Consider the following 55,881-nt stretch of genomic DNA (forward strand, 5'->3'; position numbering starts at 1 on the left):
GTGAAAGTAGGTCATCGTCAGGCTACCTTACCCTCAAAACCCCCGACCGGAATACCGGCCGGGGGTTTTGTCTTTCTGCCCCGCCACCGCTGACCGCGCTTGTCATGGCGACCGCTTGTCCAGGAGAGGGGAACGGCTGTCTCCTTTTCCCGGTCAAGAAAGGATCGCGGACAAGGAGAACGACATGAAAGCAGTGCGCTTGCTGGCGGGATGGATGGCGGCTCTTGGCATGGCAATGGCCACCACGGGGTGGGCCCAGCCCGCGAGGCCGGGCAAGGACGTGCCCATGACCCGCGCGGCATTGCCCGCCGGGGTGCAACTGTCGACCTGGGTGGACGGCCTGGAGCATCCCTGGGGATTGGCTCTGCTGCCCCAGGGCGGCGCGCTGGTCACCGAGCGTCCGGGGCGCTTGCGGGTGGTGTCCGCCCGCGGGGAGCTGTCAGCACCGGTCGCGGGTACGCCCAAGGTCGATGCGCGCGGCCAGGGCGGCCTGCTGGACGTGGTGCTGCACCCCGACTTCGCGCGCAATGGCCTGGTCTATCTGAGTTACGCCGAGGCCGGCGAAGGAGGCAACAGCACGGCCGTGGCTCGTGGCAGGCTGGTGCAGGATGCAGGCCAGTGGCGGTTTGCCGATTCCACGGTCGTTTCCGCCAGGCACCCAAGTTCGCCAGCACGCTGCACTTCGGTTCGCGCCTCGTCTTCGCGCGCGACGGCAAGCTGCTCATCACGCTGGGTGAACGTTCCAGCCGCCAGACGAGGCCGGACGCGCAAGGTTTGAACACGCATCACGGCAAGGTGGTGAGGATCAACGACGATGGCGGCGTGCCGCGCGACAATCCATTCGCTGGCGACAATCGCGCGTTGCCCGAGATCTGGTCGCTGGGACATCGCAATCCCCAGGGGGCTGCGCTGAATCCCCGCACCGGCGAACTGTGGATGGTCGAACACGGTCCCCAGGGCGGTGACGAGCTGAACGTCGTCCGGGCGGGCAAGAACTACGGTTGGCCCTTGTACACGTATGGCGAGGAGTACGGCGGCGGGCGTATCGGGCAGGAGGCATCGCCGCCCGGCTTCGAGGCGCCCTTGCACAGCTGGGTGCCGTCGGTGTCGCCGAGCGGGCTGGCGTTCTATACCAGCCAGGCCATTCCGTCGTGGACGGGCAGTCTGTTTACCGGAGCGCTGAGCGGACAGGCGCTGATACGCTTGCAACTGGACGGTGGGAAAGTGGTGCGCGAAGAGCGTCTGCTGACCGACCTGGGTGACCGGATTCGCGATGTCGTGATGGGGCCGGCGGGCGAACTGTATTTGCTGACCGACGCGAGGCAGGGGAAGATCCTGGTCCTGCGCGGCACGGGGGCCGGCACCTAGGCCGGGCGCGGCCGGAAAGGCGCCCGGACCGCGTCGGCCGGGCGCTGGCGGGAGCCCCGCTAAGCCGGGGCGACCTTTTTACTTCAGGTGCGCGTTGACGATCTTGGTCAGCTCGAACATGTCGACGCTGGGCTTGCCGAACAGCTCTTTGAGCTTGGCATCGCCGTTGATGTTGCGCTTGGCCTTGGGATCCTGCAGCTTGTGCTTCTTGATGTATTCCCAGATCTTGCGCGTGACTTCGGTGCGCGGCAGCGGGGCGGGGCCGATGATGGCGGCCAGCGTGGCGCTGGGGGTCATGGGCTTGAGGAAGGCTGCGTTGACTTTGCGGGGAGCCTTGGTCGCGGCCTTTTTGGCCGGAGCGGCCTTCTTGGCGGCCGGGGCTTTTTTAGCCGGAGCGGCTTTCTTGGCGGGCGCGGCTTTTTTCGCCGGCGCCTTCTTGGCTGTGGCCATGCTGTACTCCTAAAAAGGGGTTCAATCGTCAGATCGTAGGCAGGGCCACACCGCAGTGCGCGAGAGGCAGACTCCAGAACTGCGGAATAACCCCGCGAGCGCAGCATATCGCCTTGCTGGGCAAAGCCACAACAAAATTCCAACAGAAAGGGCGTTTCCCCGGGGTTTTCGACGGGGATGCAACGCTTGGGGGGGAGCGATGGCCGGTAGAATGGTCACATTGCCGTCTACGCCCCTGTCGGGATGTGCCCGCCGATGTCTGCATCTGTTCCGTTTCGTTTCCGGTCGTCCGGTTTTCTGCTGGCTTTCGCGACGCTGCTCGCGGGCTGTGCCGGTCCCGCCTCCCAGCGGGAAGACCTGGCGGAACCGGCGACGGGCGCCGCGGCGCTGATGCTGTCGCAGTCTCCATCGGCCGTGGGCGAGGCCCCGGCGGGATGGCGGCCCTGGATCATCCGGCCCGACAAGACCAAGACCCGCTACCAGGTCGCCCGCGCCAAGGTGGGCGGACAGGAGCGTCCGGTGCTGCATGCCGTGGCGGAGTCCGCCGCGAGCGGGATGTGGGTGCCGGTGAACCTGCCGGCCGCCCAGGTGCCCTATGTGCGCTGGTCCTGGCGCACCGACGCGATGATAGACCGCGCCGACAGTTCCCGCCCCGAGACCGAGGACGCGCCGGCGCGGCTGGTGCTGGCTTTCGACGGCGACTGGCGCAAGCTGCCGCTGCGGGACCAGATGCTGGCCGAGACCGCGCGCATGCTGCTGGGGCGCGAAGTGCCTTACGCCACCCTCATCTACACCTGGGATTCCGGCAAGCCGGTGGGCGCCAACCTGGCCAATGCCCACACGTCCCGCATCCGCCTGAAAGTGGTCGAGTCCGGTCCCGGGCGCACGGGCCGCTGGCTCGATTACGAGCGCAACTATGTGCAGGACTACATCGAGTTGTTCGGAGAAGCGCCCGGCACGCTGGTCGGCGTGGGGGTCATGACCGACACGGACAACACCCGAGGCTACGCCGAAAGCTGGTATGGCGACATTCAGCTTTTGACACCAAGTCGTACCGCGCTGGGGGAACTCCCGGACGGCCCGGTTATCGATTGACATTCGGGCCGCGGAGCGGCCGCAGGACCGGAGAGCAGGAATGGAAGCTGGGGTGGCGTTGCGTTCGCCGCTGGAAGCAATACGCAAGTTTCACGATGATCTGACGCTGCTGCGGCGCGACCTGCACGCGCATCCCGAGCTCGGATTCGAAGAGGTGCGCACCTCGGGTATCGTCGCCAAGGCGTTGGAGCTGCTGGGCGTGGAGGTGCACCGGGGCATAGGCAAGACCGGCCTGGTCGGCGTCATCCGGGGCCGGCGCTGCGACAGCGGTCGCATGATCGGCCTGCGGGCCGACATGGACGCGTTGCCGATGGCCGAGGACAACGCCTTCGAGCACCGTTCCAGCAAGCCGGGCCTGATGCACGGCTGCGGCCATGACGGCCACACCACCATCCTGCTGGGTGTGGCCCGCTATCTGTCCAGGACACGCAACTTCGACGGCACCGCGGTGCTGATCTTCCAACCGGCCGAGGAAGGACTGGGCGGGGCGCGCGCCATGATGGAAGATGGGCTGTTCGACATCTTTCCTTGTAACGAAATCTACGCGCTCCACAACTGGCCGGGGCTGCCGGCGGGCAAGGTCGGCATCAATCCCGGACCCATGATGGCCGCTTCGGACCGCTTCGAGATCGTGATCGAGGGCAAGGGCGGCCATGGCGCGCATCCCTACCAGACGATCGACCCGGTCGTGGTGGCGGGCCAGATCATCACGGCGACGCAGTCCATCGTCGCGCGCAACGTCAATCCGCTGGATTCCGCGGTGGTGTCGATCTGTTCCGTGCAGGCCGGCCATCCGGGCGCGATGAGCGTGATTCCGCGCGAGGCGCGCCTGGTGGGCACGGTCCGGACCTTCCGCCGCACGGTGCAGGAAATGGTCGAGACGCGGCTGCGGGACCTGTCCTCGTCGATCGCGGCCGCGTTCGGCGCCACCGCCACGCTCAAGTACGACCGCATCTATCCGGCCACCATCAACACGCCGCGGGAAGCCAACTTCGTGGCCGACGTGGCGACCGCGATGTTGGGCAGGGAGAACGTCATCCGCGACCTGACGCCGTCGATGGGAGCCGAGGATTTCTCGTTCATGCTGCAAGGACGGCCGGGGGCCTACTTCCGGCTGGGGCAGGGCGGGGCGGAACAGGGCTGCTTCCTGCACAGCAGCAACTACGATTTCAACGACGCGGTGATCCCCCTGGGCGCGGGCATCATGGCCTCGTTGGTCGAACGCAGCATGCCGGTCGTGGACTAGGCTGTCGCCTGCGTGCGAGGCGCCGGTTGGCGTGGGCAGGCGCCTGGGGCGCGAGGATTGGCGCCAGGCGCGGTTCGGGCCGTAAAATGAGGGCAACCGGGCCGGCGCGGGTGCGGCGTACGCGCCCGCGCCGGCCGATCCTCCGATACGCCCTTGGCCGCATCCATGACTACTTCCACGCTGACCATCACCCGCCCCGACGACTGGCACCTGCACCTGCGCGACGGCGAGGCGCTCGAAGCCGTCGCCGCGCACTCCGCGCGCCAGTTCGCCCGCGCCATCATCATGCCCAACCTGAAGCCGCCGGTCACCACCACGGCCCAGGCGCTGGCATACCGGGACCGCATCGTGGCGGCGCTCGGCAAGCGCGGCATCGGGCCGGATGCGTTCACGCCGCTGATGACGCTGTACCTGACCGACAATACGGCGCCCGAGGAAATCCGGCGTGCCCGCGAGTCGGGCGCGATCCAGGCGGTCAAGCTGTATCCGGCCGGCGCGACCACGAACTCGGATGCCGGCGTGACGGACCTGCTGGGCCGTTGCGCCAAGGTGCTGGAAGCCATGGAAAAGGCCGGCATGCCACTGCTGACCCATGGCGAGGCCACCGATCCCGCCATCGACGTGTTCGATCGCGAACAGGTCTTCATCGACCAAGTCATGATTCCCCTGCGCCGGGCCTTCCCGGCGCTGAAGGTGGTGTTCGAGCACATCACGACGGCCGACGCCGCGCAGTACGTGCGCGACGCCGAGGGCCCGATCGCGGCCACCCTCACGCCCCAGCACCTGCTGTACAACCGCAATGCCCTGTTCCAGGGCGGCATGCGCCCGCACTGGTACTGCCTGCCGGTGCTCAAGCGCGAGACGCATCGCCAGGCCCTGGTGGAGGCCGCCACCAGTGGGAACCCGCGCTTCTTCCTGGGCACCGACAGCGCGCCCCATGCGCGCGGGCTGAAGGAACACGCCTGCGGCTGCGCGGGCTGCTTCACGGGGCTGCATGCCATGGAGCTGTACGCCAAGGCTTTCGACGACGCGGGCAAGCTGGACGCGCTGGAAGCCTTCGCCAGCTTCCACGGACCCGACTTCTACGGGCTGCCGCGCAATACGGGCACGATCACGCTGGTGCGCGAGCCCTTCCGCATTCCCGACGAATTGTCGTTCGGCCAGCAGACCATCGTACCGCTGGCCAGCGGGGAGACCCTGCCATGGCGGGTCTCGATCTGACCCACATCGACTGGGGCCAGCCCTGGTTCGCCGGCATCGCCCACAAAGGCGAGATGCTGGCACCCACGGGCGACGAGCCCTTGTGCGACCGCCTGAACCGGCTGCTCACGGCGGGCGAGGGGGGCCACGGCGCACGCGGGCGCATGCGGGTGGCCTCGGGCAAGCCGCTGTTGTTCGCGCCCCAGTCCGACCTGCCCGAGGGCAGGGCCTATGAGGCGCACATCCACCAGACCGGGCGCATTCCCACGCGGGACAACCTGCACGATCTTTTCAACGGGCTGGCGTGGCTCGCGTTTCCGCAGACCAAGGCGCGGCTGAACGCGATGCAGGCGCGCACGCTGAAGAAGGCGCCCGCCGCCGAGGGCAGGGGACTCTTGCGGGATGCCGTGACGGTCTTCGACGAGAACGGGCTGGTGCTGGCCTGCTCCGGCGACGAACTGGCGCAGGCGCTGCGCCGCTTCGATTGGCGCACGCTGTTCGTCGAGCGCCGCACCGCGACACTGATGCAGACAGAGCCCTGGGCGGTCGGCCACGGGCTGCTGGAAAAGCTGGTGCGGCCCTACAAGGCCATCACCGCGCATACGCTGATCGTGCCGGTTGACGATTCCTATTTCCGCGCCTCGCCCACGCAGCGGCGGACCACCGTGGACCGGCTGGTGGCCGACTGGCTGGACAACTGGCCCTTCTTTACCGCGCGCGACCTGTGCCCGCTGCCGGTGCTGGGGCTGCCCGGCTGGTGGCCCGACAACACTTCGCCAGGGTTCTACGACGATTCCGAGGTTTTCCGCCCCGGCCGCACTCGTCAGCGGTAAAATAGCCGCGCAGAGCAGATCAGGCAGTCGCGGTGCCTTCGGGCATCGAGGAAGGTCCGGACTCCACAGGACAGGATGGCGGCTAACGGCCGTCCGGCGATCGCAGGGGCGCAAGCCCGGGCGCGAAGCCGAGGAACAGGGCCACAGAGACGAGTCTGCGGCGAGGGCGGACGCTGTCCGCACCGGTACGGCCACTCCGTACCGTTCGCACGGGCAACCGTGCGAGTCGTGGCAGGGTGAAACGCGGCAACCTCCATCCGGAGCAACACCAAATAGGCATGCGCGCGGCTTCGGCCGTACAGGGCGGTCCGCCCGAGCATGCGGGTAGGTGGCTAGAGCCGTCCGGCAACGGCCGGCCCAGAGGAATGACTGCCCGCGGGCGACGCCCGTGTACAGAATCCGGCCTATCGATCTGCTTTGCCTTGATTCTTTGCGCCTGGCCGTCCATCCGGGGCAAGCCCTTCGCCGCGAGCCCCATGACCGCAGCCCTGCCCACTCCCGCGGATCTTGCCTTCGAACTGGCCCCGGTCGGCCTGCTGGTGACGCGCGACCGCGTCATCGAGCGCTGCAACCGCGCGTTCGCCGGCATGTTCGGCTACAGCCGCCAGCAACTGGTGGGGCAGACCACCGAGATGCTGTATCCGTCCCATGCCGAGTACGAAGACATCGGCGCGCGCGGCGTGCGCAGCATGCTGGCCGAGGGCATCCACCGCGATGAACGCATCATGGTCCATCGCAACGGCGAGCTGTTCTGGTGCGCGGTGTCCGGCCAGCCGGTGGACCCGGCCCAACCCTATGCCTGCGCCATCTGGGTGTTCGAGGATTTGCGTCCGCGGCGCCCGGTGGGCATGGCGCTGACCCCGCGCGAGCGGGAGATCTCGGCGCAAATCCTGGCCGGACGGACCAGCAAGCAGATCGCCAGGGACCTCGCGCTGAGCCCGCGCACGGTCGAGACCTATCGCCTGCGCCTGATGCGCAAGCTCGAGGCCCGGACCGTGGGCGAGCTCATCTCCCGGCTGCTGGGGCTGCCTTAGCGTCCTGTCCCTAGACGGGGATGTGGATGGGGAAGGGCGGTGGCGACGGGACGTGCGGCGCGACGATGCGGTTGCGCAGCGTTCCCAGTCCGCTGACTTCCAGTTCCAGTATGTCGCCGTCCTTCAGGAAGCGGCCCAGTTCGTTGCCGCAGCCGCCGCCCACGGTTCCCGATCCCAGCACCTCGCCTGCGTACAGGGTCTCGTCGGACGAGACGTAGGCCAGGATGTCCAGGAAGGTATGGTGCATGTCCCGGGAGTTGCCGCGCGACCATTCCTCGCCGTTGACCCGGGTGATCATGGTCAGGGCCTGGGGATCGGCGATCTCGTCGGCGGTGACCAGCCAGGGACCCATGGCATTGCCTGTATCGAAGTCCTTGCCCTTGGCCGGGCCCAGGCCGCCCTGCATTTCGGTGTACTGGGCGTCGCGCGCCGAGAAATCGTTGAAGATGGTGTAGCCGAAGATGTGGGAGGCGGCCTCGGCCGCGGGGATGTTCTTGCCCCCGCGCGAGGTGACCATGCCGATCTCCAGTTCGTAGTCGATGACTTGCGAATACGCGGGCCAGTGCACGTCGGCGCCGTCGCCCACCACGCTGAAGGGATTGCCCTTGTAGTAGATGGGGCGCTCGTACCAGACGCGGGGCAGCTCGACCGAGGCCGGATCCAGCCGCTGCGTGCCGATGCCGAACAGATGGCGGTTGGCGCGCGATTGCCGGAAGTGCGTCTCGAAGCACAGGCAGTCGCGCAGGCGGCGCGGCTGGGGCAGCGGCGCCTGGCGGGCCACGGCCGATACCGCGTGGGTGGCGGTGGGGCGTTCCACCAGCCGGCGTGCGTGGTCGAGCGCCGCCGGCCCGGCGTCGATCAGGTCCAGCATGCTGCGGAAATAGGGCGCCGCGTCGGCCGCGGTGAAGTCCGAGATCGTGGTTTCGCCGGGCAGGAGCGCGCCGATGTGCGCCGCGCCGCCGGGAGCGAGGAAGGTGGTCAGTTTCATGAGTGGTTCCCGTCGCAGTGGTCGTGTCCGCAGGCGTGCGGCTTGCGCGCGAAATGGCGTTTACCCATCAGCGCCAGCATGTCCATGACGTTGGGCGCCGGGAGGGCGCCGCCCGAGATTTCGCGGTAGCAGGCGTAGACATTGACGCATAGCCGTTCGTCCTCGCCCCAGTTCGCCCAGCGGTCCATCGAAATGGCGTCCACCGCCTGCTCGAAGGACATGCCCGCCTCAAGGCAGCGGCGGGACTCGGCCAGCAGGTAGATCAGATAATCGCGGAATTCCCGCACGCCATCCTTGTCCGTGATCGGGCCATGGCCGGGCACGATGGTCTCGACGTCCCAGCCCAGCATCCGGTCGCAGGCGGCGATCCAGTTCGAGACCGGGCCGGTCCAGATGGCCGGATGGGCGCCGACGAACATGATGTCGCCGGTGAAAACGGTGCGGTCCTGCGGTACGTAGACCAGGACGTCGCCTCGGGTATGGGCCGGGCCGACTTCGATGAGCTGGACTTCCTTGTCGCCGACCTTGAGGTCCATGCGGTGGTCGAAGGTTTCGGTGGGCAGCGTCAGGCGGATGCCGCTGAAGTCGAATCGCGAACCGATCACCTCTTGCCAGAACTTGCCGGCCATGCCCATGCTCGGCCAGTCCTTCTGCCATCCGGCGTACTGTTCGGGCGGGCGGTGCTTCATGTCCTCCACGCAGCCGTTGGACGCGATGATGCGGGATCCCTCCAGCAACTGGTTGCCGAAAGTGTGGTCGCCGTTGCCGTGAGTGTTGACCAGGGCGCCGATCCGCTTCGCGGCGGGCACGGCGTCGCGCATGCTGGCCAGCATCTCGGAGGTCATGGGCAGGTCGAACAGCGTGTCGACCAGCAGCGATTCGCCTCCGTCGGAAATCAACCCGGCGTTGGACCAGCCCCAGCTGCCGTCGGGAACGAGGTAGGCGTGCAGACCGTTGCCCAGGTCGTGCAAGCCCTTGGTGAAGCGCCATTTGGCGGTCGAGGTCGTCATGTCGTCTCCTTCTGGTTGTTCTGCGTTCTATATGTATTCACTGGTGGAGGCTCAATCGAGCCGGATGTTGGCGTTGCGAATGACCGCGCCCCATTTGTCATAGTCGCGCCGCACGATGTCGCGCAGCTCGACGGGCGTGGATCCTACCGGCTCCAGGCTGGCGGTGGCCAGGCGCTGGCGCACGTCCGGCATGGCCAGCACGCGCGCGACGTCGGCGCTGATCTTGTCCACGACCTCGGGGGGCGTGCCCGCGGTGGCGAACAGGCCGTGCCAGGCGTCGGCCACGTAGCCGGGCACGGTCTCGCCCACGGTCGGCACGTCCGGGATGTTCTCGCTGCGCCTGGCCAGCGTCACCGCCAGCGGCCGGACCTTGCCGTCCCGGGCCGCGGCCACGCCATTGGTGTAGGGCTCCATGGCCAGGTCGATCTGTCCGCTGAGCAGTGCCAGCACCTTGTTCGTGTTCATGGGGACGTGCAGCATGCTGGTGCCGGTCATGCTGGTCAGCAGCTCCATCACGATATGGTTGCCCGAGCCGTTGCCGGCGGAGCCGTAGGTGAGCTTGCCGGGGTTCTTCTTGGCATAGGCGACCATCTCGGCGACGTTGTTGACGCCCAGGTCGCTCCTGGCCAGCAGCACGTAGCCCAGGTTCACCATGAGCGACACCGGCGCGAAGCTCTTGAAGGCGTCGTAGCCCAGCTTGCCGTACAAGTGGGGGTTGGCGCATAGTACCGAGTTGACGGTGTAGAGCAGGGTGTAGCCGTCGGGCTGGGCCTGGGCGACCGCGGTTGCGCCGATGGCGCCGCCGGCGCCCGGACGATTCTCGACGATCAAGGGCTGCCCCCAGATGTCCCCCAGCTTCTGGCCGACGATGCGCATGACCACGTCGGGCGAGGTGCCGGCGGCGAACGGGATGATGACTTTCACCGGGCGGGTGGGGAAGTTCTTCTCCGATCCGTGGGCGGGCCACGAGGCGGCCAGCGCCAGGGCCAGCGCGGCGCGGCCGGTCAAGCGTGCAACAGGGGTCTTCATGTCGTCTCCTTGGGGGGGGCAGGCTCGTTGCGGCCGCCGGCAAGCGCGGCCTTGAGCTCGGTTTTCAGAACCTTGCCGTAGTGGTTCTTGGGCAGTGCATCGACGAAACGGTAGCGCTTGGGGCGCTTGAAGCGCGCGATGCGGTCCAGGCACAGTCCGTCCAGCGCCGCCGGGTCCGGCGCCGCGCCGTCCCGGGGCACGACGAAGGCCACGACCTCTTCGCCCCATTCCGGGTCGGGGGCGCCGACCACCGCGACTTCGGACACGCCGGGATGGGCGAGCAGCACTTCCTCGATCTCGCGCGGATAGATATTCGAGCCACCCGAGATGATGACGTCCTTGGAGCGGTCCTTCAGCGTCAGGAAGCCTTCGCTGTCCAGCGCGCCCACGTCGCCGGTCCACAGCCAGCCGCCGCGCAGCGCCCGCGCGCTGGCTTCGGGGTCGCGCCAGTAGCCGGCCATGACCACGTCGCCGCGCACCTGGACCTCGCCGATCTCGCCGTCCGGCAGCGGTTCACCGCGTTCGTCGGCCACGCGCATCTCCACCTGCGACTGGGCATGGCCCACCGAGGCCAGGCGGTCCAGCCAGCGTGGGTGCCCGCGGTCGGCCAATTGCCGGCGCGACAGCGCCGTGATCGTCATGGGCGATTCGCCCTGGCCGTAGATCTGGACGTAGCGGTCGCCCATCACGGCCAGCCCCCGCCGGATGTCCTCGACATACATGGGGCCGCCGCCGTAGACGATGGTCTTGAAGCCGGAGGGGTCGGCGTCCGCCGACTCGACGTGGGCCACCAGCCGCTTGACCATGGTCGGGGCCGCGAACATCGACAGCCGGTCCACGCTGGCCGCCAGTCCGGCCAGCTCCGCGGGGTCGAAGCCGCCGGACTCCGGCACCACGTGGCGCGCCGCCGCGGCCATGTGGGGCAGGCTGTACAGTCCCGCGCCGTGGGACATGGGCGCGGCATAGACGGCGGCGTCGCCCGCGTCCACCGGATCGACGTCCGAGAAATAGCAGGCCGTCATGGCCAGCAGCATCCGGTTCGTCTGCATGACCCCCTTGGGGCGCCCGGTGGTACCCGAGGTGTAGAACAGCCAGGCGAGGTCTTCGGGGCGGCGCGGCGCGGGCGGCACGGGGATGGCGCCCAGGAGTTCCCGGTAGCCGGCCGTGCCGGTCTCGAACACGTGGCGGATCGCCGGCGCCTCGTCCAGCAGCGGCAGCAGGCCCGAGGCCAGTTCCGGGCTGGCGAACAGCGCGCCGGCCCCGGCATGTTCCAGGATGAACAGCGCCTCGCGTGGATGCAGCTTGGCATTGATGGGAACGATGGCCAGCCCGGCCCACCAGGCGCCGTACATGGCTTCCAGGTATTCCGGGCAATTGGCCATGAACAGCGCCACGCGGTCGCCGGGCACGAGGCCGTGGCCGCGCAGGGCGCCGGCGATGGCCGCCGCGCGCGCGGCAAGCCCCCGGTAATCGAGCAGCCGCGAGGCGCCGCGATAGAGGGCCGGGCGATCGCCATGAGTCCGCGCGGCGCGGACCAGCAACTGGACAACATTCATCGGGATCGGTCCTAGGCAGCGCGTTCCAGCACGCTGACATAGTTGGCGACGACGGAGCCGCCCATATTGAAGACGCCGGCCAGTTCCGCGCCGGGCACCTGGATGTCCCCGGCTTCGCCGCACAATTGCATGGCCGCCATGACGTGCATGGACACGCCCGTGGCGCCGACCGGGTGACCCTTGGCCTTGAGGCCTCCGGAAGGATTGACGGGCAGCGCGCCGCCCGGGGCCACCGTGCCGTCGTCGAGGCAGCGGGCGCCCTGGCCGGCCTCGGCCAGGCCCATGGCTTCGTAGCTGAGCAGTTCGGCGATGGTGAAGCAGTCGTGGACTTCGGCCAGGTCGAGATCGCGGATGCCGATGCCGGCGTCGTCCAGGGCCCGCCGCCAGGCCCGCCTCGGCCCTTCGAAGGCGGCCGGATCGCGCCGCGACATGGGCAGGAAGTCGTTGACCTGGGTGGCCGAGCGGAAGCGCACCGCGCGGCGGAAGCCGCGTGCCAGCGGGGCGGCGGCCAGCACCAGCGCGGCGCCGCCGTCGGCGACGGTGGAGCAGTCGGTCTTGCGCAGCGGCGCGGCGATGATGGGGTTGCGCTCGGACACCGTGTTGCAGAAATCGAAGCCCAGGTCCCGGCGCAAGTGGGCGAGCGGGTTGCGTGCGCCGTTGGCGTGGTTCTTGGCGGCGATCCGCGCCAGCGTGGCGCCGTGGTCGCCGTGGCGGGCGAAATACTCCCGCGCGATCAGGGCGAAGATGCCGGGAAAGGTCAGGCCACGCGCGCCTTCCTCGCGGTGGTAGCTCGCGCGGGCCAGCGCCGCCGTCACCGCCGGGCCGTCGGCGGCCGTCATCTTCTCGGCGCCCACCACCAGGGCGATGCGGACCCGGCCCGAGCCGATGGCATCGAGCGCGGCATGGATGGCGGCCGAGCCCGAGGCGCAGGCATTCTCCAGGCGCACCGTGGGCGTGAAGCGGAAATCGTCGTCGGCGCCGAAGGGCAGCGACGAGGCGAAGCCGTCCGGCACCATGCCGGCGTTGAAGTGGGACACGAATACCGCGTCCACGTCCCGTGCCCGCAGTCCGGCGTCGGCCAGCGCCAGGCGCGCGGATTCGACCATCAGTCCTTCCAGGTCGAAGTGGTCCAGGCGGCCGAACGGGGTGTGGCCCCATCCCACGATGCAGGGGGTCTCCATGGCGTCTCCTTGGTGGCGCCGGTCCCGGTGGGACGGCGCATGTCGTTATGGAGGCCATTATTTCCAGCCGCGCATGCCGGGCCTAGTCGTAGGAATACGCTAGTCGGGCGCGCGGGAGCCGGGGACCGCGGGCGCGGGACCCGCGTGGCGCCTGGGGCAAGGGCATTGTTTTGTTACCTTGTTGCCCCATCTCTGTCACTTTCCTGATTTTTCTTCAGACGACACCTTCACTTCAAATGCCAATGCACTGATTTCATAGAACATTTCGCAATGTGAAGCTTCGAGGAAGTGCGCCTAAGTCCTTGTTACTAATGAAGAAACTGTGTTCGGGCGGCTTGACCCCGCGTAATCGCTCATTTAGAGTGGGAAATAGTAGAATTTTGTGCAAAAAAGTGGGGTGAGAAGCCGTGTTTCAGGGCAGCAGCGCGCTGACGCTCGATGCGAAGGGAAGGGTGTCCATCCCTACCCGGCATCGTGACGCGCTGATGGTGCAGGCCGAAGGCCGCCTGACCCTGACCCGGCACCCCGACGGTTGCCTTCTGATCTACCCCCGTCCCATCTGGGAGGTGAAGCGCGAGCAGATCGCCGCATTTCCAATGCAGGCGCGCGCGCTGCAGCGGCTGCTGCTGGGCAACGCCCAGGATGTGGAGCTCGATAGCGCGGGCCGCATCCTGATCGCGCCCGAACTGCGCACCGCCGCCGCCCTGACGCGCGAGGTGATGCTGCTCGGCCTGGGCGCGCACTTCGAGTTGTGGGACGCAGCCGTTCTGGCCCAGCGCGAGCAGGAAATGCTGGCGCAGGGCATGCCCGAAGTCCTGAACCAGTTTTCTTTCTGACGCCGTGACGACCCCATTCCTGCATCGGCCCGTCCTGCTCGAGCCGACGATAGACGCGTTGGCCGTACCCGCCGGCGGCGTTGGCGCCGGGGTATGGGTCGACGCCACTTTCGGCCGGGGCGGCCACTCGCGCGAATTGCTCGCGCGGCTCGGCCCCGAGGCCAGGCTGGTGGTGTTCGACAAGGATCCGCAGGCGATTTCGGTGGCGCGCGCGCTGGCCGACCAGGACGGCCGGGTGACGGTCGTGCACGAGGGTTTCGGCGAACTGGCCGGGGAGCTGTCCCGGCTGGGGATCGCCAGCATCAGCGGCCTGATGATGGACCTGGGTATTTCTTCTCCGCAGATCGACGACGCCGAGCGTGGGTTTTCCTTCATGCGCGACGGCCCGCTCGATATGCGGATGGATACGACGCGCGGCGAAACCGCCGCGCAATGGCTCGCCCACGCGAGCATCGATGACATGCGGGAGGTCATAGCACGCTATGGTGAAGAACGGTTTGCTTTCCAGATTGCAAAGGCGATTGCAGCTAGCCGCGAGAAACGGCCTGTCACGACCACAGGCGAGCTTGCCGACATCGTGGCTGGTGCAGTCCGCACGCGGGAGAAGGGCCAGCATCCAGCGACCCGCACCTTTCAGGCTCTACGGATTCACCTCAATCAGGAGCTTGAAGAGCTCCCGCGTGCGCTAGCCGCGGCGCTCGACCTGTTGGCGCCCGGTGGCCGGCTGGCGGTGATCAGCTTCCATTCGCTGGAAGACCGCATCGTCAAGCAGTTCATCGCCGCCGCGGCCCGGCCCGGGGCGGAAACCGCCCGCCTGCCGCTGCGCGAGAGCGAGCGGCCGCAGCCGGTGCTGGCCGCCATCGGCCGCATCCTGCCCACCGAGGCAGAGGTCGCCGGCAACCCCCGCGCCCGCTCGGCGGTGCTGCGGGTGGCCGAGCGTACCCATACGGCCTTGCCCGCCGAAGGCGGCAGGGCCTTTGTCAAGACGCCCGAGGCGCCCGCCGGCAAGCGGCGCCCGCCGGCCCGGACGCGCACGCCGCGCGTCCGTTCGTCCGCCTGCGCATAGGAGACCGGCAATGGGTCGCCTGCTCTTCGTCCTGACGGTGGCCCTTGTGGGGTGCGCACTGTCCCTGGTCAGCAGCCAGTACAAGGCGCGCAGCCTGTTCGTCGAACTGGAGCGTGTCCAGGCCGTGGCGCGCGATCTCGATGTCGACTGGCGCCGGCTGCAGCTCGAGCAGACCGACCATGCCAAGCACGCGTTGATCGATAACGTGGCCCGCACGACACTGAAGATGGAGCCGGTCACGCCCGCGCGCACCATCTATCTCGCGCAATCGCGCGATGCGCAGAGCGGTCCGGCCCTGTTGCCCTATGGTCCGCCGGGCGTTCCCCTGCCGGCCAAGCCGAAAGCGGGAGGTGCGCGATGAAGCGCCGCGTCCGTTTCTCGTCCGAGAATCCCGTCCTGAACCTGAAGCTGCCCGCGTGGCGGTCGCGCTTCGTGCTGTTCCTGCTGTTCGCCGGATTCACGGCGCTGGTCGTCCGGGCCTTGTACCTGCAGGGCCTGTCGAACGAGTTCCTGCAGAAGCAGGGCGAGTCGCGCTACGCCCGCACGCTGGTGCTGCCGGCCTCGCGCGGCAAGATCACCGACCGCAACGGGGTCGTGGTGGCATCCAGCGTGCCGGCGCGCGCGGTCTGGGCCATCCCCGAGGACGTCAAGGCGCCCCCGGGCAAGCTGGCCGAGCTGGCCAAGTTGCTGGAGACGCCGGTGCGCGACCTGCAGCGCAAGCTGGCCAACGAAGACAAGACCTTCGTCTACCTGAAGCGGCAGGTGCCGGTGGACGTGGCCGAGAAAGTGGCGGCGCTGGGCCTGGATGGCATCCACCAGCAGCGCGAGACGTTGCGCTACTACCCCGAGGGCGAGGTGCTCGGCCATGTGCTGGGTTTCACCAACGTCGAGGATCGCGGGCAGGAAGGCATCGAGCTGGCCTACAATTCGCAGTTGGCTGGCCGCGCGGGCAGCCGCCGTGTCATCAAGGACCGCCTGGGCAGGGTGGTCGAGGATGTGCAGGCCGTGCGCGCGCCCGCCAATGGTCACGACCTGACCCTGTCCATCGATACCCGGGTGCAGTACCTAGTGTTTTCGCAGTTGCAAGAAGCCGTCGAGCGCCACAAGGCCAAGGGGGGCGCCGCCATCGTGGTGGACACCCGCAGCGGGGAAATCCTCGCCCTGGCGAACATGCCGACCTACAACCCCAATCATCGCGAAACCCTGACCGGGGCCCGTCTGCGCAACCGCGCGCTGACCGACACCTTCGAGCCGGGTTCGACGATCAAGCCGTTCTCGATCGCGCTGGCGCTGGACCTGGGCCGCGTGCAGCCTTCGACCGTGGTCGACACCGGCGGCGGCCGCATGAATTTCTACGGGCGCACCATCTCGGATACCCACGGCTATGGCAAGCTGGACGTGGCCGGGGTGGTCCAGAAGTCGAGCAATATCGGTACGACGCTGATCTCCCAGCGCATCGAAAACAAGGAAATGTGGGAGAAGTACACGGAACTCGGCCTGGGCCAGGCGCCCAAGCTCGATTTCCCCGGCGCGGTGGCGGGACGCCTGCGCCCCTACGAAAAGTGGAGGCCCATCGAGAAGGCGACCATGTCCTACGGCTATGGCCTGTCGGTGTCGCTGGTGCAGATGGCGCAAGCCTATACCGCCTTCGCGCGCGACGGCGACACCGTGCCCCTGACCTTCCTGAAGACCGAGCGCCCGCCCGCCGGCACCCGCATCTATTCCTCGAAGACCGCGCGCACCATGCGCCAGATGCTCGAGGCGGTGGTGGGGCCGGGCGGCACCGCGTCGCAGGCGCAGGTCATGGGCTATCGCGTGGCCGGGAAGACCGGCACCGCGCGCAAGATCATCAACGGCGCCTATGCCACCAAGTATGTCGCCTCGTTCTCCGGCTTCGCGCCGGTGTCGAATCCGCGCATCGTCGTGGCGGTCATGATCGACGAACCCACGGCGGGCAGCATCTACGGCGGCGCGGTGGCCGGGCCGGTGTTCTCCAAGATCACCGGCGGGACGCTGCGCATGTTGGGCGTCGAGCCTGACGCGCCGTTCAAGTCGCTCGTCATTCCCGAGCATCCGCTGGAGGACAGCCTGTGACGATGGCGACGTCTCCCGCCTCCTCGATCCTGGCGTGGCTGCGCAAGCACGCTTCTCCAGGATCGCATTTGCGCCTGGATTCCCGGGCGGTGCAGGTGGGCGACATCTTCCTGGCCTATGTGGGCGCCCGCAGCGACGGCTGCGATTTCATCGGCCAGGCGCTCGAGCGAGGGGCGAGCGCCGTGGTGTTCGAGGACACCGCGGCGGAGCGCACGGCCGCGCTGGCGCGCGACCTGGCCGAGCGGAGCATTCCGGCGCTGCCCGCGGCGGGCCTGAAGGCCGCGCTGGGCGTCGTGGCGTCCGGCTGGTATGGCGACCCCTCGCGCGAAATGAAGGTGATCGCCGTCACCGGGACCAACGGCAAGACGTCGTGCACGCAATGGATCGCGCAGGCACTGACCGACGGCGGCATGCCCTGCGGCGTGATCGGCACGCTGGGCATCCAGATCCCCGGCCCGGATGGCGGGTCGCGCGCGCTGGCAACCGGATTGACCACACCCGATGCCGTCGCCCTGCACCGGGCGCTGGCCGACATGCGCCGGGACGGCGTGGAGGCGGTCGCGATCGAGGCGTCGTCGATCGGCATTGCCGAGGGACGCCTGGACGGGCTGCACGTCGATATCGCCGCTTTTACCAACCTGACCCGCGATCATCTGGACTATCACGCGGACATGGCGGCCTACGAGGCCGAGAAGGCGAGGCTGTTCGCGTGGCAGGGCGTGGCCGCGGCGGTCGTGAACCAGGACGACATGGCCGGCCGGAGGCTGCTTGCCTCGCTCCAGGCCAGCGGCCGGGCCGTGGCGCTGATCGCCTACACGCTGGACCCGGCCGGGGCCGGCGATGCGGCGCCCCGGGTGCTGCGCGCGTCCGATCTGCACGCGACCGGCAGCGGGATGGTTTTCACCCTGAGCTGGCAGGCCCATGCGGTGCAGATCGCCACGCCGCTGCTTGGGGAGCACAACGTTTCGAACCTGCTCGCGATGGCGGGCGTGCTGCTCGAACTCGGATGGAGCGTGCAGCGCGTGTCGTCCGCCCTGTCGTCCGCCCAGGCGGCGGTCGGCCGGCTGCAAGCGGTGGCGGCGCCGGGCCGCGCGCCCGGCGAAGGCGGGCCGCTGGTCGTGGTGGACTACGCCCACACCCCGGACGCCCTGGCGCGCGCCCTCGACGCCCTCGTGCCGGTGGCGCGGGCGCGCAGCGGCCGGCGGATTTGCGTGTTCGGCTGCGGCGGTGATCGCGATCCCGGCAAGCGGCCGCAGATGGCCCAGGTGGCCTGCTCCCACGCCGATCTGGTCGTGGTGACCAGCGATAACCCTCGTAGCGAACCGCCCCAGGCCATCATCGACCAGATCCTCGCGGGCGTGCCCGCGGGCTGCCCCGTGCGGGTCCAGGCCGACCGCGCGCTCGCCATCCGGGAAGCGGTCCTCCAGGCGCGCGCGGACGACGTGATCCTGCTCGCAGGCAAGGGCCACGAGGCCTACCAGGAAATAGACGGCGTTCGTCATCCGTTCTCGGACGTGGAGCGGGCCGTGGCCGTCCTGGCCGCCTATCGCGCCGAGTCCGTTTCCGGCGGATTGATGACGGTGGATGATGCGGCGCAGGCCATGCGCGGCGTCGTCCACGGCGATCCCGGCGCCGATCGCGTGGCCTTCTCCCATGTCGGCAGCGACTCGCGCAACGTGGCCGCCGGTGAATTGTTCTTCGCCCTGAGCGGCGAGCGCTTCGACGGCCATGCCTACGTGCGCGCGGCGCACGAGGCCGGCGCCGTGGCGGCCGTGGTGCAGCGCCCCGTCGAGGATGCCGGGATGCCGCAGGTCGTGGTGGCCGACACCCGGCGCGCGCTGGGCGATCTGGCGGCCGCGTGGCGCGGCCGGTTCGCGATCCCGCTGGTGGGGGTGACCGGCAGCAACGGCAAGACCACCACCAAGGAAATGATCGCCGCCATTTTCGCCGCGCGCCACGGCGCCGACGCCAGGCTGGCCACGCAAGGCAACCTGAACAACGAGATCGGCGTGCCGCTCACGCTGATGCGGCTGCGCGACGCGCATCGCTGCGCCGTCATCGAGCTGGGCATGAATCATCCGGGCGAGATCGCCGAGCTGTCGCGGATCGCCGCGCCCACCGTGGCGCTGGTCAACAACGCCCAGCGCGAGCACCAGGAGTTCATGCACACCGTGGAGGCCGTCGCGCGCGAGAACGGCGCCGTCATCTCGGCCCTGGCGGCCGATGGCGTGGCGGTGTTCCCCGGCGACGATCCCTATACGCCGGTCTGGACCGAACTGGCCGGCACGCGCCGCTGCCTGCGCTTCGGCCTGTCGGGCGAGGTCGAGGTCATGGCCCTGGACGTGCGGCTCGATGCCTTCGAGACCCGTTTCCTGCTGCGGACCCCGAATGGCCAGATCGAGGTCGCGCTGGCCGCGGCCGGCGTGCACAACGTGCGCAATGCCCTGGCCGCCGCCGCCTGCGCGCTGGCGGCGGGCATGGACCTGGACACCATCGCCCGCGGCCTGGCCGGATTCGCGCCGGTCAAGGGCCGCATGCAGCGGCACCGCCTGCCCGGCGGCGCCCTGTTGATCGACGATACCTACAACGCCAATCCCGATTCGGTGCGCGCCGCGATCGACGTACTGGCCACGCTGCCGCGGCCGCGGGCGCTGGTGCTGGGGGACATGGGCGAAGTCGGCGACCAGGGGCCGGCCATGCATGCCGAGGTCGGCGCCTATGCCAGGGAGCGCGGGGTCGACGCGCTGTTCGCGCTGGGCGAGGCGACACGCGACTCCGTCCGGGCGTTCGGCGCCGGCGGGGCGCATGCCGGTACGGTCGAGCTGGTGGCGTCCGCCGTGATGGCGATCCGCCCCGCGTCGGTCTTGGTGAAGGGCTCGCGCTTCATGCGTATGGAGCGGGTGGTGCAGGCGTTGCAGGCCGGGCCCCCGTCGGATCATTCTTCTATTGGTAATAAGCATGCTGCTTGAACTGGCCCAGTGGCTGTCCGAGGACTACCGGGCTTTCTCGGTGTTCAGCTACATCACGCTGCGCGCGGTGCTCGCGTGCGCGACGTCTCTGCTGATCGGCCTGATGGCGGGTCCCTGGGTGATACGCAAGCTCACCGCGCTCAAGATCGGCCAGGCCGTCCGTACCTATGGTCCGGAAACCCATCTGATCAAGAGCGGCACGCCCACCATGGGCGGCGCGCTGATCCTGATTTCCATCGGCGTGTCGACGCTGCTGTGGGCCGACTGGAGCAACCGTTTCGTCTGGGTCGTGCTGCTGGTCACCTTCGGCTTTGGCTGGATAGGCTGGTCGGACGACTACCGCAAGGTCGTGCGCCGGGATCCGGAAGGCATGCCCGCGCGCGAGAAATTCTTCTGGCAGACGCTGATCGGGCTGGTCGCCTCGGTCTACCTGGCCTTCGCCATTTCGGCGCCGGACGCCGGTGGCACCTGGTCGCTGTTCGTCGACTGGATCTCGGGCGGCTTCGGCTACCACCTGCCGGCGCGCGCCGACCTGATCGTGCCCTTCTTCAAGAGCGTGAGCTACCCGCTGGGCGTGATCGGTTTCATCGCCCTGACGTGGGCGGTGATCGTGGGCAGCAGCAACGCGGTCAACCTGACCGACGGGCTGGACGGGCTGGCCATCATGCCCACGGTGCTGGTGGGCACGGCGCTGGGGGTCTTCGCCTACGTCGTGGGCCGCGTCGACTATTCCAAGTACCTGTTGTTCCCCTACATCCCGGGCGCCTCGGAGCTGATGGTGATCTGCGCGGCGCTGGGCGGCGCGGGCCTGGCCTTCCTGTGGTTCAACGCCTATCCGGCCCAGGTCTTCATGGGCGACGTCGGCGCGCTGGCGCTGGGGGGCGCGCTGGGCACCATGGCGGTGATCGTGCGGCAGGAGATCGTGCTGTTCATCATGGGCGGCGTGTTCGTGGTCGAGACGTTGTCGGTCATCCTGCAGGTGAGCTGGTTCAAGTACACCAAGAAACGCTACGGCCAGGGCCGGCGGATATTCAAGATGGCGCCGCTGCACCATCACTTCGAGGTCAGCGGCTGGAAGGAAACCCAGGTCGTCGTCCGGTTCTGGATCATCACCATGATGCTGGTGCTGATCGGACTGGCGACGTTGAAGTTGCGTTGAACCGTGCAGGACGAATCGCTGAACATGCAAACCCCCGTTGAAACCGCAGCGCAAGCGCCGTTCACCCTGGTCCTGGGCCTGGGCGAGTCGGGCGCGGCCGCCGTGCGCTGGTGCGCGCGGGCGGGCGGGGGCCTGCGCGTGGCCGACTCGCGCGCCGAGCCGGCGGGCCTGCAGGCCCTGCGGGAAGCGGCGCCGCACGCCGAATTCCGGCTGGGCGCGGAGGCCATGCGGGACAGCGGCGGCGCGCGTGTCTTCGATCCCGCCCTGCTCGAGGGCGTCGAGCGCGTCGTCATCAGTCCGGGCCTGCCGCCGCACGCGGCGCCCGCGGGCGAGCTGGTCGGCGCCGCGCGCGAGCGCGGGATTCCGGTCATCGGCGAGATCGAGCTGTTCGCGCTGGCCCTGGCCGGGCTGGCCGCCACCCGGTCGTACGCGCCGCGCGTGCTGGCGGTGACCGGCACCAACGGCAAGACGACCGTGTGCGCGCTGACGGGACACCTGGTCGAGGCCGCCGGCCGTTCGGTGGCCGTGGCGGGCAACATCAGCCCGGCCGCGCTGACCGCGCTGATCGCCGCGCTGGACGAGGACCGCCTGCCGGACGTCTGGGTGCTGGAGCTGTCCAGCTTCCAGCTGGAAACCACGCACAGCCTGCGGCCCGACGCGGGCGCGGTGCTGAACCTGAGCCAGGACCACCTGGACTGGCACGGCGACATGCGCGCGTATGGCGCCGCCAAGGCCCGGCTGCTGGCGTCGTCGTCGGTGGCCGTCGTCAATCGCGACGATGCCCAGGTGGCGGCCATGGTCGAGCGGCTGGACGGCGAGCACGTGCGCAGCTTCGGACGCGAGGCGCCGGTGGCCACGGGCGACCTGGGGCTGGACCACAGCCACGGCGTGGCCTGGCTGGCCGAGGCGGCGGCCGAGGATTTCGACGCGCCGCCGCCCAAGCGCAAGAAGGGCGAGGTCGTGACCCGTCCCGACGGGCGGGTGAATCGCCTGATGCCGGTCGATGCGCTGCTGATCCGGGGCCTGCACAACGCCCTGAACGTCCAGGCGGCGCTGCTGCTGGCGCGCAGCCTGGGGCTGCCCTGGGCGCCGCTGCTGCGCGCCGTGCGCGAGTACCGGGGCGAGCCGCATCGGGTGGAGTTCGTGCGCGGCATCGCCGGCGTGGACTTCATCGACGACAGCAAGGGCACCAACGTGGGCGCGACCGTCGCCGCGCTGGAGGGCCTGGGACAGCGCAGCGTGCTGATCGCCGGCGGCGTGGGCAAGGGGCAGGATTTCTCGCCGTTGGCCCGTGCCGTGGCCTTGCATGCGCGCGCCGTGGTCCTGATCGGCCGCGACGGGCCGCTGATCGCCGACGCGCTGAAGGACACCGGCGTGCCGCTGGCCGCCGGACAGGACCTGGACGCCGCCGTGCGCGCGGCCCTGGACCTGGCGCAGCCGGGCGATGCCGTGCTGCTGTCGCCGGCCTGCGCCAGCTTCGACATGTTCCGCGACTACAAGCACCGCGCCGACCAGTTCGTCGATGCCGTGCAGACGCTCGCGGCCGACCGGGGGGAGGTGTGACCCGATGAGCCTGTTCGCCGAACTGACCGGTAGCGTCAACGCCGTACGGCCCAGCCGCACGCGGATGCTGAACTACGATGCGGCGCTCGTCACTTCGGCCCTGTCGCTGCTGCTGATCGGGCTGGTCATGGTGTACTCCGCGTCGGTCACGTTGTCCGACTCGCCCAAGTTCGCCAACTACGGCAACTATTATTTCCTGGTCCGCCATGCGCTGTACCTGACGCTGGGGGTGGTGGTGGCCGCGGCCACGTTCACGATCCGCATGGACGTGTGGCAGAAATTCTCGATGCCCGTGTTCGGCGTGGCGCTGTTCCTGCTGGTGGCCGTGCTGATTCCCGGCATAGGCAAGGAAGTGAACGGCTCGCACCGCTGGCTGCCGCTGGGCTTCGTCAACTTCCAGCCCTCGGAGCTGATGAAGCTGGCCGTGCTGATCTACGCCGCCGACTACACCGTGCGCAAGCAGGCCTACATGCAGAATTTCGTGCGCGGCTTCCTGCCCATGGCCTGCGCGATGGCCGCCACCGGCCTGCTGTTGCTGCTCGAACCCGACCTGGGCGCCTTCGTGGTCATCGTCGCCATCTCGATGGGCATCCTGTTCCTGGGCGGCATCAACGGCAAGCTGTTCGGCGGCCTGACCGCGGTGCTGGTGTCGACCTTCCTGCTGCTGATCTGGGCCGCGCCCTGGCGGCGCGAGCGCCTGTTCGCCTACCTGGATCCCTGGACCGAGGTCAATGCGCTCGGCAAGGCCTACCAGTTGTCGCATTCGCTCATCGCCTTCGGCCGCGGCGAATGGTTCGGCGTGGGGCTGGGCGCCAGCGTGGAAAAGCTGCACTACCTGCCGGAGGCGCACACCGATTTCCTGTTGGCCGTGATCGGCGAGGAACTGGGCTTCGTGGGCGTGCTGGTGGTGATCACGCTGTTCTTCGTGATCGTGCGCCGGGGCTTCGAGATCGGCCGCCAGGCCATCGCCATGGACCGGGTGTTCAGCGGGCTCGTGGCCAAGGGCGTGGTGCTGTGGATAGGCGTGCAGGCGCTGATCAACATGGGCGTGAACCTGGGCCTCCTGCCGACCAAGGGCCTGACGCTGCCTTTCATGAGCTTCGGCGGCTCGGGCATCATCGCCAACATGGCGGCGCTGGCCGTGTTGATGCGGGTGGACTACGAGAACCGCATCCTGATGCGTGGAGGGCGGCTATGAACGCGCCGCGCACGCTGATGGTGATGGCCGGCGGCACCGGCGGGCACATCATGCCTGGGCTGGCCGTCGCCGGCGCGCTGCGCGCGCGCGGCTGGAACGTGGTCTGGATGGGCAATCCGGACTCCATGGAGGGCCGGCTCGTCCCGCCCCACGGCATCCCGATGGCACCCGTGCGCTTCTCCGGCGTGCGCGGCAAGGGCCCGGCCACGCTGCTCAAACTGCCGTTCACGCTGGTCCGGGCCGCGTCCCAGGCGCTGTCGGCGCTGCGCCGCCACCGTCCCGACGTGGTGCTCGGCATGGGCGGCTACGTCGCGCTGCCCGGCGGACTGATGGCGCGCCTGCGCGGTACGCCGCTGGTGGTGCACGAACAGAATTCCGTGGCCGGCATGACCAATCGCGTGCTGGCGCGCTGGGCGAGCAGGGTGTTGACCGCGTTCCCCGGTGCCTTGCCCGGGGAACTGACGGGCAACCCCGTCCGGCCCGAGGTGGCGGCCGTGGCGCCGCCCGCCGAGCGTTTCGCCGGCCACGCCGGTCCGCTGCGCCTCCTGGTGGTGGGCGGCAGCCTGGGCGCGCAGGCGCTCAACAGCACCGTTCCGGCGGCCCTGGCGATGCTGGGGCCGGACACGCGCCCGAAGGTGTTGCACCAGGCGGGCGAAAAACACATCGAGGAACTGCGCGCGGCGTATGCCCGGGCGGGAGTGGACGCCGACTGCCGCGCGTTCATCGCCGACATGGCGTCCGCCTATGCCGACGCCGACCTGGTCATCTGCCGTTCCGGCGCGATGACGGTGGCCGAGGTCAGCGCGGCGGGCGTGGCGGCCCTGTTCGTGCCGTTCCCCCACGCGGTGGACGATCACCAGACCACCAATGCCAAGTATCTGAGCGATGCGCAGGCCGGATGGCTGCAGCCGCAATCGGCCCTGACGGCCGAGTGGCTGGCCGACTGGCTGCGGCAACGCACCCGGGCCGAACTGGCCGAAACCGCGACCCGCGCGCGAGCGCTGGCGCATCCGCTCGCCACCGAGCGGATCGCCGACATTTGCGAGGCGGCGGCGCGACGCTGACACATCATGAGACATCGAATCCGACACATCCATTTCGTTGGCATAGGCGGCTCCGGCATGAGCGGGATCGCCGAGGTGCTGTTGAACCTCGGCTACCGCATCAGTGGCTCCGACCTGGCCGACAGCGCCACCACCCGCCGGCTGGCGGAGCTGGGCGCGCACATCACCCAGGGCCATAGCGCCGACAACGTCGAAGGCGTGGACGCCATCGTCACGTCAACCGCGGTGGCGGGAAACAACCCGGAAGTGATCGCCGCGCGCAACAAGCGCATCCCGGTCGTGCCGCGCGCCGTCATGCTGGCCGAGCTGATGCGCCTGAAGCGCGGCATCGCGGTGGCGGGCACGCACGGCAAGACCACCACGACCAGCCTGATCGCCAGCGTGCTGGCGGCGGGCGGCCTGGATCCGACCTTCGTCATCGGCGGCCGCCTGAATTCGGCGGGCGCCAATGCCAAGCTGGGGCAGGGCGAGTTCATCGTGGTGGAGGCCGACGAGTCGGATGCTTCGTTCCTGAACCTGCTGCCCGTCATGTCGGTGATCACCAATATCGACGCCGACCACATGGATACCTACGGCCACGATTTCGCGCGGCTCAAGAGCGCATTCGTCGAGTTCACGCAGCGGATGCCGTTCTACGGCACCGCGGTGTTGTGCATCGACGACGCCAACGTGCGCGAGATCCTGCCCTTCGTGTCGCGGCCGGTGACCACCTATGGATTCGCCGCCGATGCCCAGGTGCGGGCGACCGACGTCCAGGCGGACGGTCCCCGTATGTGCTTTACCGTCAGGCGGCGGGACCGCCAGGTCGAACTGCCCCCGCTCGACATCACCTTGAACCTGCCCGGCGAGCACAACGTGCGCAACGCGCTGGCGACCATCGCGGTGGCGACCGAGCTGGGTGTGTCGGACGATGCCATACGCGAGGCCCTGGCGGCGTTCAAGGGGGTCAACCGCCGTTTCACGCAGGCGGGCGTGTTCCCGGTGAAGGCCGAGCACGGCGGCGGCAGTTTCACGCTGATCGACGACTACGGCCACCACCCCGTGGAAATGGCCGCCACGCTGGCGGCGGCGCGCGGCGCCTATCCGCGCCAGCGCATCGTGCTGGCGTTCCAGCCCCATCGTTACACACGCACACGGGATTGCTTCGAGGATTTCGTCAAAGTGCTGGGTACCGCCGATGCCCTGCTGCTGGCCGAGGTCTATGCCGCCGGCGAACCGCCCATCGTGGCGGCGGATGGCCGCTCGCTGGCGCGCGCCGTGCGCGTGGCCGGCAAGGTCGAGCCGGTGTTCGTCGAGGACATCGCCGACATGCCGCAGGCCATCGCGGATTTTGCGCGCGACGGCGATGTCGTCATCGCAATGGGCGCCGGCTCCATCGGAAGCATGCCGGCAAGGATGGGAGCGCTGTTCGCTCCGGCATCGGATCACGTAGGGACACAGCAATGAGTGCGCAATTCGGCAAGGTCGGGGTGTTGTACGGCGGCAAGTCCGCCGAGCGCGACGTGTCCATCATGTCGGGCACCGGCGTGCACCGGGCCCTGCGCAGCGCCGGCGTCGAGGCGCACCTGTTCGACACCGGCGTGCGTTCGCTGGCCGAGCTGGCCGAGGAGCGCTTTGACCGCGTGTTCATCGCCCTGCATGGCCGCTATGGCGAGGACGGCACGATCCAGGGCGCGCTGGAACTGCTGCGCGTGCCTTATACCGGCAGCGGGCCGCTGGCCTCCGCGCTGGCCATGGACAAGACCATGACCAAGCGCATCTGGGTCGACGAGGGCCTGCCCACGCCGCGCTTCGAGAGCCTGGACCGCCATTCCGACCTGGCCAGGGTGGCCGCTCGCCTGGGCCTGCCGCTGATCGTCAAGCCGCCCCACGAAGGGTCCACCATAGGCGTGACCAAGGTCGACGATCCCGCCGGCATGCGCGTGGCCTACGATCTGGCGGCCGAGTACGACGAGCATGTGCTGGCCGAGTCTTTCATCCAGGGCCGCGAACTGACCGTGGCGATCCTGGGCACCGGCGCCGCCGCGCGGGCACTGCCGGTGGTCGAGATCGTGGCGCCCGACGGCAACTACGACTACGAGCACAAGTATTTCACCGACGACACCCGCTATCTGTGTCCGGCGCAACTGCCGCCCGCGGTCACGCAGCGTGTCCAGGACATCAGCGAGGCCGCGTATCGCGTCCTGGGCTGTGAAGGGTGGGGCCGGGTGGACGTCATGTTGGACGCCGACAACCAACCCTACTTGCTGGAGGTCAATACTTCGCCCGGCATGACCGGCCATTCCCTGGTGCCCATGGCGGCCGCCGCCGACGGCATGAGCTACGAAACCCTGTGTGTGGAAATCCTGAAGGATGCCCGCTGCAAGGTCTCGAGCCGGTCTTCGTAAGAGATTGAATCGGACGCTCTGTGTGGAACGACTCCCGTACCCTGAACCTTATCGCCAACACCTTGTACCTCGCCGCGGCGCTGGTACTGACGGCGTGCGCGCTGCTGTGGCTGGCGCAGCGACCGGTGTTCGCGCTGCAGACGATATGGATCGAAGCCGAGGACGGCTCGCTCCAGCACGTGACGCCGGCCAGCGTGCATCCGGCCATCTCCGGCCGGCTGGCGGGCAATTTCTTCACCGCCAACCTGGAGCAGATGCGGCAGGTGTTCGAGACGGTGCCCTGGGTGCGGCAGGCGTCGCTGCGCAGGCAATGGCCCAATTCACTGGTCGTGACCATACAGGAACACCAGCCGCTGGGGCTGTGGAACGAGAACCGCTTGCTCAATACCTACGGCGAATCGTTCACCGCCAATCTGGGCGAGGCCGAGGACGATCATCAACTGCCGATCTTCGGCGGCCCCGAAGGGTCGGAGAAGCTGGTGGCCCAGCGCTACGCCGAACTGATGCGCTGGTTCGCGCCGGTCAGGCTCGATCCGCTGCGGGTGGTGCTGACGCCCCGCTATGCCTGGCAGGTGGAGCTGTCCAACGGCGCGATCATCGACCTGGGGCGCGAGCCGACCACCTCGCCCGGCACGGATACCGCCTCGCTGGAATCCCGCGTGCAGCGTTTCGTGCAGGCGATTCCGGTGATCGAATCGCGCATCGGCAAGCTGGAGCATGCGGACCTGCGCTATCCGAACGGCTTCGCGGTCACCACCGCCCGGCCGCCGGCCAGCGCCAAACCGAATCCAAGGAAACCTGCATCAACCATGCAACCTAACCAGAAAAGACCATGACTCGTGAAACCAAGGATCTGATCGTTGCCCTCGACATCGGCACCAGCAAGGTGGTGGCGGTCGTGGCCGAGATGCTGCCTGAAGGGCGCTTCGAAGTGCTCGGTCTCGGGCAGCATGAGTCGCGCGGCATGCGCAAGGGCGTGGTCGTCAACATCGAGACCACGGTCAACTCCATCCAGCGCGCGCTGGAGGAGGCCGAGCTCATGGCCGACTGCAAGATCCGGGACGTATTCACGGGTATCGCCGGCAGCCACATCCGCAGCTTCAATTCCAGCGGCATGGTGGCGATCAAGGACAAGGAAGTCACCGCCACCGACGTGGCGCGCGTCATCGAGACCGCCAAGGCCATCAACATCCCGACCGACCAGCAGGTGCTGCACGTGCTGACGCAGGAGTTCATCGTCGACGGCCAGGAGGACATCCGCGAGCCCATCGGCATGAGCGGGATCCGCCTGGAAGTGCGGGTGCACATCGTGACCGGCGCGGTCAGCGCGGCCCAGAACATCGTCAAGTGCGTGCGCCGCTGCGGCCTGGAAGTACAGGACCTGATCCTGCAGCCGCTCGCCTCGAGCCTGGCCTGCCTGACGCCGGATGAAAAGGAGTTGGGCGTGGCCCTGGTGGACATCGGCGGCGGCACGACCGATATCGCCATCTTCACCGGCGGCGCGATCCGCCACACCGCGGTCATCCCCATCGCCGGCGACCAGATCACCGGCGACGTCGCCGCGGCACTGCGCACGCCCACGCCCGATGCCGAGGAAATCAAGCTGCGCTACGGCGTGGCCAAGCAGGTCCTGGCCAGCCCCGACGAGCGCATCGAAGTGCCCGGCCTGGGCGACCGCGGGCCGCGCCAACTGTCGCGCCAGGCGCTGGGCGCCGTGATCGAGCCGCGCGTCGAGGAGTTGTTCACTTTCGTGCAGCAGGTGATCCGCGAGTCGGGCTATGACGAGCTGCTGTCGTCGGGCATCGTGCTGACCGGCGGCACCTCGCAGATGCCTGGCGTGGTGGAGCTGGCCGAGGACATTTTCCTGAAGCCCGTGCGCCTGGGCGTGCCCGAGTACACCGGCAGCCTGGCGGACGTGGTCCGCAGCCCGCGCTTCTCGACCGTGATGGGCCTTTTGGCCGAGGCCCGGCTGCAGCGCGTGCGCGGCCGCAAGGTGGCGCAGCAGACCGGAAATGTCACACAGGTTTTCTCTCGTATGAAAGAGTGGTTCCTGGGGAATTTTTGAAGCGATCCCCCGTCGCATACGTTGCCCGAATCGTGCAGTCCTTCGCAGTCCGATGAAGCAGTGCCCGTTCTTTGAGCCTATGCAGTTGCAGGTCAGTACCGGTCGACGCAAGCCGGCCGGAGCAGTTCCAGTCCAGAGTATCCAGTAGTCCGTTCAATCCTGTTTTTTTATATGAGTCGAGGAGGTGCGTGACCGGGGAAGGTGAAACGTGAAGCGCGATCCCAAGGCGGGGTCAGTCAGATGGTCGATTCCGGCCCGATCACATTTCACATTTCACATTTCCCAGCCGCCACTTATCCGCCAGAACCCCCGGAGGTCATTATGAAATTCGAAATGCTAGACACCGATACCCGTGGCACGGTCATCAAGGTGGTGGGTGTGGGCGGCGCCGGCGGCAACGCCGTTGCTCACATGATCCGTCGCGGCGTGCAGGGCGTGGACTTCATCTGCGCCAACACCGACATGCAGGCGCTGTCGCATACCAATGCGCCGGTGCAGATCCGCCTGGGCCGCAGCGGCCTGGGCGCCGGCGCCAAGCCCGAACAGGGCCGCGCCGCCGCCGAGACCGCCCGCGAAGAGATCCGCGACGCGCTGCAGGGCGCCAACATGGTGTTCATCACCGCCGGCATGGGCGGCGGCACCGGTACCGGTGCCGGTCCCGTCGTGGCCGAAGTCGCCAAGGAGCTCGGCATCCTGACCGTGGCCGTGGTGACCAAGCCCTTCAACTTCGAAGGGAGCAAGCGCATGCGCATGGCCGAGGAAGGCATCGACGCCCTGACGCAGCACGTGCATTCGCTGATCGTCGTGTTGAACGAGAACCTGTACGAACTGCTGGGCGACGACGCCACGCAGGAAGACTGCTTCAAGTCCGCCGACGACATCCTGCACAATGCTTGCGCCGGCATCGCCGAGATCATCAACGTGGACGGCAACGTCAACGTCGACTTCGAAGACGTCAAGACCATCATGAGCGAGCAGGGCAAGGCCATGATGGGCACCGGCATCGCGAGCGGCGTGGACCGCGCCCGCGTGGCGTCCGAGCACGCCATCGCGTGCCCGCTGCTGGAAGGCATCGACCTGAACGGCGCCCGCGGCGTACTGGTCAACATCACCGCCAGCCGTTCGCTGAAGATGCGCGAGACCCGCGAGATCATGGACACCATCCGCAGCTACGCCGCGGAAGACGCCACCGTGATCTTCGGCGTGTCGTACGACGATGCGATGGGCGAAGACCTGCGCGTCACCGTCGTGGCAACCGGCCTGGGCCGCTCCAAGGCCAAGCCGCAACTGGTGCAGAACACCATGCAGCAACTGCGCACGGGCACGGACAACGTCCCGGCCTACAACGCGCAGGCGGGTGGCACCAACTACCACGACTACGACACGCCCACGGTCTTCCGCAACCCGCGGGATGCGTCGATGCGCGTGCAGGCGCTGGAAAGCTCGGGCATGGAACACCTGGACATCCCCGCATTCCTCCGCAAGCAGGCGGACTGATACAACTCCCCCCTACGCGCTGACGCGCGCCCCGAATAGGGGGGCCCCCAGCCGCTACGCGGCAGCCCCCCTAGGGGGCGGGGACCCGCCTTGGGGCGGCCCGGCACCGGGTTCCCCCAAGGGGCGATGCGAGTGGACCGGCAAAGCCGGATCCACCGCATCCTGGGTCTAGTTCCTGTATCGTGAGGCCCTGGCGCTGTTGCTTCGCAGGCTGCCTGCGTTAGCACCGGCGGTACAACCCAACCAGTCCCGACTAGACCCAGGAAACCGCGGATCTGGCTTTGCCAGTCCGCTGGTTTCGCCCCCTGGGGGGCGCGCGTCAGCGCGTAGGGGGGACATTTTTTTTAGGAGTCTTCCATGACTATTAAAGTTGGCGATCGCGTCCCTGACGGCACCCTGACCGAGTTCATCGCCGTGGAGACCGAGGGCTGCTCGCTCGGCCCCAACGCGTTCCAGGTCGCTGACCTGGTCAAGGGCAAGAAGATTGCCGTGTTCGCCGTGCCGGGCGCGTTCACGCCCACCTGCTCGGCCAAGCACGTGCCCAGCTACCTGCAGAACCATGATGCCCTGAAGGCCAAGGGCGTGGACGAGATCTGGTGCGTGGCCACCAACGACGCGTTCGTGATGGGGGCCTGGGCCAAGGACCAGGGCAGCCAGGGCAAAGTCCGCATGCTGGCCGACGGCTCCGCCAAGTGGACCAAGGCGCTGGGCCTGGAATTCGATTTGACCGAGCGCGGCATGGGCGTGCGTTCGCAGCGCTATTCCATGCTGCTGGACGACGGCGCCATCAAGGTGCTGAACGTCGAGGCTCCCGGCAAGTACGAAATCAGCGACGCGGAAACCCTGCTCAAGCAGCTGTAATTCCGTTTCCGGCACGGCCGCGGCAGTATGCGCGGCCGTATCGGAACCTGTGGCGGTCCGTCCGCTCTAACACGGAAACGTTACAATATAGTATTAACCCGGATTCCTCGCCGCCATGCTTTGCCAGCGCACAATAAAAAGCGTCACTCGAACCACCGGAGTCGGTCTGCATTCCGGGCGGCGCGTCGAGATCACGCTGCGCCCGGCGGCGCCCAATACCGGCATCGTCTTCCACCGCATCGACCTGCCCGAGACCGTCGACCTGCCCGCTTCCGCGATGGCCGTCGGCGACACGCGCATGGCGTCGGTGCTGCAGAAGGGCGACGTGCGGGTCTCCACCGTCGAACATCTGATGTCCGCCTGCGCGGGCCTGGGCATCGACAACCTGCACGTGGACCTGACGGCCGAGGAAGTGCCCATCATGGATGGCAGCGCGGGCACTTTCGTGTTCCTGCTGCAATCGGCGGGCATCGAGGAACAGGGTGCCGCCAAGGAATTCATCCGGGTGCTGGAGCCGGTCGAAGTGCGCGAAGGCGAAGGCGCCTCCGCCAAATGGGCCCGGCTCGAGCCCTATGATGGCTTCTCGCTGGCCTTCTCCATCGATTTCCACCATCCGGCCATCGACGCCACGTCGAATTTCGCCGAGATCGACTTCGCCAAGCATTCCTACATCAAGGAAATCGCCCGCGCCCGCACCTTCGGTTTCATGCAGGACGTGGAAAACCTCCGCGCCGCTGGCCTGGCGCGCGGGGGCAGCCTGGACAACGCGATCGTGATGGACGAGTTCCGCGTCCTGAACAGCGACGGGCTCCGCTACGACGACGAGTTCGTCAAGCACAAGATCCTGGACGCCATCGGCGACCTGTACCTGGTGGGCAGACCCCTGATCGCCCGCTACGTGGCCCACAAGTCGGGCCACGGCATGAACAACCAGCTCGTGCGCGCCCTGCTCGAGCGCCGCGCCGCCTGGGAACTGGCCACCTTCGAATCCAAGTCGGTCGCCCCGCAAGCCTTCCGCGAGGACTGGGTGACTGTGTGACCCCCCCTACGCCCTAACGGGCGCCCCCCAGGGGGCGAAACCGGCGGACTGGCAAAGCCAGATCCGCGGTTTCCTGGGTCTGGTACCCGTTTCTTGACACGCCACACCGTTGCTACCGCTGGCAGCCAGCGAAGCCTCCTGCCACAACCCAAGATGACCGTACTAGACCCAGGATGCGGTGGATCCGGCTTGGCCGGTCCACCCGCATCGCCCCCTGGGGGGCGCGCGTTAGCGCGTAGGGGGGGGTAACCTCTTTTTTAGTTCGGCCAGGGCCCGGGTGCCCAGCTCGGTGGCCTGGCGGGTCGGGGCGCGAGGGGCGGGGCGGGACAATTCGGTCTCTTCCAGGCGGGTAAGCGTTGCTTGAACGCGGACGGCGATTCCGTTAACCTGCCACCCTTGCTTTTCCAAGGCGGCCACCAGCCGAGGGGCCAACTGGCGCAGTTTGGCCGAGTGGGCCGCGGCCGGTACGCCCAGCGTCAAGTGGCCATCCTCGAAGCGCAGCACGTGGCAGGATGTGCCAAATGGCGCGGGCAGGGCAGCGCAGACCTGGCGTTCCAGGTCCAGCAGGCGGCGGGCGGTGCCCAGCAAGCTGGCGCCCTTGCCGTCACGCCCCAGGCACGCCAAGGTGGCGGTGTACTGCGCGGGATCGGCATGGGTCTGCGGCTTGCGCCGTTTCCGGACGGTCGCGGCTGGCCGGGTACGAAAAGTTTCGATCACGAACTCCCTGGGATCTCGGGGGCATTCAAGAGGATACGGGGCGCCGAGCAAGGCGCGTCTTTCACGCCAGGAGTCACGTTCCGTGCAGATCATCATAGTGCATCCACGCCTGTCCGAGGCGAGGACGCTGACCATCACTCCCCGTTTCGCGGCGGGGATGATCGCCGCAATCGGTGCCGCCTTGATCCTGGGCGCCGTACTGTTGAATTTCGCCGCTTCCGGCATCGCCTGGCCCTGGGGCGGCTCCGGCCAGTCCGAGCGTAGCCGCGAGGAAGCCCGCCAGGAGGCGGTGCTGCGCGAGAACATCACCCTGCTTGCCAAGCGCGTCGGCGAAATGCAGGCAAAGCTGATGCAACTCGACGCGCTGGGCGAGCGCGTCGCCGGCCTGGCGGGCGTGTCGCCGGCCTTCTCCGCCAAGGGGGTGCCGGGCCGCGGCGGACTGCTGGTGTCGCCGCAGCCCATGTCGCCCCAGGACGTCAGCTCCGAACTCGATCATCTCGAAGCCCAACTGGCCGAACGCTCCGATTACCTCAGCGTCCTGGACGCGCAGTTGACGACCCTGTCGGTGCGCAAGGCCATGACGCCCACCGTCATGCCCGTCACCCAGGGATACAACGGCTCCTCGTTCGGTTGGCGGGTCGATCCCTTCACCGGCACGCGTTCCTTGCACGAGGGGGTGGATTTCTCCGCGCCGTCGGGTACCCCCATCGTGGCCGCGGCGGGCGGCGTCGTGCAGGTGGCAGAGTTCCATGCCGGCTACGGCTACATGGTAGACATCGACCATGGCAACGATCTCGTCACCCGCTATGCCCACGCCTCGCGGCTTCTGGTCAAGGCGGGCGACCTGGTCAAGCGCGGCCAGCGCATCGCGGTCGTCGGCAGCACCGGCCGCTCCACCGGTTCACACCTGCATTTCGAGGTGCGGCTGGGCGGCGTGGCGGTCAACCCCAACAACTTCCTGACCCACGGCCCCGGCAAGCAGCCGGTCGAACCGTTCTCCAAAGTGGTCACCCTCCCGGCTCCCGGACCGCTGGACTAGAAGGGGAGAGGTCTCCCCCCTACACGCTACGCGCGCCCCCGAGGGGGCGGCACCAGCGGACCGGCAAAGCCGGATCCGCGGTGCCCTGGATCAAAGCAAGCAAGCGGTGCCCCGCACCCAGACACCCCTACGCAGGCCCAGGATGCGGTGGATCCGGCTCCGCCGGTCCACCCGCATCGCCCCCTGGGGGGCGCCCGAAGGGCGTAGGGGGGGGCCCAAACTCGGCGGAGACCTCCCGCAGGCAGCGCATCAGGCGTTCGCTGGCGGGAGACAGGGCGCGCTGCTTGCTCCAGGTCAGGCCGATGGGGCGCAGCAGGCCGGGGAGTTCCAGGGGCAGGATGGCCAGCATGCCGAGGTCGCTGTAGTGGCGGGCCGCCACGCGGGACAGGAGGCCGACGGCCCGGGTGGACTGGAGGTAGGTGGCGATGACGGGGACCGACAGGGTTTCGATGTAGTCGCTGGGCATGGCGATGTCGTGTTCCTGGAACACGGCTTCCAGCGGCTCCCTGGGCAGGGATGCCACCGGCGGCAGGATCCAGGGGTAGGGCGCCAGGTCACGCCAGTGCAGTGACGAAGCACCGGCCAGCGGGTGCTGGCGTCCCACCACGACCATGCTGGATCCTTCGAACAGGGGGGCTTCCTCGAAGTCGGCCGAAGGCCAGCTGGACAGGCGGCCGACCAACACGTCCAGGTGCCCTCGCCGCAGCTGCGGCAGCAGCGTATCCATCGAGCCCTCCTGTACATGCACGGTGGTCGTGGGCGACACGCGCTTGAGGGCGGCCAGCGCGTGGGGCACCAGCGCCGAGGTCATGGCGGGCATGGCGCCCAGCGCGGCCCGTCCGGATGCCCCGGACAGCAGCGCGCGCAGTTCGTCGCGGGTCTGGGCCAGGGTGTTGAGCATCACGCGGGCTTGCCGGATCAGGCATTCGCCGTACACGTTGGGCTGCACGCCGCGGGCGGTCCGATCGAACAGCTTGAAACCCAGGCCCTTTTCCAGCTCGGACAGCGCCAGCGACACCGCCGGCTGGGTGATGTTGAGGCTGGCCGCGACTTTGCCCAGGTTGCGCAGTTCGTCCAGCGCCACCAGCAATTGCAGGTGGCGCGGCTTGAGGTTGGCGCGGATGTACCAGTCGAGTCTCGCCATGGTGGATTTTTCCGAATATTTCATAAGTGTTTGCTTATGATATACGCGGTATTTTTAAGTGGTTTGCTTATGTTGATGCGGGCATGATGGGCGCCTTCGATCAGGAGTCCACGTGTCTCACCCCAAGCCGACATCGATCATCGATCTTCATACCCACGTCATCGCCGCGGACCAGCAGGCCTATCCGCTGGCGCCGCTGTCCGGCCGGCAGTCGGATTGGTCGCGCGAGCGGCCGGTCACGCGCGAAGCCATGCTGTCCGCCATGGACGAAGCCGGCATCGCACAGGTCGCGCTGGTTCAGGCTTCCACGTGCTACGGCCATGACAGCAACTACGTCGCGGATTCCGTTGCCGCGCGGCCGGACCGTTTCATCGGCGTCTATTCGATCGGCCTGGCCGAGTCCGACGCGGCCGAGCGCATCGCGTACTGGCACGGCCGCGGGCTGCATGGCATGCGGGTGTTCATCGCCGGCCATACCGCCGCCGACCATGCCGCGAGGCTGGACGACCCCCAAGGGTTTCCCGCCTGGGAGCGGGCGCAGGAGCTGGACATTCCGGTATGCGTGCAACTGCGGGCCGATGGCCTGCCGCAGCTCGACAACATCCTGCGGCGCTTCCCGCGCGTGCGGGTGCTGCTGGACCACTTCGCGCGGCCCCGGCTGGACGACGGCCCGCCTTATGCGGCGGCGGCCAGCCTGTTCGCGCTGGCGGACCATCCCAATCTGTTCTTCAAGTTCACGACCCACAACGTCCGGGAAGCCCGCGAGGGAGCGGCCACCCAGGCCAGCTTCCTGCGGCGCGCCATCGACGTGTTCGGCGTCCGCCGCATCGCCTGGGGATCGAACTTCCCGGCGTCGGCGGGCAGCCTGGCCAGTCTGCTGGGCGAGGCCCTGGAGGCCGCGGCCCCGCTGTCCGGCGAAGAGCGGGAGTGGCTCTTCCATCGCACGGCCCGGGCGCTGTATCCCGCGCTGGGCCCCGCTGCCGCCCGGAGCGCGTGATGGCATCGACCACACTGCGCACCTTGCTGGGAGACTATCCCAACACGCTTGCCCTGAAGCGGGGTGAGATCGCATCGGATCTTGTCGGTTTCGCGTTCGATCCGGTCAAGGTCGCCAACCGGGGGTTCAAGCGCGTCGTGCGCGAGGGCGCCTTCGACGTGGCGGAACTGGCGCTGGTGACCTTCCTGCAGGCCAAGGCCTATGGCAAGCCCCTGGTGCTGATGCCGGCCGTGGTGGGCGCGGGCCGCTACCAGCACCACTGCCTGGTCCACAACGTCGAGCGCGGCCGCCTGCGGGTGGCGGAATTGGCGGGCAAGCGCATCGGCATCCGGGCCTATGCCCAGACCACGGTCGCTTGGGTGCGGGGCATCCTGGCCGACGACTACGGGGTGGACCTGGACGGGATCCGCTGGGTGACGTTCGAGGACGGGCACCTGGCCGAGTTCCCGGATCCGCCCGGGGTGACGAGGGCGGAAGGCCGGAACATGGTGGAGATGCTGCTGGCGGGGGAACTGGACGCCGCCATCATCGGCACGGACCTGCCCGACGATCCGCGCCTGGCGCCCGTGCTGCCCGACCCCCATGCGGCGGCGGCGGCGTGGGGGGGAAGGCACGCCATGGTGCCGATCAACCACATGGTGGCGGTGGACCGGGCGCTGTGCGAGACGCGTCCGGAGGTGGTCCGCGAGGTCTACCGGCTGCTGCAAGAGAGCAAGGCCGCGGCCCGGCGGGACGCCGGCGCGCCGGATCTCACGCCGTTTGGCGTGGAACCCAATCGCCACGCGCTGGAGCTGATCATCCACTATGCCTATGACCAGCGGCTGATTCCCCGCCGCTATGCCGTCGATGAACTGTTCGATGACGTGACCCGCGTGCTGTGACCGGAGCCGGCCACGGGGCCGGCACGACAAGACGATCGCGCGGCGGCGGAGGCCGCCGCCTTCATTCCCAGGAGACAATATGAAATGGTTCGCAATCCTGGCTGCCTGCGTGGCGGCCGTTCCCCTGCACACCGCGCAGGCCCAGGTGGGCGGGCAGGTCACGCGCATCGTCGTGCCGTTCGCGGCGGGCGGGGCCCGGGAACTGCTGGCGCGCACTTTCTACCAGGAACTGGGCCAGCAACTGGGCCAGACCATCATCATCGAAAGCCGGCCCGGCGCGGGCGGGGCCATCGGGACATCCAATGTCGGGCGCGCCGATCCGGACGGACGCACGCTGCTGATGGCCGCGTCCAGCCATTTCGTCACGGCCGAGCTGGGCGCCAAGCCGCACTACGATCCGGTCAAGGATTTCACGCCGGTGGCCAACATCGGTACCCAGAGCTACGTGCTGATGATCAGCAGCGCGTTGCCGGCCAAGAACGTGGCCGAACTCATCGCCTACGCCAGGAAGCGCCCGGGCGAATTGAACTACGGTTCGGCCGGCATCGGCAGTTCCACCCACCTGGCCATGGCCTATTTCCTGAGCACGGCCGGGCTGGATATGCTGCACATCCCCTATAAATCCACCCAGGAAGCGGCCAACGACGTGGCCGGAGGGCGGGCGCAGGCCGTGATCGTGCCCAATGCCGGCGTCGGCGCGTACCTGCAGGATCCCCGGCTGCGCATCATCGGCGTGACTTCGCGCCAGGCGTCGCCGCTGCTGCCCAATGTGCCGCCCATCGCCCAGGCGGGGCTGCCTTCCTACGTGTTCGAGTCCTGGTTCGGCCTGTTGGCGCCCGCCGCCACGCCTGCCGCGGTGGTCCAGCGCATCAACGCCGCGGTGGCGAAGGTGCTGGAGATGCCGGCCATCAAGGAGCGCCTGGCCACCCAGGGGGTCGCCCCGGATGCCATGAATGTCGATGAATTTGGCAAACTGTTCGTCCAGGACAGGCAGTTGATGGCCCGCATCGTCAAGGAGGCCAGGCTCACCCGGGATTGACCGGAACCGCTCCCGGCGGAGGCGGACGGTGCCCCGGGGCCGGCCCGGTCGCCGGGGCGGCAGCCGGGCCGCGATGTCCATGCGGACGGGATGCGCGATTCAACGTCGTCCCACGGTGCTAAACTGGTCGGCTTATCCCCTATCCCGGCTGGGATGCCAGGCCACGGCCCGGCCCCGGTTGCTTGTAAATATCGCGCATGGTTTCCTCTCTGCTCAAGAAAATTTTCGGCAGCCGCAACGACCGGTTGCTGAAGCAGTACGGCAAGTTGGTCGCTCGGATCAACGCGCTGGAGTCCCAGACCGCCGCACTCAGCGACGAGCAACTCGCGGCCCGCACGCAAGAGTTCAAGCAACGCTACCAGAACGGCGAAACGCTGGACGACCTGCTGCCCGAGGCTTTCGCCGTCGTGCGCGAAGGCGGCAAGCGGGCACTGGGCATGCGCCACTTCGACGTCCAGCTGCTGGGCGGCATCGTGCTGCACAGCGGCCGCATCGCCGAAATGCGCACGGGGGAGGGCAAGACGCTCGTGGCCACGCTGCCGACCTACCTGAACGCCATTGCCGGCAAGGGCGTGCACGTGGTGACGGTCAACGACTACCTGGCGCAGCGCGACGCGGCCTGGATGGGCCGCCTGTACAAATTCCTGGGCCTGTCGGTGGGCGTGGTGATCTCGCAGCAGCCCAACGAGGAAAAAATCGAGGCCTACCGGGCCGACATCACCTACGGCACCAACAACGAATTCGGCTTCGACTACCTGCGCGACAACATGGAATACCGCACGGAGGACCGGCGCCAGCGCGCGCTGTTCTACGCGGTGGTCGACGAGGTCGATTCCATCCTGATCGACGAGGCGCGCACGCCGCTGATCATTTCGGGCCAGGCCGAAGACCATACCGAGATGTATATCCGGATGAACGCGGTGCCGCCGCTGTTGACCCGGATGGCGTCCGAGCCCAAGTCCAATGAGCCCGAGCCCGAGGGCGACTTCTGGGTGGACGAGAAAAGCCACCAGGTCTACCTGTCCGAGGCCGGCCACGAGAAGGCCGAGCAGATCCTGGAGCGCCAGGGCCTGCTGCCCGAGGGCGAGTCGCTGTACGAGCCGCGCCACATCAGCCTGATGCACCACCTGATGGCCGCGCTGCGCGCCCACAACCTGTTCTTCCGCGACCAGCACTACGTCGTGCAGGACAACGAAGTGGTCATCGTCGACGAATTCACCGGCCGCCTGATGGTGGGCCGCCGCTGGTCCGACGGCCTGCACCAGGCGGTCGAGGCCAAGGAAGGCGTGAAGATCCAGAACGAGAACCAGACGCTGGCCTCGATCACCTTCCAGAACTACTTCCGGATGTACGAGAAGCTGGCCGGGATGACCGGCACGGCCGACACCGAAGCCTACGAGTTCCAGGAAATCTACCGCCTCGAGACCGTGATCATGCCGACCAACCGGCCCATGATCCGCGTCGACCAGAACGACCAGGTCTTCAAGACCGACCCGGAAAAGTACAACGCCATCCTGGAAGACATCCGGGACTGCCAGAAGCGCGGCCAGCCGGTGCTGGTGGGTACCACCAGCATCGAGAACTCCGAACTGCTGTCGGCCATGCTGGTGAAGGCAGGCCTCAAGCACGAGGTGCTCAACGCCAAGCAGCATGCGCGCGAAGCCGAGATCGTGGCCGAGGCCGGCAAGCCCGGCCACATCACCATCGCCACCAACATGGCGGGCCGCGGCACCGACATCGTGCTGGGCGGCAGCGTCGACAAACAGGTCGACCTGATCCGTGCCGACGACGCGCTGTCCGAGGCGGAGAAGGAAAAACGCATCGCCCGTGTGCGCGACGAGTGGAAGCCGCTGAACGAGCAGGTCAAGGCCGCCGGCGGCCTGCGCATCATCGGCACCGAGCGCCATGAATCGCGCCGTATCGACAACCAGCTGCGTGGCCGCGCCGGCCGCCAGGGCGACCCGGGCTCGTCGCGCTTCTACCTGTCGCTGGAAGATTCGCTGATGCGCATCTTCGCCGGCGACCGCGTGCGCGCCATCATGGAGCGCCTCAAGCTGCCCGAGGGCGAGCCCATCGAGGCTGGCATGGTCACCCGCTCCATCGAGTCGGCCCAGCGCAAGGTCGAGGCCCGCAACTTCGACATCCGCAAGCAATTGCTGGAATACGACGACGTCGCCAACGACCAGCGCAAGGTCATCTACACCCAGCGCAACGAAGTCCTGGAGGCGCCCTCCATCGCCGACGTGGTCGCCAACCTGCGCGAAGCCACCTTCACCGAGACCTTCCGCGGCTATGTGCCCGAAGATTCGGTCGAGGAACAATGGGACGTGCCGGGCCTGCAAAAGACGCTGGAACTCGAATGGCAGGTCGAGCTGCCGCTGGCCAGCATGGTGGAAGCCGAGCCCAACCTGACCGACGACGATCTGCTGGAGCGTGTGATCAAGGCTTCGAACGACGCCTACGACGCCAAGGTGACGCTGGTGGGCACCGAGATGTGGGGCCAGTTCGAGCGCTCCATCCTGCTGCAGTCCATCGACACGCACTGGCGCGAGCACCTGGCCATGCTGGACCACCTGCGCCAGGGCATCCACCTGCGCGGCTACGCCCAGAAGAACCCCAAGCAGGAATACAAGCGCGAAGCCTTCGAGCTGTTCTCCAACATGCTGGACCGCATCCGCAACGACGTCGTCAAGGTGCTGATGACCGTGCGCGTGCAGTCGGCCGAGCAGGTGGAGCAGGTCGAGCAGGAAGCCGCCCAGCCGCACGTGCAGAACGTGCAATATCACCACTCCGACTACGACGAGGCCCTGGCCGCCGCCAATGCCGCGTCGGGCTCAGGGAAGGAGCCGGTGCGCAACGTGCTGCCCAAGGTCGGGCGCAACGATCCCTGCCCGTGCGGCAGCGGCAAGAAGTACAAGCAGTGCCACGGCAAACTGATGTAGAGAATCCCCCCTGCGCGCCGTCGCGCGCTCCTCTGGGGGGAGAAACCAGCGGATTGGCAAAGCCAGATCCGCGGTTTCCTGGGCCTGGCGCCGCGGCGTAAAGACTATCCATCCGCATCGCCCCTGAGGGCGCGTGTCAGCGCGCCGGGGGGGCTATACCACCACTTCGAACATCGCCTCGATCTCGACCACCACGCCGTGCGGCATGCTGTTCACGCCCACGGCCGTGCGTGTATGCGCGCCGGCTTCCCCGAACACCTCCACCATCAGGTCCGAGGCGCCGTTGACCACTTCGGCGATGCGCACGAAATCCGGCGTGGCGGCGACGAAGCCGCGCAGGTTGACCACCGACACGATGTCGTCCAGGCCGTTGGGCAGGGCGGCGTGGGCCTGGGCCAGCACGTTCAGCGCGCTGGCGCGCGCGGCCTCCTGGGCCTGGGCCAGGTCCAGGGTGTCGCCTACGCGGCCGACGTGACGCAGTTCGCCGTTCACGGTGGGCAACTGGCCGGAAACGAACAGCAGGTTGCCGAGCTTGCGGGCCATGCGGATGCGAGCGGCGCGGGCCGCCGGTGCCGGCGGCAGGACGATGCCCAGGGCGGCCAGGCGGGCGTCGATGGAGGTGGACATGGGCAGGGTTCCCTGTGATGGCAAAGAAGGCCATTTTCCCGCGCGTAACCGCGGGGCGGGCTGATTTTTCGCGCCGGGGCCATAACCATCCGGTTGGAGACGCGGGCGAAACTGGAATGAGACCGCCGCCGGGGGCTCCGTATCATGGGTGTTTCGACAAGGAGCACGCATGCTGTACATCATCTACCAGGAAGACCGGGACGACGGCGCGGCGGAGATCCGCAAGCAGGTCAAGCCCGCGCATCTGGACTACCTGGCCCGGTTCGAGTCCCGGCTGGTGCTGGGCGGGGCCATGTTGGCCGAGGACGGTGTCGGGCGCACGGGCAGCGTGCTGATCCTGAACGTGGGCAGCCTGGCCGAGGCCGAGGCGTTCTCGCGCGACGAACCGTTCCGCAAGGCCGGGCTGTTCAAGAGCGTGAAGATCTCGCGCATGCGGCGCGGGCAATGGAATCCGGCGGCCGCGCCCGCCACCGCCGAGGGCAACTGACCGGCGTCAGGCCGCGGGGGGGCGGTGGTACAGCTCGCCCGCGGCCTGCTTGAGGTTGTCCACCATGCGCAGCGCGGCGGCCGACAGGCTGTCGTGGGCGTGGGTGATGATGCCCACGGGCAGGGCGGGATAGCCGATGTCCACGGGCAATTTGGCCAGGATGCCTTGCTCGATGTCGGCCTGGACGATCTGCCAGGGCAGCGCGGCCACGATGTTCCGCTGCAGCAGCAGCGCGCGTATCAGCGGGAACGACAGAGTCTCGACGATGCGGGCGGGCAGGTCCAGCCCCTCGCGCGCGAAGAACATGTGGATGGGCGTGCGCGCCACGCTGCTGGCGTGCGGCATGACCCATTCCTGCGCGGCCAGGTCCGCGGGCGTGGGCGAGGCCTTGGCCGCCAGCGGGTTCTGGCTCCCCGCCACCAGCACGATGGGTTCGAAGTACAGGGGGATCTGCCGGATCTGCCCGTGGCCGTCCTGCTCGGACATCCGGCCCACGACGATGTCGATCTCTCCCGATTGCAGTCCGCTCAGCAGCCTTTCCTTGCTGCCGTCCACCACCGACACGCGCGTGGCGTCGCCGCCGGCGAAGAACAGCGACAGCGCGCGCGGCAGCAAGGTGGGCAGCGCCACCATGTAGCTGCCTATCGCCAGTTTGCCGGCGGCTCCCTGGCGCAGGGCGGTCAGCTCCTCGGCCGCGCGCTTGAGTTCCGCGTGCAGTGAATGGGCATAGCGCAGCACGTGGCTGCCGAACACCGTGGGGATGACGCCCTTGGCCGTGCGCTCCAGCAGCCGTTCGCCCAGCAGCGTCTCGAGCTCGTGGATGGTCTTGGACACCGCGGGTTGGGACATATGCAGCGTTTCCGCCGCACGCGACAGCGCGCCGCATTCGGCCACGGTCTTGAACATCAGGAGGTGGCGCAGCTTGACCTGGGTGGTCAGCACGCGCTCGATCGATCGCTCGGCTTCCATATGAACCTCGATGCAGGAAGGAGAGGGAGGCGGCCCATAACCATTTGGTTTGCCCGGCCGCCCGAATGCGAATGATCGCACGGCCGGGCCGCTGATAGAGTGGCCGCATCCCTGCCATGCTGGAGAAGGACTTGAAGATCACCGCTTTCGCCCTCGAACACCTGAGCCTGCCCGACGAAGACCCCAACTGGAAATTCGCGGGCCAGGCCTATCCGACCAACGACGCCGTCGTCCTGACCCTGACGGCCGAGGACGGCACGCAAGGCTGGGGCTATGCTGCGGCCTTTCCGCACCTGGCCGCCACCGCGCTGGGGGTGGAAGGCGCCTTGCAGCGCATCTGCCCGGGGCTGGTCGGCCAGGACGCGATGGCGATCGAGGCGAACCTCGCGCGCGTGCAGGCGGCGCTGGTGGGCAACAACCCCGCCAAGGCCGCCATCGACTGCGCCCTGCATGACCTGAAGGCGCGCCTCCTCGGCGTGCCGCTGTACGAACTGCTGGGCGGCAAGACCACCGACCGCATCGCGATCTGCCGCATGCTGGGGCTGAAGACGCCGCCCGAGATGGCCGAGCGCGCGCAGCGCCTGGTGGACCAGGGCTATCGCCACCTGAAACTGAAGGTGGGCGGCTCGGTGCGCGAGGATATCGAGCGGCTGCGCGCGGTGCGGCGCCAGGTGGGCGACGACGTGCGGCTGGTGGCCGATCCCAACCAGTCCTATCGTGCCAAGGACGCCATCGTGTTCGCGCAGCGGGCCGTCGAGTTCGATGTGGACATCATCGAGCAGCCGGTGCGGGCCGACGACCTGGACGGATTGCAGGAAGTCACGCGCGCTTCCAGCATCGCCATCGAGGCCGACGAGAGCGCCTACGATGCCTCGTCGACCTATCGCCTGGCCGCGAGCCGGTCGATCAACGCGGTCAGCCTGAAGGTGCCCAAGATGGGCGGGCTGCGCGCCGTGCAGACGGCCGCGCGCATTTGCGAGGTGGCGCACCTGGGATGCCGGATGGGCGCCAACGTCGGCAGCCAACTGCTGGCCGCCCATGCCCTGCACCTGGCGGTGGCGCTGCCCAACATCACCTATGCCTGCGAACTGGCCGAATTCCAGAAGCTCTTGAACGATCCGTTCGAGGGCCTGAAGGTCGTGGACGGCCATCTCCATGTCCCGGAAGGCCCGGGCGTGGGCGTCGTCCGCCGTGCGTCCTGAGCGCGCCTGTCCCCCTATCTTTTATCAAGGAACGTCCATGGAATCCCCCATGCTGCCCCGCCGCCCCTTCCTGCACTCCGCGTTGTTCCTGTTGGCCGCGACGCTGGCCGGGAACGCCGCCGCCCAGCCGCTGCCGCGCCAGATCCGCATGGTCGTGCCGTTCTCGCCCGGCGGCCCGGCTGACCTGATCGCGCGCAAGCTGTCCGAGCGCCTGGGGCCGCAGTTGGATGCGACCGTGATCATCGACAACCGTCCCGGCGCCAACGGCACGATAGGCGTGCAGGCGGTGGCCAAGGCCGCGCCCGACGGCGGGACGCTGCTGTTCGCGACCTCGGGCATGTTGACCATCAGCCCCGTGCTGTACAAGGACCTGAACTACGACCCGCTGAAGGACCTGAGCCCGATCGGCCGGGTGGTGGCCAACGGCACCGCCTTGCTCGTGGGCAAGCAACTGCCGGCCAACGACATGAAGGAATTCGTCGCCTACGCGCGCCAGTCCACGAATCCCGTTGCCATCGGCTCGGCGGGGACCGGCAACATCACGCACCTGTATATGGAGCTGATGAAGGACGCCACGCGAGGCAACTTCGTCCACGTGCCCTACAAGGGCGTGGCGCCGGCGCTGACCGATGTCATGGGCGGCCAGATCGCGGGCGTGTTCGTCGACCTGCCGGCGGCGCTGCCGCTGCTCAAGGGCGGGAAGGTGAAGGCCCTGGGGCTGGTGGGCACCGAGCGCAGTCCTTCGGCGCCCGAGATCCCCACCATCGCCGAGCAGGGCTATCCGGGTGTGGACGGCGTGAGCTGGTTCGGCGTGCTGGCGCCGGCCGGCATGGCCGCCGACAAGGTGCAGGCCATCCACGCGGGTATCGCCCGGGTACTGGCGGATCCGGCCATGATCGAGAACCTGAAGGAGATCGGCTCGGTTCCCGCGTTGAACCAGCCGGCGCAGATGACCCAGTTGATGCGTGACGAACAGGCCCGCTGGGCGCGTCTGATCAAGGCGCGCAACATCCAGGTCGACTAGGTCCCGGTGGGCGGCCCTTGCCAGGGCCGCCCGGACCGCGTTCAGTTGCCGGCCGGGTGCTTGTCCGCGGCGCCGTGCCTGGCGCGGACCTTGGCCACGTGGTCGGTCAGCAGTTGCCGGGCCAGTTCGCCGTCGCGCGCGACGATGGCCGCCAGCATCTTGCGGTGCCGCTGCACCAGCCGCTTGCCCACCGCCGGCGTCGTGTACGGATTGACCGAGCGGTACAGCACGTACGAGATCGCCTTCATGATCGACGACAGGAACTGGTTGTGCGAGGCGTCGACGATGGACTGGTGGAATGCCAGGGAGGCGGTGGTCAGTTTCTCCGGCGTGAAGTCGTCCGGCGAGGACACCAGCTCTTCGACCCTCGCCAGGCACGCTTCCATCTTGGCGATGTCATCGGCGTTCGCCTGCCTGGCCGCCAGTTCGGCGGCGCTGGCTTCGATGATGAGCTGAGCGTCGAAGACTTCGTCGGACCCTACGCCGATCAGCTTGAGCTGGATGGCCAGCGCTTCGACCACGGGGGCGTCGTTGCCGTTCGCGATGCGGGTGCCACCCCCGGCGCCCGTGCGCACGTCCACCACGCCAAGCGCTTGCAGCCGTCCCATGGCCTCGCGGATGGGCAGGCGGCTGACCTGGAACTGCTCGGCCAGATCGTTCTCGGAACCCAGGAAGTCGCCGGGTTGAAGCTTGCCGTCGAGCACGGCTTCCTTGATCTGTTTTTCAACGCGCATGGCCGTGGATTCGGAGCGTCCGGCGCGCCACACAGGTAGATCCGCTCTCGTACGTGCCATTTTCTTATTCCACCGTTCATGAGTCGCAGACTGTATGAGCAATTATATCTGCTCTCATGATCCGGGGTTCCCGCCGCGGGCTAGCGTGCCTGGACGTCCTCGTCGCGAAGGCCCATCGCTTCGCGGTAGGCGGCTTTGACTTCGTCCGGTTGGCCCGCCTGGAATGGATAGTCGGCCAGGTGTCTGCCGAGTATGGGGTGCGCCCGCAACTGTTCCCGGGTCAGGCCATCGGTGAACAGGTGGCGTTCCGCGATGGGAAGCTCGACGCATTCATTGGCGGCGGGGTCGCGGATCAACCCGCTGGGATCCCGCCCGTCGGCCATGGCATCCATGTCCTCGCTGAAACGCTTGCGCAGCATGGCGATGCCGCGATCGCTGGAGGCCAGGTTTTCCCTGGTGCGGTCGGCGACCGTGCCTTGTCCGACCCAGGCCACGAAGTCCTGGTTCATGACGTGGCTGGAGATCCAGCGGCCGGTGTCGGGGTCGACCACCGGGCCGTTCCAGGAGGGAATGGTTTCTTGTTCATAGGGCTCCTGTTCTTTGGGAACCCGCGAGAACGCCCAGGCGATGCTGAGCGTGTTCTCGTCGTCGATCGGGATCCGCCATTCGATGTGGTCGCCCAGGCAGAAAGCCTGCGGCCACAGGCAGACGCGGCCGACGGTCCACAGCGGATGGCGTTCGCTGGTGTCCTCGCGCAACCGCTTGTAGATGATGCCGTAGTCGAATTCCTCGAAGTCCACCTTGATGTGCGTGGGCGCGTAGGGGCCGGTTTCGCCTTTCAGGCGGATGCTCCAGTTCGAGTGCATCCATTCGAAGTGCACGGGATCGATCGAGTTTTCCTGGCATTGCAGCCAGTTGCAGGGAATCTCGGAAATGACGATCTGCGCGAAGCCATGTTTCCAGGTGAAGGGCTCCCAATTGGGAACCAGCGGCGCGGGCTGCGGGCCGAGATAGGCCCAGAGCATGCCGGCCTTCCGCTCGACGGGATAGGCGGTGATGCGCAGGCGCTCCTTCATGCGCGCATTCGGAGCCGCGATGTCCTCGTAGGGCTGCTCGGCGCAGCGGCCGTTCCGGTCGAACAGCCAGCCGTGATAGTTGCATCGCAGCCCCGATTGTTCGACGAAGCCATAGGACAGGTCCGCGCGGCGATGGGCGCAGCGCCGGTCGATCAGGCCGAAGTCGCCGCCGAGATCCTTGTACAGGACGAGGTCTTCCCCCAGCAGCCGGATGGGCTTGGTGTTCCGCTTGTCGAACTCGTCGACTGCCGCGATGGGGTGCCAATGGCGCCTGAGCAAGTCCCCCATGGGGGTGCCGGGCCCCACCTGGGTCAATTGTCGGTTCTTCGCTTCGCTAAGCATGTGTCGTCTCCTTCTGCGCCCGGCGACCGCCATCCGGGTCTGCCCGCATGTCGTTCGGTGTTGATGAATTAAGTCTGCTATTTAACATACAGTATGCGTGTTAGGCGGACGTGTCAAGATGGAGCGGGGCGGGCGATCGCGGCGTGTTGGCGTTTCCGCGAGGTGAGACGAGACGAAGCCGATGCCGTCACGCGGGGCGGCATCGTGCACGAGCGGGTCGAGGGGAGTGATGAACCGCGGGGCGGCTACAGCTTGAAGGCGCAGGTGGTCGATCGCGACCCTGGCATCGCATGGCCGGGCGCGTGACCCGCCGTGGATGACGGGTCACGGCGCCGGGCGGATTACTCCGGGCTGATGCCTTCGGCCTTGATGACCTGCTTCCAGCGGTCGAATTCGGAGCGGGTCAGGCGCCCCAGGTCCTCGGGGGAACCCAGGACCACGTTGAAGCCCGTGTCGGCCAGCGCCGTGCGCATCGCCGGGGCGTCGAAAATGGCCTTCAGCTCACGGTTGAGCCGCGCGATGACCGGTTCCGGCGTGCCCGCCGGCGCGTACAGCCCGACCCACACCGCCAGCCGGTAGCCGGAGTAGCCCAGCTCCTCCAGTGTGGGTACGTCGGCCATCAGGGGCGAGCGCGTGCCGCCGGTCTGCGCGACGGCCTTGAGTTTGCCCGAGGCCACCAGCGGGCGCGCCGCCTCGATGGGGGCGATCATCATGGTCACGCTGCCCTGGACCACGTCCATGATCGCGGTGTTCAGGCCGCTGGCCGGGATATGGCGCATCTTCACCCCCACCATGTTCTGCAGCACGGTCGTATACAGGTGCGCGGTGGAAGCGATGCCCGGCGACGCATAGGACGCATCGTCGGGGCGGGCCTTCAGGAGGGCCACCAATTCCTTGAAGTTGCTGGCGGGGGTGTTGGCGCCGGTAATGACGACCTGGGCGCTTTCGGCGATCTGGCCCACGGGAGCGAAGCTCTTGACCGGATCGTAGGGCGTCTGGCGGAACGCGGGGGTAATGACGAGCGTGGTGGGGCCGACCGTCAGCGTGTGGCCGTCCGGCGCGGCGTTTGCCGCATAGGACGTGCCGATGATCCCGCTGGCGCCCGGCCGGTTCTCGACATAGGTGTTCTGCCCCAGCCGTTGCGACAGTTGCTCGGCCGCGCGCCGGGCGATGATGTCCGCGCTCGTGCCCGGACTATAGGGGACGACGATCTTGACCGCGCGGCGGGGGTAGGACGATGGGGCGGCCGGGTCGGACTGCGCCTGGACGCCGGTGCAACAGACGAGCAGTCCGGCCGCGAGGGGCAGTCCGGCCGAGAACGGGAACGCGTGAATCATGGTTGTCTCCATGCTGGGGTGGACCGGCTTTCTGTGCGCCGGGCTCTATCTATAATATATAATATATATAAATCTTGAAAAGAGAAAGCGCGCCACGCACGCGGCGGCGCCCGCCGCCTTCAACGGAGGCGGCGGGCGGATCCAGGCGAGAAGGGGGGGAGCGTCAGCCCGCGCGGGAGGCGGGGTCCGCTTCCTGGGACAGGGTCCTGGCGCGCTGGTAGGCCAGGCGTTCCTGCATGAGCCGTGCCGCCTCCACGCCGTTGCCGGCCTCGATGGCCTCCAGCAGCATCTTGTGGTGCCGCACGATGCGGACCGCCGATGCCGAGGTGAGATTCGGCCGCAGGACCGGTTCGAGCACGAAGCTCAGGGCATGGAACTGGGCAAGCAGGATACGGCTGTGGGACGCGCGCACGATGGCTTCGTGGAAGCGCATGGACGCATCGGCGAAGCGGTCGAGTTCATTCTTCAGCACAGACAGCTCGGCAAGCACGGCGCGCAGGTGTTCCAGGTCGGTGTCGTCGCGCCGTTCGGCGGCCAGTCTCGCGGCCATTTCCTCGATCGCCATCTGGGCGTCGAACACCTCGCCCGAGGTGATGCCGATGAGTTTCAGGTGGATGGCCAGCGCGTCGGCCAGCCGGTCCGGGTTGCCCTGGGCGACCCAGACGCCGCCGCGGGCGCCCATGCGGATCTCGACGATGCCCAGTCCTTCCAGCGTGCGCAAGGCATCGCGCGCCGCCATGCGGCTGACGCCGAACTGTTCGGACAGCGCGGCTTCGCTGCCCAGGAATTGTCCGGCGACGATTTCCCGGTTCAGGACCGCCGTCCGTATCTGCGCCACGATGCCGCCCGACAGCGTGGCGTTGGGGACGGCTGCCCACGAAGGGGGCGAAGAAAGGGGCTTGCTGGCCAATCCTGATCCTTTGAACGCAAAGCGCGATGGCGGGAGACCGCATTATAGGGTGCCATCTCTTGATCGCTTTAAGTATGATATATAATATAGATAAGCCTGGGGGCGATCGCTCCTCCTTTTGATCTTTCGACACTGGCCGACCATGCTGAACCAAGAGAAGAACGAGTTGCTGACCCGCGTGGGGCGGGGCACGCCGATGGGGGAACTGCTGCGGCTCTATTGGATGCCGATCGCCGGCGTCACGGAATTCGACGGCCGCGCGACCAAACCCATGCGCCTGTTCGGCGAAGACCTGGTGCTGTACCGCGACCTGGAAGGAAGCTGGGGGCTCGTCGATCGCCACTGTCCCCATCGCCGGGCCGACCTTGCCTACGGTTTCCCGGAGTCCGAGGGCCTGCGCTGCAACTATCACGGCTGGCGCTTCGGCGCGGATGGCGCCTGTCTGGAGCAGCCCTACGAGGACGTCGCGCATCCCGACGCCAGGATGAAGGACCGCATCCGGATCACGGCCTATCCCGTCCAGGAAAAGGCGGGCCTGCTGTGGGCCTACATGGGACCGGCCCCGGCGCCGCAGTTGCCGGACTGGGAAGCCTTCTCGTGGCCTAACGGTTTTCGCCAGATCGTCATTTCGGAAATTCCCTGCAACTGGTTCCAGTGCCAGGAGAACTCCATCGATCCGGTGCATTTCGAATGGATGCACAACAATTGGAGCCTGCGCCAGCAGGGCGTGCTGCAACCCTATTCTCCGGCGCACAAGGAAGTCGGCTTCGAGGAGTTCGAGCATGGGTTCCTGTACCGGCGGGTCCGGGGCAACGGCAGGAAGGAGGATCCGATGTGGGCGGTGGGGCGCGTCTGCCTGTGGCCCAACGCCGTCTTCCTTGGCGATCATTTCGAGTGGCGCGTGCCCATCGACGACGAGAACACGTTGAGCGTGTGCTGGTCCTACACCCGCGTTCCCCGTGAAAGCGAACCCTATGTGCAGCCTTCCATTCCCACCTGGCACGGCCCCATCCGCGACGAGCGCGGCGACTGGATTTCCTCGCACGTGATGAACCAGGATTTCGTGGCATGGGTGGGGCAGGGGCGGATCGCGGACCGCAGCCTGGAGAACCTGAGCGCGAGCGATCGGGGCATCACGATGATCCGCAAGAAATTCTTCGAGGAGCTCGACGCCGTGGCGGCGGGCGCCGATCCCAAGGGAGTGATGCGCGATCCGGACAGGAACCAGTGCGTGGAGTTGCCGCTGGCCTTTCGCGAGATCCTGACCGGCGGGATGCCGCTGGCGGAATTGAAGGCCCATCCGGTGTTCGGCCGCCACCTGCACGACTACGTCTTCCAGGCCGGGCAGCCCGAGCCGGTGGCGCGCGCCTATCGCGAGGCCATGGGGCTGGAGGATGGCGGGGGCCACTGAGCCCTTCCCCGGCGCGTGGATCGAGGCTGATCCAAACGCGACGGATATGTATAATACTGTATGAGTGTTATAGCGAGAATGGAGGAGACCCACCCATGATCATCGATTGCCATGCCCACGTAAGCGCGCCCACCGAATTGTGGGCCTACAAGGCGAGCCTGCTCGCCAGCCGCGGCAGCCACGGCCGCGGCAAGGTAAAAGTCACGGACGACGAAATCCGGGCTGCCGCCAACAAGGCCGAGACCTGGCCGATGGGGCACCTGGACTACCTGAAGAAGCACGGCACCGACCTGCAACTGGTGTCGCCCCGGCCCTTCCAGCTGATGCAGTCCGAGCGTCCGGCGCGGATCATCGATTGGTTCACCGAAGAGTGCAACAACATCATCTACCGGCAGACCCAGCTCTTCCCGGAGACCTTCGCCGGCGTGGCGGGCCTGCCGCAGGTGGCGGGCGAGCCGGTCGAGAGGGTGCTGCCCGAGCTCGAGCGCTGCGTTCGCGAACTGGGCTTCGGCGGCTGCCTGCTGAACCCGGATCCGTTCGAGAACGGCACGGAAGAAGCGCCGCCGCTGGGCGACCGCTACTGGTATCCGTTGTACGAGAAACTGTGCGAGCTGGACGTGCCGGCGCACATCCACGGCACGGGATCGCGTTCCGAGCGGGTGCCGTACTCGCTGCACTTCATCAATGAAGAGACGGTGGCGGTGTACGGCCTGCTGAACTCCAACGTCTACAAGGACTTTCCCGACCTGAAGGTGGTGGTGAGCCACGGCGGCGGCGCGATTCCTTACCAGTTGGGGCGCTTCCAGGCACCCTCGCTGCGGCGGGCGGAGGGAGACCGCTTCACGGACCGCATGGAAAAGCTCTACTTCGACACGGTGCTCTATACCGAGGAAGCGCTGCGCCTGCTGATCAAGACGGTGGGCGTGGACCGCTGCCTGTTCGGCACGGAATGCCCGGGAGTGGGCTCGTCGGTGAATCCGGCCACCGGCCGGTCGATGGACGACGTCAAGCCCATGATCGAAGGCTTCGACTGGCTGAGCGCATCCGACAAGAAGAAGATTTTCGAGGACAACGCCCGCAAGGTCTTCAAGCTGCGGCAGTAGGAACCAGGACGGGGCCGCCGCCGGCGCGCCCCGCGCTCGAAGGGACGGACATGAGCACGACCGCCATCGCGCCCGCGCTGCGCACCCCCGTATCGCTGCTGACGGGTTTCCTGGGCAGCGGCAAGACCACGCTGCTGGGCCGCCTGATCCGCCATCCGGGCATGGCCGACACCGCGGTCATCATCAACGAGTTCGGCGAGATCGGCCTGGATCACCACCTGGTCGAGGCAGTCAGCGGCGAGGCCGTCCTGCTGGCGAGCGGCTGCGTCTGCTGCACGATGCGCGACGACCTGGCCGCCACGCTGCGCGAGCTGTACGACAAGCGCGAGCGGGGCGAGATCCCGGCCTTTCGCCGGGTCGTGATCGAGACCACCGGTCTGGCCGATCCCGCGCCCATCATCCATTCGCTGCTCAAGCATGCCGATGTCCGCCAGGTGTATGCGCTGGACAGCGTCATCTCGACCATCGACGCCGTCAACGGCGAGGCCCAGCTCGATCGCCAGCCCGAATCCGTGAAGCAGGCGGCGGTGGCCGACCGGCTGGTGCTGACCAAGGCCGACCTGGCGGACGAGGTCCGGACCCAGGCGCTGCTGCGGCGGCTGGCGCAGTTGAATCCCGAGGCCGACGTGGTGCGCGCCGATCGGGGCGAGGTGGATCCGGCGCGTCTGTTCGAGGTGGAGGCGCTGCCCCGGCAGCGCGCGGCCGAGTCCGGCGATGAGCCGGAACCGGGTGGTTATCTGGCCGATGTCATGCGCCACGTCTGCGGCCCGGATTGCGGCCATGCGTGCCGGCCCGGCGGGCCGGGCCGGCACGACGCCGGCATCCGCACGCACGCCTTCCGCTTCGACCAGCCCCTGGACTGGGAGCGCGTGAGCGCCTGGCTGGGCGGGCTGGCCTATTTCCACGGCGATGCGCTGCTGCGGATGAAGGGCCTGCTGAATCTGCGGAACGAAAGCGCGCCGGTCGCCGTGCACGCGGTGCAACACCTGTTCCACGATCCCGTCACGCTGGCGGGGTGGCCCGACGAAGACCGCGACTCCCGCCTGGTGTTCATCACCCAGGGCCTGGACCGGGAGGTGATCGCCGATGCGCTCGCCCTGGCCATGGCCGAGGATTGACCATGACAACGTATCGAACGCACGCCGTGCTCCAAGGAGAAGGAAATGGCTGAGGTAGTGTGCGCGCTGGCGTGCTCGCACGGTCCCCTGCTGGCGACGCCGCCGGATATGTGGGACCTGCGCGCGGGCGCCGATCGCGAGAACAAGCGGCATTGGTATCGCGGCAGGCAGATGGACTATGCCGCGCTGCTGGCCGAACGGCAGCCGGGCTTCCACGACGAGGCCGGCCTGCCGCAGCGGCAAGTGCGCTACGACGCGTGCCAGCGGGCGCTGGACGAGATGGCGCGGCGCTTCCGCGCCGCGCGGGCGGACGTGGCCATCATCCTGGGCAACGACCAGCGCGAGGTCTTCCGCGAGGACCTGACGGCCGGCTTCACCGTCTACGCCGGCGACGAGATCCCCAACACCCCCTTGTCCGAAGAGCAGGTCCGGCGCCTGCCGCCCGGCGTCGCGGTGGCCGAGGAAGGCCACTGCCCGCCGGGAGGCGCGGTCTATCCGGGCGACAAGGGGACCGCCGAGAGCCTGGTGCAGACCCTGGTGGCCGAGTCCTTCGACGTGGCGGTCTCGTACCGGCTGCCCGGCGGCGTGGACCGCCAGCACGGCATTCCCCACGCCTTCGGCTTCATCTACCGCCGCATCATGGAAGACGCGCCGCCGCCGTCGGTGCCCGTCTTCACCAACGTGGGCGTGCCGCCCAACCGGCCGCTCACGCGGCGCTGCCTGCAGATGGGGCATGCGTTGGCCAAGGGCATCGCGGCGCTGCCGTCCGACCTGCGGGTGGCGATCGTGGCCTCGGGCGGCTTTACTCATTTCGTCGTGGACGAGGAACTGGACCGCCGGATCCTGGATGCCATGCGCCGGGGCGACGAGGCGGCGCTGGCCGCGGTGCCCGAGTCGCATTTCGAGGGCAACACCTGCGAGATCAAGAGCTGGTATCCGCTGGTGGCGGCCATGAACGACCTGGGCCGCAAGATGGAAGTGATCGACTACGTGCCGTGCTACCGGACCGAGGCCGGGACGGGCAGCGGCATGGCCTTCGCGTCGTGGCAGTGACGCGGCGCAAGAACCAAGGGAAAGCAAGACATGGATAGCAGGGACATCGTGCGGCGCATGCAGCGCATCGACAGTTGCGCCTTCTCGGACGCGCTGGACAAGCTGGGCCTGAAGGGAACCGTGACGGGCCTGCCCAGGCGTGCCGCGAGCCGCCGCATCGCCGGGCGGGTGGTGACGCTCAAGCTGGTCGAGGCGTCGCAGGCGCCCCGGCACGACGGGCCGCCCCGTCACCTCGGCACGACCGCCATCGAAGCGGCCGAGCCGGGCGACATCGTCGTCGTCGAACAGCGCACGGGCGTGGACGCGGGCTCGTGGGGCGGCATCCTGTCCCTGGGCGCGAAGCTGCGCGGCCTGGCGGGCGTGATCGCCGACGGTCCGGTGCGCGACGCCGACGAGGCGCACGAGTATGACTTCCCCATCTATGCGCGCGCCACCACCGCGTTCACCGCGCGCGGCCGCGTGGCCGAGGCGGGCACCAACGTGCCGGTGCGGATCGGCGATGTGACCGTCGACGCCGGCGATTACGCGGTCGCCGACAGCAGCGGCGCCGTGTTCATCCCGGCCGCCCAGGCCGAGGCCGTGCTGCGCGTGGCCGAGGAGATCGCCGCGCGCGAGGCCGCCATGGCGCGGGCGCTGATGGCCGGGCGCCGCATCACCGACGTGATGGGCGCCAGCTACGAGAACATGCTGGCCCGCTGAGCGCGGCCGGGCAACGAGGACCAACCGGAGACGACATGGACAACAATGTAGAACGCATCGCCAAGCTGGACACCGCCACCCTGAGCGACGCGCTGGACCGGCTGGGGATCCCGGGGCAGTGCCATGGCATCAAGCCCCGCACCGCGGGCTTTCGCCTGGCGGGGCGTGCGTTCACGATCCTGTACGGCCCCGCCTCCACGCCGCCGGGTACGGTGGGCGACTTCATCGATGACGTGCCCGAC

Annotated in this window: 50 protein-coding genes, 1 other RNA gene and 1 pseudogene (1 of these 52 only partly in view); 38 read left to right on the forward strand and 14 right to left on the reverse strand. The window is 68.0% G+C overall.

All coding sequences use genetic code 11. From position 1 onward, the window contains the following. The first annotated feature begins 235 nt into the window (after window positions 1-235). Window positions 236-1,368, forward strand: a pseudogene (locus AC1Q6E_RS21105) (PQQ-dependent sugar dehydrogenase). 78 nt (window positions 1,369-1,446) lie between these two features. Here the strand turns inward: AC1Q6E_RS21105 and AC1Q6E_RS21110 are convergent. Continuing rightward, the gene (locus AC1Q6E_RS21110; RefSeq protein ID WP_087841749.1) at window positions 1,447-1,818 is read right to left on the reverse strand and encodes an SWIB/MDM2 domain-containing protein; all 372 of its coding nucleotides are present in this window, start codon (window positions 1,816-1,818) and stop codon (window positions 1,447-1,449) included. 255 nt (window positions 1,819-2,073) lie between these two features. Here AC1Q6E_RS21110 and AC1Q6E_RS21115 point away from each other — a divergent pair, with 255 nt between their 5' ends. The 6 genes from AC1Q6E_RS21115 to AC1Q6E_RS21140 all read left to right on the forward strand — a co-directional run bounded on the left by AC1Q6E_RS21115 (window position 2,074) and on the right by AC1Q6E_RS21140 (window position 7,226). Then, complete coding sequence (locus AC1Q6E_RS21115; RefSeq protein WP_152792343.1) at window positions 2,074-2,913, forward strand: DUF3047 domain-containing protein; 840 nt, start codon at window positions 2,074-2,076, stop codon at window positions 2,911-2,913. Window positions 2,914-2,965: 52 nt separating this feature from the next. Beyond that, entirely contained in the window at window positions 2,966-4,159 is a 1,194-nt protein-coding gene (locus tag AC1Q6E_RS21120) for a M20 aminoacylase family protein (RefSeq protein ID WP_296556944.1), read from the forward strand. A gap of 165 nt (window positions 4,160-4,324) precedes the next feature. Further along, the gene (pyrC, locus tag AC1Q6E_RS21125; protein WP_152798455.1) at window positions 4,325-5,380 is read left to right on the forward strand and encodes a dihydroorotase; all 1,056 of its coding nucleotides are present in this window, start codon (window positions 4,325-4,327) and stop codon (window positions 5,378-5,380) included. After that, a complete protein-coding gene (locus AC1Q6E_RS21130; protein WP_152798456.1) occupies window positions 5,362-6,192 on the forward strand; it encodes a DUF3025 domain-containing protein in 831 nt (276 codons plus the stop codon). Before pyrC ends, AC1Q6E_RS21130 begins: the two co-directional genes overlap by 19 nt. A gap of 11 nt (window positions 6,193-6,203) precedes the next feature. Further along, window positions 6,204-6,615, forward strand: an RNA gene (gene rnpB / locus AC1Q6E_RS21135) — RNase P RNA component class A. Window positions 6,616-6,668: 53 nt separating this feature from the next. Then, complete coding sequence (locus AC1Q6E_RS21140; protein WP_152798457.1) at window positions 6,669-7,226, forward strand: LuxR C-terminal-related transcriptional regulator; 558 nt, start codon at window positions 6,669-6,671, stop codon at window positions 7,224-7,226. Window positions 7,227-7,236: 10 nt separating this feature from the next. Here the strand turns inward: AC1Q6E_RS21140 and AC1Q6E_RS21145 are convergent, their stop codons facing one another. The 5 genes from AC1Q6E_RS21145 to AC1Q6E_RS21165 are packed head-to-tail and all read right to left on the reverse strand — an operon-like array spanning window position 7,237 to window position 12,990. Further along, window positions 7,237-8,214 (reverse strand): fumarylacetoacetate hydrolase family protein, encoded by a 978-nt coding sequence (locus AC1Q6E_RS21145; protein WP_492573466.1) that lies wholly within the window; start codon window positions 8,212-8,214, stop codon window positions 7,237-7,239. Further along, entirely contained in the window at window positions 8,211-9,224 is a 1,014-nt protein-coding gene (locus AC1Q6E_RS21150; RefSeq protein ID WP_152798459.1) for an MBL fold metallo-hydrolase, read from the reverse strand. The genes AC1Q6E_RS21145 and AC1Q6E_RS21150 overlap by 4 nt, the downstream gene beginning before the upstream one ends. Before the next feature lie 51 nt (window positions 9,225-9,275). Further along, window positions 9,276-10,253: a Bug family tripartite tricarboxylate transporter substrate binding protein gene (locus AC1Q6E_RS21155; RefSeq protein WP_492573467.1), complete on the reverse strand. Its 978-nt coding sequence runs from the start codon at window positions 10,251-10,253 to the stop codon at window positions 9,276-9,278. Further along, on the reverse strand, window positions 10,250-11,809 hold the full coding sequence (locus AC1Q6E_RS21160) for a class I adenylate-forming enzyme family protein (RefSeq protein ID WP_296556890.1): 1,560 nt from the start codon (window positions 11,807-11,809) through the stop codon (window positions 10,250-10,252). The genes AC1Q6E_RS21155 and AC1Q6E_RS21160 overlap by 4 nt, the downstream gene beginning before the upstream one ends. An 11-nt stretch (window positions 11,810-11,820) precedes the next feature. Next, window positions 11,821-12,990, reverse strand: a complete 1,170-nt coding sequence (locus tag AC1Q6E_RS21165) for an acetyl-CoA acetyltransferase (RefSeq protein ID WP_152798462.1) — start codon at window positions 12,988-12,990, stop codon at window positions 11,821-11,823. 407 nt (window positions 12,991-13,397) lie between these two features. Here AC1Q6E_RS21165 and mraZ point away from each other — a divergent pair, with 407 nt between their 5' ends. The 16 genes from mraZ to lpxC all read left to right on the forward strand — a co-directional run bounded on the left by mraZ (window position 13,398) and on the right by lpxC (window position 32,788). Next, entirely contained in the window at window positions 13,398-13,826 is a 429-nt protein-coding gene (gene mraZ / locus AC1Q6E_RS21170) for a division/cell wall cluster transcriptional repressor MraZ (protein ID WP_296556892.1), read from the forward strand. A gap of 4 nt (window positions 13,827-13,830) precedes the next feature. Beyond that, window positions 13,831-14,892 (forward strand): 16S rRNA (cytosine(1402)-N(4))-methyltransferase RsmH, encoded by a 1,062-nt coding sequence (gene rsmH / locus AC1Q6E_RS21175; protein ID WP_296556893.1) that lies wholly within the window; start codon window positions 13,831-13,833, stop codon window positions 14,890-14,892. 10 nt (window positions 14,893-14,902) lie between these two features. After that, window positions 14,903-15,253 (forward strand): cell division protein FtsL, encoded by a 351-nt coding sequence (gene ftsL, locus AC1Q6E_RS21180; protein ID WP_152798463.1) that lies wholly within the window; start codon window positions 14,903-14,905, stop codon window positions 15,251-15,253. Beyond that, window positions 15,250-16,986: a peptidoglycan D,D-transpeptidase FtsI family protein gene (locus AC1Q6E_RS21185; protein WP_152798464.1), complete on the forward strand. Its 1,737-nt coding sequence runs from the start codon at window positions 15,250-15,252 to the stop codon at window positions 16,984-16,986. The genes ftsL and AC1Q6E_RS21185 overlap by 4 nt, the downstream gene beginning before the upstream one ends. A 2-nt stretch (window positions 16,987-16,988) precedes the next feature. Then, window positions 16,989-19,955 (forward strand): bifunctional UDP-N-acetylmuramoyl-L-alanyl-D-glutamate--2,6-diaminopimelate ligase MurE/UDP-N-acetylmuramoyl-tripeptide--D-alanyl-D-alanine ligase MurF, encoded by a 2,967-nt coding sequence (gene murF / locus AC1Q6E_RS21190; protein ID WP_492573469.1) that lies wholly within the window; start codon window positions 16,989-16,991, stop codon window positions 19,953-19,955. After that, window positions 19,945-21,114, forward strand: coding sequence for a phospho-N-acetylmuramoyl-pentapeptide-transferase (mraY, locus tag AC1Q6E_RS21195; protein ID WP_130362003.1), 1,170 nt, complete (start codon window positions 19,945-19,947; stop codon window positions 21,112-21,114). The genes murF and mraY overlap by 11 nt, the downstream gene beginning before the upstream one ends. Before the next feature lie 24 nt (window positions 21,115-21,138). Next, window positions 21,139-22,677 (forward strand): UDP-N-acetylmuramoyl-L-alanine--D-glutamate ligase, encoded by a 1,539-nt coding sequence (murD, locus tag AC1Q6E_RS21200; RefSeq protein ID WP_492573470.1) that lies wholly within the window; start codon window positions 21,139-21,141, stop codon window positions 22,675-22,677. A 4-nt stretch (window positions 22,678-22,681) separates the two neighbouring features. After that, on the forward strand, window positions 22,682-23,875 hold the full coding sequence (gene ftsW, locus AC1Q6E_RS21205; RefSeq protein ID WP_152798467.1) for a putative lipid II flippase FtsW: 1,194 nt from the start codon (window positions 22,682-22,684) through the stop codon (window positions 23,873-23,875). After that, on the forward strand, window positions 23,872-24,939 hold the full coding sequence (murG, locus tag AC1Q6E_RS21210) for an undecaprenyldiphospho-muramoylpentapeptide beta-N-acetylglucosaminyltransferase (RefSeq protein WP_492573471.1): 1,068 nt from the start codon (window positions 23,872-23,874) through the stop codon (window positions 24,937-24,939). The genes ftsW and murG overlap by 4 nt, the downstream gene beginning before the upstream one ends. Window positions 24,940-24,945: 6 nt before the next feature. Further along, window positions 24,946-26,385: a UDP-N-acetylmuramate--L-alanine ligase gene (gene murC / locus AC1Q6E_RS21215; protein WP_152798469.1), complete on the forward strand. Its 1,440-nt coding sequence runs from the start codon at window positions 24,946-24,948 to the stop codon at window positions 26,383-26,385. After that, complete coding sequence (locus tag AC1Q6E_RS21220) at window positions 26,382-27,326, forward strand: D-alanine--D-alanine ligase (RefSeq protein WP_152798470.1); 945 nt, start codon at window positions 26,382-26,384, stop codon at window positions 27,324-27,326. Before murC ends, AC1Q6E_RS21220 begins: the two co-directional genes overlap by 4 nt. A gap of 20 nt (window positions 27,327-27,346) precedes the next feature. Beyond that, the gene (locus AC1Q6E_RS21225; protein WP_492573472.1) at window positions 27,347-28,162 is read left to right on the forward strand and encodes a cell division protein FtsQ/DivIB; all 816 of its coding nucleotides are present in this window, start codon (window positions 27,347-27,349) and stop codon (window positions 28,160-28,162) included. After that, window positions 28,159-29,391 (forward strand): cell division protein FtsA, encoded by a 1,233-nt coding sequence (gene ftsA, locus AC1Q6E_RS21230; protein WP_087841729.1) that lies wholly within the window; start codon window positions 28,159-28,161, stop codon window positions 29,389-29,391. Before AC1Q6E_RS21225 ends, ftsA begins: the two co-directional genes overlap by 4 nt. A gap of 318 nt (window positions 29,392-29,709) precedes the next feature. Next, window positions 29,710-30,888: a cell division protein FtsZ gene (ftsZ, locus tag AC1Q6E_RS21235; protein WP_296556945.1), complete on the forward strand. Its 1,179-nt coding sequence runs from the start codon at window positions 29,710-29,712 to the stop codon at window positions 30,886-30,888. A 357-nt stretch (window positions 30,889-31,245) separates the two neighbouring features. Continuing rightward, window positions 31,246-31,749, forward strand: coding sequence for a peroxiredoxin (locus AC1Q6E_RS21240; RefSeq protein WP_152798472.1), 504 nt, complete (start codon window positions 31,246-31,248; stop codon window positions 31,747-31,749). Between the two features lie 115 nt (window positions 31,750-31,864). Beyond that, the gene (gene lpxC, locus AC1Q6E_RS21245; protein ID WP_492573473.1) at window positions 31,865-32,788 is read left to right on the forward strand and encodes a UDP-3-O-acyl-N-acetylglucosamine deacetylase; all 924 of its coding nucleotides are present in this window, start codon (window positions 31,865-31,867) and stop codon (window positions 32,786-32,788) included. Between the two features lie 228 nt (window positions 32,789-33,016). Here lpxC and AC1Q6E_RS21250 read toward each other — a convergent pair whose 3' ends face one another. Then, on the reverse strand, window positions 33,017-33,505 hold the full coding sequence (locus tag AC1Q6E_RS21250; protein WP_492573474.1) for a DciA family protein: 489 nt from the start codon (window positions 33,503-33,505) through the stop codon (window positions 33,017-33,019). Between the two features lie 82 nt (window positions 33,506-33,587). Here AC1Q6E_RS21250 and AC1Q6E_RS21255 point away from each other — a divergent pair, with 82 nt between their 5' ends. After that, window positions 33,588-34,544, forward strand: coding sequence for a M23 family metallopeptidase (locus AC1Q6E_RS21255; RefSeq protein ID WP_296556898.1), 957 nt, complete (start codon window positions 33,588-33,590; stop codon window positions 34,542-34,544). A gap of 127 nt (window positions 34,545-34,671) precedes the next feature. Here AC1Q6E_RS21255 and AC1Q6E_RS21260 read toward each other — a convergent pair whose 3' ends face one another. Further along, window positions 34,672-35,688 (reverse strand): LysR substrate-binding domain-containing protein, encoded by a 1,017-nt coding sequence (locus tag AC1Q6E_RS21260; protein WP_492573475.1) that lies wholly within the window; start codon window positions 35,686-35,688, stop codon window positions 34,672-34,674. 112 nt (window positions 35,689-35,800) lie between these two features. Here AC1Q6E_RS21260 and AC1Q6E_RS21265 point away from each other — a divergent pair, with 112 nt between their 5' ends. The 4 genes from AC1Q6E_RS21265 to secA all read left to right on the forward strand — a co-directional run bounded on the left by AC1Q6E_RS21265 (window position 35,801) and on the right by secA (window position 41,547). Beyond that, a complete protein-coding gene (locus AC1Q6E_RS21265) occupies window positions 35,801-36,685 on the forward strand; it encodes an amidohydrolase family protein (protein WP_492573476.1) in 885 nt (294 codons plus the stop codon). Further along, on the forward strand, window positions 36,685-37,566 hold the full coding sequence (locus tag AC1Q6E_RS21270; protein ID WP_152798476.1) for a phosphate ABC transporter substrate-binding protein: 882 nt from the start codon (window positions 36,685-36,687) through the stop codon (window positions 37,564-37,566). Before AC1Q6E_RS21265 ends, AC1Q6E_RS21270 begins: the two co-directional genes overlap by 1 nt. A gap of 79 nt (window positions 37,567-37,645) precedes the next feature. Beyond that, window positions 37,646-38,605: a tripartite tricarboxylate transporter substrate-binding protein gene (locus AC1Q6E_RS21275; RefSeq protein ID WP_152798477.1), complete on the forward strand. Its 960-nt coding sequence runs from the start codon at window positions 37,646-37,648 to the stop codon at window positions 38,603-38,605. Window positions 38,606-38,802: 197 nt separating this feature from the next. Beyond that, window positions 38,803-41,547, forward strand: a complete 2,745-nt coding sequence (gene secA, locus AC1Q6E_RS21280; RefSeq protein WP_152798478.1) for a preprotein translocase subunit SecA — start codon at window positions 38,803-38,805, stop codon at window positions 41,545-41,547. Window positions 41,548-41,700: 153 nt separating this feature from the next. On the opposite strand, the gene AC1Q6E_RS21285 is transcribed toward secA, so the two are convergent. Then, entirely contained in the window at window positions 41,701-42,174 is a 474-nt protein-coding gene (locus AC1Q6E_RS21285; RefSeq protein ID WP_152798479.1) for a RidA family protein, read from the reverse strand. A gap of 169 nt (window positions 42,175-42,343) precedes the next feature. Here AC1Q6E_RS21285 and AC1Q6E_RS21290 point away from each other — a divergent pair, with 169 nt between their 5' ends. Beyond that, a complete protein-coding gene (locus AC1Q6E_RS21290; RefSeq protein WP_124691217.1) occupies window positions 42,344-42,661 on the forward strand; it encodes a YciI family protein in 318 nt (105 codons plus the stop codon). A gap of 6 nt (window positions 42,662-42,667) precedes the next feature. Here the strand turns inward: AC1Q6E_RS21290 and AC1Q6E_RS21295 are convergent, their stop codons facing one another. Beyond that, the gene (locus tag AC1Q6E_RS21295; protein ID WP_152798480.1) at window positions 42,668-43,630 is read right to left on the reverse strand and encodes a LysR substrate-binding domain-containing protein; all 963 of its coding nucleotides are present in this window, start codon (window positions 43,628-43,630) and stop codon (window positions 42,668-42,670) included. A gap of 131 nt (window positions 43,631-43,761) precedes the next feature. Between AC1Q6E_RS21295 and AC1Q6E_RS21300 the strand changes: the two genes are divergently transcribed. Beyond that, window positions 43,762-44,832, forward strand: a complete 1,071-nt coding sequence (locus AC1Q6E_RS21300; RefSeq protein WP_296556902.1) for a mandelate racemase/muconate lactonizing enzyme family protein — start codon at window positions 43,762-43,764, stop codon at window positions 44,830-44,832. 37 nt (window positions 44,833-44,869) lie between these two features. Beyond that, window positions 44,870-45,856: a Bug family tripartite tricarboxylate transporter substrate binding protein gene (locus tag AC1Q6E_RS21305; RefSeq protein WP_296556903.1), complete on the forward strand. Its 987-nt coding sequence runs from the start codon at window positions 44,870-44,872 to the stop codon at window positions 45,854-45,856. Window positions 45,857-45,897: 41 nt separating this feature from the next. Here AC1Q6E_RS21305 and AC1Q6E_RS21310 read toward each other — a convergent pair whose 3' ends face one another. Continuing rightward, window positions 45,898-46,650, reverse strand: coding sequence for a FadR/GntR family transcriptional regulator (locus AC1Q6E_RS21310; protein ID WP_492573479.1), 753 nt, complete (start codon window positions 46,648-46,650; stop codon window positions 45,898-45,900). 80 nt (window positions 46,651-46,730) lie between these two features. Continuing rightward, the gene (locus AC1Q6E_RS21315) at window positions 46,731-48,008 is read right to left on the reverse strand and encodes an aromatic ring-hydroxylating oxygenase subunit alpha (RefSeq protein WP_296556905.1); all 1,278 of its coding nucleotides are present in this window, start codon (window positions 48,006-48,008) and stop codon (window positions 46,731-46,733) included. 162 nt (window positions 48,009-48,170) lie between these two features. On the opposite strand from AC1Q6E_RS21315, the gene AC1Q6E_RS21320 reads away from it, so the two are divergent. Continuing rightward, window positions 48,171-48,314 carry a hypothetical protein gene (locus tag AC1Q6E_RS21320; RefSeq protein WP_492573480.1) on the forward strand — a complete coding sequence of 48 codons (144 nt, stop codon included), beginning with the start codon at window positions 48,171-48,173 and terminating at the stop codon, window positions 48,312-48,314. Between the two features lie 35 nt (window positions 48,315-48,349). On the opposite strand, the gene AC1Q6E_RS21325 is transcribed toward AC1Q6E_RS21320, so the two are convergent. Both AC1Q6E_RS21325 and AC1Q6E_RS21330 read right to left on the reverse strand, forming a co-directional pair. Beyond that, a complete protein-coding gene (locus AC1Q6E_RS21325) occupies window positions 48,350-49,345 on the reverse strand; it encodes a Bug family tripartite tricarboxylate transporter substrate binding protein (protein WP_296556907.1) in 996 nt (331 codons plus the stop codon). Window positions 49,346-49,508: 163 nt separating this feature from the next. After that, the gene (locus tag AC1Q6E_RS21330; protein WP_492573481.1) at window positions 49,509-50,255 is read right to left on the reverse strand and encodes a FadR/GntR family transcriptional regulator; all 747 of its coding nucleotides are present in this window, start codon (window positions 50,253-50,255) and stop codon (window positions 49,509-49,511) included. Window positions 50,256-50,397: 142 nt separating this feature from the next. Between AC1Q6E_RS21330 and AC1Q6E_RS21335 the strand changes: the two genes are divergently transcribed. The 6 genes from AC1Q6E_RS21335 to AC1Q6E_RS21360 all read left to right on the forward strand — a co-directional run. Next, window positions 50,398-51,666, forward strand: coding sequence for a Rieske 2Fe-2S domain-containing protein (locus tag AC1Q6E_RS21335; RefSeq protein WP_492573482.1), 1,269 nt, complete (start codon window positions 50,398-50,400; stop codon window positions 51,664-51,666). 95 nt (window positions 51,667-51,761) lie between these two features. After that, a complete protein-coding gene (locus tag AC1Q6E_RS21340; RefSeq protein ID WP_492573484.1) occupies window positions 51,762-52,769 on the forward strand; it encodes an amidohydrolase family protein in 1,008 nt (335 codons plus the stop codon). Between the two features lie 50 nt (window positions 52,770-52,819). Next, the gene (locus AC1Q6E_RS21345; RefSeq protein WP_492573485.1) at window positions 52,820-53,887 is read left to right on the forward strand and encodes a CobW family GTP-binding protein; all 1,068 of its coding nucleotides are present in this window, start codon (window positions 52,820-52,822) and stop codon (window positions 53,885-53,887) included. Between the two features lie 45 nt (window positions 53,888-53,932). Further along, complete coding sequence (locus tag AC1Q6E_RS21350; RefSeq protein WP_152798490.1) at window positions 53,933-54,940, forward strand: DODA-type extradiol aromatic ring-opening family dioxygenase; 1,008 nt, start codon at window positions 53,933-53,935, stop codon at window positions 54,938-54,940. A gap of 30 nt (window positions 54,941-54,970) precedes the next feature. Then, the gene (locus AC1Q6E_RS21355) at window positions 54,971-55,639 is read left to right on the forward strand and encodes an RraA family protein (protein WP_152798491.1); all 669 of its coding nucleotides are present in this window, start codon (window positions 54,971-54,973) and stop codon (window positions 55,637-55,639) included. Window positions 55,640-55,674: 35 nt separating this feature from the next. Then, window positions 55,675-55,881 carry the 5' portion of an RraA family protein gene (locus AC1Q6E_RS21360; RefSeq protein WP_152798492.1) on the forward strand. The gene runs 444 nt beyond the window's last position, so 207 of the gene's 651 nt are visible here — the first part of the coding sequence; the start codon lies at window positions 55,675-55,677; the stop codon falls past the right edge of the window.

The sequence above is a fragment of the Pigmentiphaga sp. MLSB6-MA01 genome (assembly GCF_058793475.1).

What these genes read in the sequence shown, in the direction of transcription:
- AC1Q6E_RS21355 (WP_152798491.1), top strand. Translation starts at nt 54,971, where the DNA reads ATGGATAGCAGGGACATCGTGCGGCGCATGCAGCGCATCGACAGTTGC.
- AC1Q6E_RS21165 (WP_152798462.1), bottom strand. Translation starts at nt 12,990, where the DNA reads ATGGAGACCCCCTGCATCGTGGGATGGGGCCACACCCCGTTCGGCCGC.
- AC1Q6E_RS21240 (WP_152798472.1), top strand. Translation starts at nt 31,246, where the DNA reads ATGACTATTAAAGTTGGCGATCGCGTCCCTGACGGCACCCTGACCGAG.
- AC1Q6E_RS21350 (WP_152798490.1), top strand. Translation starts at nt 53,933, where the DNA reads ATGGCTGAGGTAGTGTGCGCGCTGGCGTGCTCGCACGGTCCCCTGCTG.
- AC1Q6E_RS21260 (WP_492573475.1), bottom strand. Translation starts at nt 35,688, where the DNA reads ATGGCGAGACTCGACTGGTACATCCGCGCCAACCTCAAGCCGCGCCAC.
- ftsW (WP_152798467.1), top strand. Translation starts at nt 22,682, where the DNA reads ATGAGCCTGTTCGCCGAACTGACCGGTAGCGTCAACGCCGTACGGCCC.
- lpxC (WP_492573473.1), top strand. Translation starts at nt 31,865, where the DNA reads ATGCTTTGCCAGCGCACAATAAAAAGCGTCACTCGAACCACCGGAGTC.
- AC1Q6E_RS21220 (WP_152798470.1), top strand. Translation starts at nt 26,382, where the DNA reads ATGAGTGCGCAATTCGGCAAGGTCGGGGTGTTGTACGGCGGCAAGTCC.
- AC1Q6E_RS21270 (WP_152798476.1), top strand. Translation starts at nt 36,685, where the DNA reads ATGGCATCGACCACACTGCGCACCTTGCTGGGAGACTATCCCAACACG.
- AC1Q6E_RS21290 (WP_124691217.1), top strand. Translation starts at nt 42,344, where the DNA reads ATGCTGTACATCATCTACCAGGAAGACCGGGACGACGGCGCGGCGGAG.
- AC1Q6E_RS21150 (WP_152798459.1), bottom strand. Translation starts at nt 9,224, where the DNA reads ATGACGACCTCGACCGCCAAATGGCGCTTCACCAAGGGCTTGCACGAC.
- AC1Q6E_RS21155 (WP_492573467.1), bottom strand. Translation starts at nt 10,253, where the DNA reads ATGAAGACCCCTGTTGCACGCTTGACCGGCCGCGCCGCGCTGGCCCTG.
- pyrC (WP_152798455.1), top strand. Translation starts at nt 4,325, where the DNA reads ATGACTACTTCCACGCTGACCATCACCCGCCCCGACGACTGGCACCTG.
- murG (WP_492573471.1), top strand. Translation starts at nt 23,872, where the DNA reads ATGAACGCGCCGCGCACGCTGATGGTGATGGCCGGCGGCACCGGCGGG.
- mraY (WP_130362003.1), top strand. Translation starts at nt 19,945, where the DNA reads ATGCTGCTTGAACTGGCCCAGTGGCTGTCCGAGGACTACCGGGCTTTC.
- murD (WP_492573470.1), top strand. Translation starts at nt 21,139, where the DNA reads ATGCAAACCCCCGTTGAAACCGCAGCGCAAGCGCCGTTCACCCTGGTC.
- AC1Q6E_RS21140 (WP_152798457.1), top strand. Translation starts at nt 6,669, where the DNA reads ATGACCGCAGCCCTGCCCACTCCCGCGGATCTTGCCTTCGAACTGGCC.
- AC1Q6E_RS21315 (WP_296556905.1), bottom strand. Translation starts at nt 48,008, where the DNA reads ATGCTTAGCGAAGCGAAGAACCGACAATTGACCCAGGTGGGGCCCGGC.
- AC1Q6E_RS21110 (WP_087841749.1), bottom strand. Translation starts at nt 1,818, where the DNA reads ATGGCCACAGCCAAGAAGGCGCCGGCGAAAAAAGCCGCGCCCGCCAAG.
- AC1Q6E_RS21285 (WP_152798479.1), bottom strand. Translation starts at nt 42,174, where the DNA reads ATGTCCACCTCCATCGACGCCCGCCTGGCCGCCCTGGGCATCGTCCTG.
- AC1Q6E_RS21185 (WP_152798464.1), top strand. Translation starts at nt 15,250, where the DNA reads ATGAAGCGCCGCGTCCGTTTCTCGTCCGAGAATCCCGTCCTGAACCTG.
- AC1Q6E_RS21325 (WP_296556907.1), bottom strand. Translation starts at nt 49,345, where the DNA reads ATGATTCACGCGTTCCCGTTCTCGGCCGGACTGCCCCTCGCGGCCGGA.
- AC1Q6E_RS21345 (WP_492573485.1), top strand. Translation starts at nt 52,820, where the DNA reads ATGAGCACGACCGCCATCGCGCCCGCGCTGCGCACCCCCGTATCGCTG.
- AC1Q6E_RS21310 (WP_492573479.1), bottom strand. Translation starts at nt 46,650, where the DNA reads ATGGCACGTACGAGAGCGGATCTACCTGTGTGGCGCGCCGGACGCTCC.
- murF (WP_492573469.1), top strand. Translation starts at nt 16,989, where the DNA reads ATGGCGACGTCTCCCGCCTCCTCGATCCTGGCGTGGCTGCGCAAGCAC.
- AC1Q6E_RS21275 (WP_152798477.1), top strand. Translation starts at nt 37,646, where the DNA reads ATGAAATGGTTCGCAATCCTGGCTGCCTGCGTGGCGGCCGTTCCCCTG.
- secA (WP_152798478.1), top strand. Translation starts at nt 38,803, where the DNA reads ATGGTTTCCTCTCTGCTCAAGAAAATTTTCGGCAGCCGCAACGACCGG.
- AC1Q6E_RS21340 (WP_492573484.1), top strand. Translation starts at nt 51,762, where the DNA reads ATGATCATCGATTGCCATGCCCACGTAAGCGCGCCCACCGAATTGTGG.
- AC1Q6E_RS21305 (WP_296556903.1), top strand. Translation starts at nt 44,870, where the DNA reads ATGGAATCCCCCATGCTGCCCCGCCGCCCCTTCCTGCACTCCGCGTTG.
- AC1Q6E_RS21130 (WP_152798456.1), top strand. Translation starts at nt 5,362, where the DNA reads ATGGCGGGTCTCGATCTGACCCACATCGACTGGGGCCAGCCCTGGTTC.
- AC1Q6E_RS21115 (WP_152792343.1), top strand. Translation starts at nt 2,074, where the DNA reads ATGTCTGCATCTGTTCCGTTTCGTTTCCGGTCGTCCGGTTTTCTGCTG.
- AC1Q6E_RS21335 (WP_492573482.1), top strand. Translation starts at nt 50,398, where the DNA reads ATGCTGAACCAAGAGAAGAACGAGTTGCTGACCCGCGTGGGGCGGGGC.
- ftsL (WP_152798463.1), top strand. Translation starts at nt 14,903, where the DNA reads ATGGGTCGCCTGCTCTTCGTCCTGACGGTGGCCCTTGTGGGGTGCGCA.
- AC1Q6E_RS21160 (WP_296556890.1), bottom strand. Translation starts at nt 11,809, where the DNA reads ATGAATGTTGTCCAGTTGCTGGTCCGCGCCGCGCGGACTCATGGCGAT.
- AC1Q6E_RS21295 (WP_152798480.1), bottom strand. Translation starts at nt 43,630, where the DNA reads ATGGAAGCCGAGCGATCGATCGAGCGCGTGCTGACCACCCAGGTCAAG.
- murC (WP_152798469.1), top strand. Translation starts at nt 24,946, where the DNA reads ATGAGACATCGAATCCGACACATCCATTTCGTTGGCATAGGCGGCTCC.
- ftsA (WP_087841729.1), top strand. Translation starts at nt 28,159, where the DNA reads ATGACTCGTGAAACCAAGGATCTGATCGTTGCCCTCGACATCGGCACC.
- AC1Q6E_RS21145 (WP_492573466.1), bottom strand. Translation starts at nt 8,214, where the DNA reads ATGAAACTGACCACCTTCCTCGCTCCCGGCGGCGCGGCGCACATCGGC.